A 57,671-nucleotide genomic window follows, 5' to 3' on the forward strand; every position below is an offset into this window, starting at 1 on the left:
CTCCAAGCTCCATGTGAGCGGGAAGCATCTGGTGAACAGCAACGGCGAGCCTGTTCTGCTAAGCGGTTGGCACCAGCCAACGGGCGCCTACTGGACCTACCAGGACAGCAATTATTACCTGAATCGCAACGGCGGCAACCGACATGCAGCCATATTGGAATATTTGAAGGACATCACGGACACCTTCACAAGCACATCCGCTAAATATGGCAATAGCCACGGCTGGTATATGAACCAGGTGCGGCTGTTTATCGACCGTCAGGATATGGGGGATGTTGCTGCTGGCACGTACAACTTCGCTGGCCTGCAGACGGTGACGCAAAATGTCATCATTCCTTATATCGAGTATGCCCGCACCAAAGGCTTGTACGTAACGCTAGGTCTGGACTTCACACTGGCTAACGATCAGGCCACAACGCCTTCCAATCTGAGCAAGTTCAATGAAATCTGGGGCTATCTGGCCTCTAGACCCGAAATTCGCAGCGCTGACAATGTGATGTTCGAGCTGGTCAACGAGCCGGTGCTCTCCTATGCGAACGGGCGCTGGGGAGGACATCCCTCTGACCCGCAATTTGTTGCATTCTGGAATGCACTGCGCGACTTCCAAAACTCTATGATCACGACGATTCGCAGCAAGGGCGCCGATAATGTCATCTGGGCCTCCGGCCTTGGCTGGGATCAATATTATCAGCTTTGCGCCAGCCATCCGCTCACTGATCCACTGAACAATATCGGCTATGCCGTTCACTGGTATCCGGGATATGGCGCCAATGACAACTATGCGCCATTGCAGCAGCAATGGGATACGAATATCAAGCCTTGTGCGGATCAATATCCGATCAATATTACAGAGACGACCTGGTTCAAAACACTGCCTGGCGATTCGAGCTATTGGAGCCTGTTTAATGGCAGCAATGAGGGCTTCGGCAAAAATACAAAAGCGATCTTCACAGCAGCCGGCAATGTAAGCATCGCCGTCCACATGAACGGCTTCCTGCTGGAGCCTGGCACGCGCAGCTCATTCGCCGATCCGACTGCCGGGCTGAAATATGACGGAAATGCAGCTCGCGATGGGATGGCTCGCTTCATCTTTGAGTGGTATTATGAACGGGCGCAGATGAACCCATGGAACGGGGTATGGAACGGGTTGTCATCCGGCTCTACCTACAAGCTGGTCAATCGTCTGTCCGGCAAGACGATCGAGGTTCCAGGCGGACAGAATACGAACGCATTGCAGCTCCAACAATATACGGATCTGGGCACTTCCGCTCAGCACTGGGTGGTCACCGACATGGGAACCTCCTCCAATATTTATCGATTGAGCAATGCAGGCTCCCCGGACAATAAAGTCATGGATGTCCGCAACGGAACAAGCAACAATGGCGAGGCGATTCAATTGATGCAGGATCTGGCCAATCAGCCTCAACGCTTCCGCATCATTAAGCTCAGCAACGGCTACTGGAGCATCCTGAACATGAACAGCAACAAAGCGGTTGAGGTAGCAGGCTCCTCTACAGCCAATGGAGCATTGATTCAGCAAAATCTGTACCGTGGAAATCTGAACCAGCAATGGCAATTGGTTGCCGTTAACTAAGCACACCCTAACCGAGCAAGGAGACAACACCTTAAGACGCCGTTTGGCAGCAGCCCCTGAGGGCCAGCCAAACGGCGTCCTTCCATTCCATCGCTATACTATGCTCTGCTGGCGATTCCCATCCGCCAGGCAGCGCCTGCTATGGCTGGCTAGTCATTCCACAGCTTCACACGGTCTTTCACAAATTTCTCAAATCCTTGCTCCATCCGCTCGACGCCTGCCTTTTCCAGCTCGGCCATGTACTCATCCCACAGCTTATCAAATTCAGATGGAGCTGCCAGGATGATTTGTGGAATCCTCTTCCATGTAATGTTCTTCAATTTTTCCTGCAATATGCTCACTTCACTGTCACTTGGCACCGGTATATTCCACGCTGCTCCCCATGGACGAACAGGGAACTCCTCCGGCTTAGGGAACAGCTCGATCCAGGTCGATACGCCATAGGCAGCGAGCGTCTCCTTCTCCACCTCGTTATACTCGGCAATAATCTGCTCAGGGAACTCTGTCGTGTAATAGTTGCCCGTGGAATCCTTCACTCCATGTCCATAACGGCCGCCCATATTAATATATGTCCCAATACCCGACTCTTGCTGGAACTTCGCGGCATCATTCACCTTGCGATTGATGACGTCCTCCGGGATGATGCGCTTGCCGTCCTCGACGACATAGTGCTTGCCTTCTACTCCCCAGTTCACCAGCACCTGTCCTTCCTCCGAGCACAGGAAATCAAGAAACTTGATCGCAGCGACAGGATCTGGGTTATCCACGGAGATGCCTACGCCATAGCCCGCCATAAATCCGGTTGGCCAATAGGAGGTGTCCTTGGTCTCTTCCGTCAACGTAACCGGATAATGTCCGTACCCATGCTCGAATTTGCCCTCTTTCTTGATCGCCTTCTCTCCGTCGTCATAGCCCCACTGCTGATCAATCAGCCCGAGCACGCGACCGCTGGCAATTTTTGCCTTGTATTGATCGGATTTCTGTACGAAGCTCTCCTTATCAAGCAGCCCCTCTGCGTTCATATGGTTCAGCCAGCGGAAATACTCTTTCTCTGCTGGACGACGATAATGGTAAGTGACCTTCTGGGTGTCAATGTCGATATTGGTCTCCCCATCATCGGGTCCGCCAGTCGTGTAGAAGGCCGGGTTGGTCACAGAGATATACATGCGCCAGTCATCTGCAATGAGCGACAGCCCAATATTGGGATTACCATTCTCATCGGTTGGATGCTTCTCCAGATACGCCTTGATGGCGTTTTCGAAATCCTTGACTGTGCGGATGGTCGGATAGCCCAGCTCCTTAACAACACGATGCTGGAGCTCGAAGCCGCCCTCCGCCTTGAACGGCACATTATCCACCGCCGAATAGGTCGGGATGACATAGATCGATGGATCATCCAGACTATAGCGCAGACGCTTCATCTCCTTGCCGAACAGCTTCTTAATATTCGGGCCATGCTCCTCGATCAGATCAGTCAAATCCCGCATGCCGCCGGCATCGACCATTTTATTAATGCTGCCCTTGGCGCTAATCAAATCTGGGAACGTTCCGCTTGAGGCGATCAGCGCTGATTTCTGTTGCGCGTCGCCGACTGCAAATTCCGCCTTCAGCTTAATCCCTGTCTTCTCGGTAATGACGCGACCCACCTCGTCCTCCATACCCGCCCAATTCGGGCTCGGGTCCTCACTATAGAACGTCATGACGATCGGTGCATTGCTTGCGGCTTTCTCTTGCTGCTGTTCTTTCTGCTCTTTTTGGGCACAGCCTGCCAGCAAAGCGCCGACCAATGTCGCCGCGAGCACGATCGCTGTCCATTTCTTCATCTTAGGCATTACATCTTCCTCCTTAGTTGTTGTTGTCCTTCACAGCCGAACTGAAGCATCCTCTGATCATGAGCTTCATGCATCATCAGGTTTTGACAGCGCCAAGCGTCATCCCTTTCACGAAATAACGCTGCAGGAACGGATACACGACCAGGATCGGCACTGTGACCACGATTGTAATCGCCATCTTCACCGATTCCGGCGACACCTGGGCCAGCACCTGGGTCATATTCGTGCTTCGATAATCGCCATTTCCGCTGTCCGTGCTCTGAAGTACCTTCATCAGTTCGAATTGCAGCGTCGTAAGCGTTTCGTTGGAGCCGTTGTACAGATACGTGTCAAACCAGGAGTTCCACTGACCGACCGCGAGAAATAGTGCAATCGTCGCTAATGCCGGCTTCGAGAGGGGCAGGATGACCCGCCAGAAAATCGTGAAGTCATTGGCCCCATCCAGCTTGGCTGACTCCTGCAGCGCATAGGGCAGTCCGTCGATGAACGAGCGGATCACGAACACGTTGAAGGCGCTCACCAGCCCAGGCAGCACATATACCGCAAAGCTGTTCATCATCCCCAGATCACGGATCAGGATATAGATCGGCACCATCCCGCCGGATACATACATCGTCATCGCTAGAAAGATCGAAACGAAGCGGCGGCCTTGGAAGTCAGGACGGCTCAGTGTGTAAGCCAGCATCGATGCGCTCGCCAGACCCAGCAATGTGCCGACCAGAGTGCGGAGTACCGAGATTTTGAAGCCAGTAAGCAACGAGGGGTAGGAAAAAATAATCTCATAGTTTTGCCAGGTTAGCTGGCGCGGAAAGATAGAAATCCCGCCCCGAACACTGTCCGTCGAATCATTCAGTGATAGCGCCAGCACGTTCAGGAACGGATACAGCGTCACCACCGTTACCAGGATTACAATCGAATAAACCACGGTATCGAAGATTCGGTCGGCTGACGACGCTCTCATCCTTGCAGCTTGTGTCCTCACTTGCAGCCCCCCTACATAATGCTTTCTTTCGTCAGCCGCTTAAAAATACCGTTGGCAGTGAATAGCAGGAAGAGGCTGACAATGGAATTGAACATATTGATGGCCGTACCGAAGGAGAAGCGTCCCATACTGATGCCATAATTAAGCGCATACAAATCAAGCACCTGGGAATAGTCGCTCACCAGATTGTTGCCAAGCAGAAACTGCTTCTCAAAGCCGATGCTGATCAGATGACCGATCGACATGATTAGCAAAATAATGATGGTGGTGCGGATGCCGGGCAATGTGATATGCCAGATCTGCCTCAGCCGACTTGCACCATCCACCTTGGCTGCCTCGTACAGCTCCGGCCCGATACCTGATATGGCGGCTAGATAGATGATCGCATTCCAGCCCGTCTCCTTCCAGACATCTGCGGCTGTCACGATTCCCCAGAACCATTCTCCCTTAGCCATGAACTGCACAGGCTCCTTAATGATGCCAAGCCACATCAGCAGCTCATTGACCGCCCCGTTATCGGTGGATAGCATCTTGCTGATAATACCCGCTACGACGACCCAAGAGACAAAGTGCGGCAGGTAGGATACCGTCTGGGCAAAACGCTTGAACACCATGCCCCGAATCTCATTAACCATAATGGCGAATAGGATCGGAATCGTAAAGCCGGCAATCAATCCCATGAAGCTCATCGCCAGCGTGTTGCGGAGCACGAGATAGAACATATCATCCGAGAAGAGCGTCATGAAATGATCGAGTCCGACCCACTCCTGCTCCCAGAACGGTCTGTTCGGACGATACCGCTGGAAAGCCATCGTCCAGCCCCAGAGTGGCAAATAGTGGAATACAAATGTCCAGATGACAAATGGAAGCGACATCAAATACAAATATTTGTTGCGCATGACCCCGCGCCAAAACTGGCTTGACCGACCTGGCTTCAGATTGTTGCGCTGTTTCGCTGTAACCGCATTCATTCTTTCCCTCCTCTTGCCTCTGTACCACATTGTACGCGCATAATGCCAGGAGAGCTACCCGAATAATTAAATGAAAAATCATATAAAAATTAGCAACACCAACAATACATACTAGTATATATTGAATATTATTGCAAAAAAGCCTAGATTCAATATCTAGACTTGTTGGAAAATCCTATGTAATGAGTCACAAGGGTCAACGACTGGAAGCGGTGTCCATAAGTCGCGAATTCACGATTCTATGCTGCCAGAAACACAGTCTCCACCACATGCAGGTACTCTATTATGTACTTGTCCTATTGGCGTTTTTCCACTCCGAGGGGGAGAGACCTACATACTTTTTGAACTTGCTGTGAAAGTAATCCACATGCGTGTACCCGACTTGCTCGGCGACCTCATATACCTTGAGCCCCTTGAGAAGCAGTGCCTTGGCTTGCTCCATTCGAGTTTTGTCCAAGAAGCTGTTGAAGCTCTCTCCTGCCGTCTGCTTGAACAGCTTGCCAAGATAGGCACTACTATAGCCATACAGCTCGGCGAGCGTCTCCAGCTTCAGGTTTTCACGGTAGTTCCGCTTGATCAGGTCGATGACCTTCTTCATCTGGCGGTCGCTCGCTGGACCGTCCAGCTCGCTGCAGAGCGAGCTTAACAGCACCGCCAGCCGTTCCATATATCTGCTATAACGGTACTCCTTGGTTAAAGCGAGCAGCTCATCCGCATAGCGCTGCTGGCGCAGCTCCACACTGCTCTGCCCCAGCTTGCCGAGTACCGAGCTCATCCAGCGCATATAGCAAGCCTTGAGCTCATTCTCCCCGCCTCCACTCCTAACCACACGGTCACCTGCGTCCTTCAGCAATGCATAGGCTGCCTCCGGGTTGCCCGCATCCAGCGCAAGGTATAGCTTGCTGATCAGCTCCTCCTCCTCGACCACTGGCTTCTCCCCGTCCCCGTCCCCGTCCTCCTCCTGCTCTCTGCCTCTCCACTCCTCCTGCTCCGCCACGGCAATCAATCGCCCTCCCGGATGGAAGAAGCGCCTCCGCATTCCTTGCAGCGCACGCTCATAGCAGCGCGTTACCTCTTCCCGGCAGCTTGCCACACCGCCTGACACAGCCGTTATCTCCACTCCGCCCGTAGCGGCTGCCGTCTCCAGCAGCTCGTACAGCCCGCGCTGACCCTCCTCGACCAGCATGACGAGATTGGACCCGAGCAGAACCATGATTGCGCGCTGCTTGAGCAGTCGCGATAGCTCAAGCTTGAAAGCCGCCGCCGCTGCATCCACCTCCAGCTCCTCGTGCGCCAGCAACCGCACCAGCACCAGCTCATACCGCTTCCAATCCGGCTCTTCCTTCAAGGCTAGCGTCACTTCCTGACCTGTTAAGCATGCAAGCAAGCAGCGCTCCTGCTCGAGCTCGACCGCACTGGCGCTCCGCTGCTGATCACTGTCCAGCTCTACACGCAGCCGCTGCAGATTGGCGATCAGCTCCTCCTCATCGACCGGCTTGAGCAGGTAGCCATCCATTCGCAGCTCAAGCGCCTGTCTAGCATAGTTGAAATCAGCATACCCGCTTAATATGAGTACATGCCGCTTGAAGCCCTGCGCGCGCATAGCGGCGATCGCCTCAAGCCCGCTCATGCCTGGCATCCGAATGTCGATAATGACAAGGTCTGGCTGCACCTGGCTGCATTTTTCAATCGCCTCCAAGCCATTCGCGGCCGTATCTGCCACCACGTAGCCATATTCCTCCCATTCGATTAGGCTGCACAGTCCCTCCCTAATCATTCGCTCATCATCTACCACCAGCACTTTATACATTTAATTCCCCCTGTTAGGTATCGTAAACCGAATGCGTGTACCCATTCCTTGCCCACTGGCAATCTGTAATCCATGCTCCGGGCCGTAGGACAGCACCAGTCTCAAATGGACATTCATCATGCCAATCCGGCTATGCTCCTCCTCATTCAAACCAGCGAATGCCTCCTCAAGCCGCTGTACTAAGGCAGGCTCCATGCCAACGCCATCATCACTGACCTCAACCAGCACATCGTCCTTCATAGCAACCGCCCGGACAGTCACGCTTCCGCTGCCCACCTTGTTCTCCAGTCCATGCAGTACGGCATTCTCAACAAGCGGTTGAATGATAAGCGGCGGCAGCTCCACGTCAGCAACCTCTGGGTCCATGAGCAATGCATAATGGAGGCGATCCTCATGGCGGAACATTTGAATATCCAGATAACAACTGACCATATTCAATTCTTCAGCGATCGTAATGTACCGTTTGCCTACCTCCAGATTGCGACGCATCAGCTTGCCGAGCAGTCGGACGACACGGGCAATTTCCTTCTCTCCCTTCAAGTGAGCCTTCATCCGAATCGATTCCAATGCATTAAATAAAAAATGAGGATGAATCTGGCTCGCCATCATTTTGAACCGAATTTCACTTTGCTTGGCTTCCAGCAGTCTTTTCTGCCGATTGGACTCCCCTACCTCCGCCATGAGCTCCTGAATATTGGCAACCATCGCATTGAAGTGTCTGGAGAGCTGTCCGATCTCGTCATAACCGTCGATCTCCATAACCGATTTCAGGTTGCCCGTGCCAACACGGGTCATCTGCTTGCTCAGTCGCAGCATGCGCGAGGATAGCAATGCGGAGAAGGTGTGGATGAGCGCGATGGCGACGATGAGGCTCACGGTAATAACGACAAAGACCAGCTTATTAATCCGGTTCACATCCTGCATGATCGTATCTATCGCGAACACCGAGATGATCCGCAGGCCGTTCTCGCTGCTATCTGGCATCAATCGCTCAACTCGGACCTCGGATTTGCTGCCCTCCAGCACGAACTGGAACACACCGCTCTCCTCCTGCATGACATCATAGTCCCAATCGATGTCGTCAACTGTCAGCCCGGTCCGACCGGGACGATTGGCAGCCACAATCCGGCCCCCATCATCGACGATCATCGTCTCGAACGGCTCCTGGCTTACGATCTCACGCAGCAGCGCCATATTGACGTTCAGCACCAGAATACCGCTCGTGCGTCGCTCGTTGAAGCTTATCTTTTTGACCAGGCTCAAGTAGTGCTGTTTGTCCCGCTCATCCTGCATATAATGCCAACTGCTGAAGCTGCTTCCTTCCGCCTGCTGGTACCAGCTCGATCTTCGAATCTGCTCTGTAGGCTGTAGAAACTGCCAGTTATCAAGCATGGTCGGATTGTCCATATAGAAGCGAATATTATTGATTTCCTTGTACAGCCGCAGAATTTCATTAAAATCCTGATATTCCCGATAAGCATTGACAACCTCATAGGTAGACTCGTAGCGATTGTTCACCACATGAGTCAGTTTACTATCATTGGTAAGGCGATACGCTGCATCAATTGTCACATTGATGACATCACTCGTTCTTTTTTTGATTCGCTCCACATTGATTGCGGTCTGCTCGCTTGCATTGTTGATCGCTAGCAGCCTCAGCTCCCCCAAGAGGACGAGCCCGGTGATGCATACCGGCACAAAAACGACGATGATGAAGGATAGATACAGCTTGGTTCTCATCTTCAGGTTGTTTAGTATAGTAATCACATCGTTAAACAATGCTCTCTCCCCTGTCTTTTCCTACGAAGACTTCATACCAACAGAGCGTGAATAAAACAGCAGCCTCATCGAGATGAAGGCGATTACATAACACTGCGCCGTCCCTGTTTCTCAGGGTGGCGAGAGCAGTTATATGGAATTATCGTCCCGGGCAAGACGACCTGAGATTAATTTGAAGACATACCCTTGTATGGAATGTATTCATTAAGGTGGATTAATTTGACTATACCTTATGACTCTCCTTTTCTCAACTCTCTTGTTCATAGAGGGCGCGAGGTGTATCCAGCCTTCAGCAGTCGAATGACTGCCCCGCGCCCCGTCTCCGTCGACCCCGTCAGCCATGCCCATAACAAAGAGCAAGCCAAGGCAACGGTTGCCCAGGCTTGCTCTTTGTCGCTCATCTTGAATGGAGAATGGAGAGTGGACTAGGTGCCGAACTGTGCGTAATGCAGACGACTGTAGTGCCCGCCTACCTCCAGCAGCTCCTCATGCCGTCCCTCCTCAGCGATCCCTTCCGGTGTCACAACAATGATCCGGTCGGCATTTTTAATCGTAGCCAGACGGTGGGCAATAACCAGTGTTGTTCTGCCCTGGGACAGCTCGGCCAGCGATTGCTGGATCGCTACCTCTGTCTCGGTGTCCAGCGCAGAAGTGGCCTCGTCCAGGATGAGAATCGGCGGATTTTTGAGGAACATCCGGGCGATCGCCAGACGCTGCTTCTGTCCGCCGGAGAGCTTCACCCCGCGCTCGCCGATGACGGTCTCGAGCCCATCCGGCTGTGAACGGATGAAGTCGTCCAGCCGCGCTCTGCGCGCAGCCTCCCATACCTCCGCCTCCGCAGCATCCAGCTTGCCGTACATGATATTTTCGCGGATCGTGCCCGCGAACAGAAATACATCCTGCTGCACAATCCCGATCTGCTTGCGCAATGAAGCCAGCTTCATCTGGCGAATATCTACCCCGTCAATCGTTATGGAGCCGCCAGTGACCTCATAGAAGCGCGGCAGCAGGCTGCAGAGCGTAGTCTTGCCTGCCCCCGAAGGGCCAACGAAGGCGACCGTCTCGCCCTTGTGTATCGTCAGGCTGATATTGCCCAGCACGCTGCTCTCATTCTCGTAGCCGAATGCTACATTGCTATACCGAATGCTATCCCGCAGCGGAGCCGCCTCGATGGCGTCAGGCGCATCAGCAATATCCGGCTCAGTATCCAGCAGCTCGCAATAGCGCTTGAAGCCGGCAAAGCCTTGCGGATAGCTCTCGATAATCGCATTGATCTTCTCGATCGGGCGGAAGAACACGTTGGTCAGCAGCAGGAAGCCGACAAATTCACCAGCCGTCAGCTCGCCGCGGATGACGAACCAGGTGCCGCATACCATGACGAACAGGCTGACAAAACGCATCAGCATATAGCTGATGGACGAGTTGAGAGCAATCAGCTTGTAGGAGACGAGCTTAGTCAGCCTGAAGCGTCCATTGTTCTCATTGAACCGCTCCTTCTCGAACTTTTCGTTGGAGAAGGCTTGTACGACGCGGATGCCACCCACATTGTCCTCCACCCTGGCATTGAAATCCCCTATGTCCTTGAATAACTGGTGAATGGCCTTGGTCATTTTCTTGTTGAAGAAGACGACCAGCCAGATAATGACCGGAATAACGATAAAGGTGAGCACGGCCAGCTTCCAGTTAATGAACAGCATCAGTGTAAATGAACCCAGCAGCGTCATGACGGCGATGAATAGATCCTCCGGGCCATGGTGCGCCATCTCGCCGATCTGCATCATGTCATTGGTCAGCCGTGACATCAGATGACCGGTCTTCGTATTGTCGAAAAATCGGAACGACAGCTTCTGGATATGGTCGAACAGCTTCCTGCGCATATCCGTCTCGATATTGATGCCCAGCATATGACCCCAATAATTCACAATATACTGAAGCAGCGTATTCAACGCATAGATGGCCAACAATGCCAGACTGGCAGCAATAATCAGGCTCCAGTTCTGATCAGGCAGCAGCTTGTCCACAAAATATTGGACAGCCATCGGAAAGCCCAGCTCCAGCAAGCCAGCAATGACGGCGCAACCAAAATCAAGCATGAACAGCCCCCTATAGGGCCGATAGTACATAAAAAAGCGGCGGATCATTTCTGTCTCTCCTTCTATGATTTGATTATCATTCTCAACTACCCCCATATAGAATACTATCAATTGGCAATGTGGGTCTAGAGAAACTTTGTTGCCCTGCACCCGACATTATTGCTTGAGGCCAACTTCCAAGCTGTCGCCAGCCGCCAAATTCGCTGAGCTTATTGAACGCAACGGCCAATTCGTATATGATATTGCAGAGGCTTGCCCTGTCCTGCGTCTAGCGCGTAGGCAGGAATTAACGGAAAGGAAGCTCCTGAATTGTCTATGAAAAACACAAATACGGCACTGATTCTTTGGGGATGTCAACTGCTTTATATTTTGTTTGTGCCCGTATGGTTCATGACAGCAATGATGTCGGGCATATTGGTGGATGGGCCGCCAGCGAACGGCCAATTCGGGCGGTTGATGCTGTATGTGCTGATCTGGATCTATCCATTTGTAGGCTGTCTGGCCGCACTATTCGGCTGGCTGACCTACCATCTGCACAAATTCAAGGCGGCGCGCATATTTAACGGACTGCCCATGCTATGGGTGCTGTCGCTCTCCTATGTGTTTCTGTTCGTCTATCGCTAGGTATGACACATGGCTCTTCTCTGGATTCGGCCTCGGATTCTGTTCCGTCCGCTCCATGAGGAGAGCCTTCGTCAGTTGTAGCTATAGTTGAGAAGATTCGGATATCCAGCTCCCCGGAGCACATCACCGGCCTGCTGGAGCGAGCCTATCAGCTTGGGAGAAGCTACGAGCTGCAATAAAGTTAAGTGGCTTTCTATCTCAAAAGGGACTGCCGTATGAGCGCTCCATGGCGTCACGCTAGCAGTCCCTCTCTGTCAATCGCCTTCCAAGCCCTAAGTCGTCAGTCTAACCAAGAGCGGTACTCGCCATAGCCTTCCTTCTCCAGATCCTCCTTCGCAATGAAGCGCAATGCCGCAGAGTTGATGCAATAGCGCAACCCTCCCGGCGCAGGACCATCATGGAACACATGACCCAGATGGGAGTCCCCCTCCTTGCTGCGAACCTCGGTACGCACCATTCCATGGGTCAGATCCATCTCCTCGACGATCGAGGCATCATGCAGCGGTCGGGTAAAGCTTGGCCAGCCGCAGCCGGAGTCGAACTTGTCTCTGGAGCTGAACAACGGCTCGCCGGAGACGATATCGACATAGATTCCCTCACCCTTGTGGTCCCAGAACTCATTGCGAAATGGCGGCTCGGTCGCACTGTTCTGTGTCACTTCATATTGGAGCGGTGTCAGTCGTTCGCGCAGTTGCGCCTCATCCTTCTTGTAGCTCCAATGCTGCTTAATGAATGCATCACGCCCCGAGCCCTTTCTGTACATTTTGTAGCGGAGCGGGTTCGTCTTGTAGTAGTGCTGATGGTAATCCTCAGCCGGATAGAAGACACCGGCCGGCGTAATCTCGGTTACGATCGGACGATCAAACCGCCCACTGTCCTCCAGCTCCCGCTTGGACTGCTCAGCCAATTCCCGCTGGCGCTCGTTATGGTAGAAGATAGCTGTGCGATAGGAATTGCCCCGGTCATGGAATTGCCCGCCGGCATCGGTCGGATCGATCTGCTGCCAGAACAGTCCGAGCAGCTTCTCATAGGGGAACTGCTGCGGGTCGAATGTAATCTGTACGGCCTCAGCATGCCCTGTCGTCTCGCTGCATACTTCTTCATAGGTTGGATTCTCCGTATGACCGCCGATGTAACCGGAGACGACCTTCTCAATGCCTGGCTGCTCATCGAACGGCTTAACCATGCACCAGAAGCATCCCCCTGCAAATGTTGCCAGCTCCAGACCTTTCTGTTCTAACTCTGTCATCTTCACTTCACCGCTTTCTTGCCGTTATGATGCAGGCAGGACGCAGGACACCCGCTCCCTTACCGGTATCGTGCTGGAGCGGCTGGCTGCGCCATCCTGGCTGTTCATGTTCCTTGCTTCCATTATAGTCACAGATACAGCCCACTGCAATCAAAGGCAGCTCGCCATATAACAGTACATAGCCTTTCACTCATGTAGCGTGTTGGTCCTTGCAGCTATTGCTGCTCGCGCAGCTCATCCTCCGGGTCCCAGATTGACCAGGCAGCCTCCAAGTAATTGCCCGCGTCATCGCGGAAATAAAAGTACTTGGCCTCTCCTTCTCCAAGCGACTGCAAAGGCTCCACCTCAACTCCTCCAAGCTTCAGTCGGCGGTGCGTACCCTCGATGTCCGGGCAGTTGAAGGCCAGAATCGGAAAGGGTCGGCCGTTGCGCGCCAGATACAAGGGTCGATCATCTTCCGTCTCCACTAGCAGCAGCGCCGCCGAATGGAGATGTGGAAAATGCAATACAGCAATCATGGAGCCGCGATCCTCGAATTTTTGAACCAGCTTACATTGCAAATGCTTCGTATACCATTCGATCGAGCTGTCGATATGTGTCGTTGGCGCATAAGCGTATCCAATACGTGTAAAGGTAAGATTTGAATTCATCCGTGCCGCCCCTCCAAGACAATAGAATCATTTCCATAATATTGTAACTTGTGGAGCATGATGAATGCCAGTCCTCATTCCTCCAGCATCACCGATGTCTCGGCCAGCTCCCTCCCGTTCACGAGGAGTACGATCCGGTGTAAGCCCGGATAGTGGCGGCGCGTGGTCAGATTCGCCCAGCGATGCTGACGGACGCCGCGCACCGTATGCCCGCCTGCCACGGTTTTATCCGATAGCAAGAACAGCTTGCGCGAGACCCGTCCCCCTGACTTGACAAAATCGATCGCATACTCGATACGAATCCGAACCGGCTCCCCCTCCCGCACACGCAGTTGGTAGGATAGCTCACAGCTCCCGCCGATCGCAATCGTATTCGGCATAGCCGTCAGCTCGGCCACTGCCAGTTCCTGACTCGAATCTGCCGCGGTATAGCCAAACAACTCCAGCGCCCTTGGATGAGCCTTGCGGATCAGCGTCCTGCAGCCATGACGCATGATCCAGTCCGTATGGGGATGGCTTCCGAGCCACTCCGCTGCCAGATCGAGCACAGTCTCCGGGTTATCCTTGGCAATGTCGTTCAGATTATTGGCTACACTCTTCCGCACATACAGCGAGACATCTGACTTCAACTGCTCCAGTATCGGGATGATCGGCGAGGGATCATGCTTGAACATCGGCAGAGCTTGTCCCCATGGAAGCCGGGGTCGACATCCCTCGCTTGCCAGCCTGCGGATATGCTCGTCGCGGCTTTGCGCCCAGTTGCTCATCTGGCGCATCATCCGCTCTGGATCACGCAGCAAAAAAGGCCGTACCGCGAACTCGGATGATGACTTGCTGGTGAAGCGCTCCAAGGCTTGCATCGACAGATTGAAATTGTGCTCCTCCTGTCCGTATACCTCCACAAAATCCGGGAAGAACAAGTAGGGAAAACCCACACAGCTAGCATCAATGGCATAGAGGACGGACAGTGCTTCTTCATACGCCTTTGGCAAATGCTCCCCCAGCACGGTGCTGATTTTACGCATCCTGCCCTTCAGCTCCAGCTCCTCCCATGACCCTGCCGTTACCTCCGCAACAAATCGCTCGGCCGGGAACGGCGCCCATGCCCGCTTCACCTTGTCTGCAAACTCCTCCAAAAATGATACGTTGTACACTGCCTTCAATGGCTCCGCCATCTGGCCCCCTCCTCTTATTGAACGGCATCCCCCAAGCTACGCGCTATCCATATTAGTGATGTTACGCATACCAACAGATGAAAGCTGCAGTTCTCTATTCCGCCATCATAGCACATGAAACTTGACAATATTATGTCAGCTTTTAATTTTCTATATATTGTAAACGTTTACAATTATATTTTATGTTTCATAAAATTACAAAATGTGTAATATCCATATATTCACTTGCAAATAGAGTACTGTGCATTCGGTATGTATACCATCTTCAGGAGGTGCAGCTTAATGAGATCAGTAGCAGATTATTTGGCTGAAGCATTATGCAGTCTGGGCGTCACCAGGAGCTTTGGCATCATTGGCAAATCGGTCTGTCCCGTGGTGCTGAAAATGGTGGATTACGGTATTGAATTTATCCCCGGACGACATGAAGCAAGCTCAGGCTTTGAGGCAGCGGGCTATGCGCTCAAGAGTGGGAAGCTCGGGGTCGCCATCGGCACTTCTGGCCCCGGAGGCACCAACCTGCTTACGGCTGCTGCTCATGCCAAGGCCAATCATCTCCCGGTGCTGTTCCTTACCGGCCACCAGTCCATACAGGAGCTCGGCATCCCCCAATGCCAGGACTCCTCATCGTATCTGGCCGATCTGGCGGAGATGTTTCGCCCCGCCACGCTGTATAGCAAGCTGGTTGAGCGCGGCGATCACTTTGGCACCCTGGTCACTCACGCCCTTTCGCTTGCGTTTGGTTCTGTCCGAGGCCCTGTCCATCTATGCCTGCCGTTTGATGTGCAGACTGAGAAGCTGGCCTCCTGCTCGATCCATCTCCCTCAGCCTGAACCTCTGGTCAGCCTCGGCAACCATGATCACGCTATTCAAGCCATCCTCAATGCGGAGCGTCCGCTCATCATTGCGGGCAAGGGCATCAACCGGGCGGGTGCGCACTCAGAGCTGCTCCAGCTCGCCGAGACCTGCCAGATTCCTGTGGTCACCTCCCCGGGCGGGAAGGGAGCAATCGTCTGGAATCATCCGCTATACCACGGGCCGATCGGAGTCGGCGGCTGCGCGCATGGAGACCGCTTGCTCAATCACAGCGACCTGTATGTTGTTCTCGGCTCACGACTGAGCGACATGACCATCTGCAACCTCAAGCCCGAGAATCATCCCAGGACACTCCTCCAATTCGACTCTGATCCCACCTTTGTCGGGAAAATCCTATCCTCTTCTCACACCATCCCGGTTACCGGAGACCTGCGCGCTAATTTGCAAGGCCTTCTAAGGAAGCTTCCCAGCTCACCCGCACCGCTGCCCTCCAATTCAAGCGCACAGCCGACGCCCTATGCCGAGCCTCTCCCTCAACTGACGGATCTGTCTCTTGCCTCCGTTCTACAGACGATGAGCTCGTTGCTGCCATACGACCATACCTTGTTCGTCGATGATGGCAGCCACGGCTTTCATGCTGTCAAATGGTATAACGTTCAAAAGCCCGGCAGCTTCATCTTCGACGCCTACTTTGCCTGCATGGGCAATGCCATCGGCATGGCGATTGGAGCCAAAGCCGCTTCCCCAAATGAGACCATCGTGTGCATCACAGGTGACGGATGCTTCATGATGCTCGGTGCCGAGATTCATACCAGCGTATGCCGGGGTCTACCGGTTATTTTCATCGTCGTCAACAACATGCAGCTTGATATGGCGCTCAAGGGAATGCAGAAAACAACAGGGCGCACGGATGGCACATTGTATGAGGTGCCCATGGACGTGGCGATGTTCGCTGAATCGCTTGGCGCAACTGGCATTCGCTGCGAGACCGCCGAGCAATTCGCGGCGGGATTGCGACAGGCACTGGATTCCAGACAGACCACGGTCATCGAGCTGATTACCGACCGCTCGGAGATTCCGCCCACCGCCCACCGTGTGCTTCATATGGATGAATTGGCAAGCAGCCAACGAGAGGAGCGTTTGCAATGAAAGAACAAGTGAACAGCGGCATGGAGCATTTCAGCCAACGATCCGGGGAGTACGGCACCCAGGCATTAGCCCCGATTAAGGAGCATTTCCCGGAGCTGGCCGACTATATATTGGGTCATGCTTACGGGGACATCTTCCAGCGTACTACGATCTCTGAGCAGTGGAAGGAAATATCCATCCTGTCCTCGCTCATCGCGATGGGACAATATGATCAGCTTGGTGTCCATTACGTGATGGCGATCAAGGTGGGCATGACTGTGGAGGAAATTAAGGGGGTACTGCTGCATCTTGCGCCATGTGTCGGCATTCCGCGCATCATCTCCGCTTTCCATGTGTTGCTGTCTGTTCTCAAGCAGCCCTAGCCTGGCAGCCCAGTATACATGTAAGGGAGGAACAAGGTCTGCCAAGACGGGAGCCATGCAGGCATAGCTCCCCGGGCAGTCTACTATACTAACGATCATCATCCATAACGCAGTCCCGACGGCTGGGCAAGCTCCTCCAGCATGACCGACAACGCTTCATACACATTGGGCGGATACTCCGCCAGACGGTGGCATAGATACAGATACCACTCGCTGCCATACGTCAGATAGATGCGTACCGGCAGTCCCTGTGCCAGCAGCTCTGCGCCGAGATCGCCACGAATGCCGTAGAGCAGCTCGTATTCAATCGTTGAGCCGAACTGCTTGCGAAGCTGCTCCACGAGCTGGGAATCATGAGTCGCCGCAGACACCTGCTTACCTGCCGCAACCGCACGCTCTACCAGCCGCACATAACGCTCGTTCAACGCTGTAGAGCGTGGAAGCACGAGCTGCGCCGGCTCCTCATACGCTCCCTTCACAATCCGTATCTCGCCGTCTACCGCCAGCAGCTCCGCCAGATCCTGCTCGGTGCGATGGAGCTGCGCCTGGAGCGTGATGCCCAGATTGCGATGGCAGCTTGCCGCCTCCTTATATACGGTCAGTATCTCATCTGTCTTGGCAGATTCCTCCATACTGACAAAGATCTTCTTGCCTGTCCGCGTAGCCTCCGACGCCAGTCGCCCTAGCTGCTCAAGCGCAAGCGCTGGTGAAACCGCCAGACCAATGTGCGACAGATCTAGTGAGATGCGGCATGGCACCGGCACCATCTTGATGAGGCTGCTGAATTCATCTGCTGCCTGTCGACACTGGTTCGTCGAGACCGTATTTTCACCGATGTATTCAAGCGAGATGCGGTAGCCCTGCTCCAGCAGCCTCCGCCCAGCACTCATCGCCGCTTCGCGATCCTCGCCCGCAACGAATCGTGACGCCGCCAATCTCAAGAGTCGGTACAGCGCGGGAGTCTTCAGAATCTCCTCCTTCAGGCGCGGATTGCGCGCCACTGCCTTGAGTGCGGCGGATAGCCGCGCCTGCTCGGGAGACAACCAATCATAGGTTGGGTTCATGCTCATCTTCTCCTTCCATAGGCCGTAGCCATTAAGGAGAAGTGTAGCATAGGCGCAGCACAGCCCTCTTGTACAAAATTGCTGCCTCGTTCAGATCCACAGCAGACCACCCGCCGCTCACACATACTGGCTGGGTGTCACGCCGACACATTGCTTGAACAATCTTGTAAAATGGCTCTGGTCATAGAAGCCCGCCTCCAGCGCGACCTCAGCAATCGGCCTCCTCCTCCGCAGCTCCCGCTTCGCATAATTAATGCGCAACAGGTTCTGATACAGATGCGGCGGCACATGATGATCCCGCTTGAACAGATGGATCAGCCTGAACTTGCTCAGTCCGGTAAGCTGCTGCAGATCATCCAGAGTCACCTTTTGCAGATAGCATTCCTCCAGATAGGCACGAATGGATTGTGAATGACGGCTGTCCGCAGCGCGAACCGCCGCAGCCTCCTCACGATCATGCTCCTCCCCAACGAACAGCCTGCGAAACAGCCGCACAGCGGTGATCTCCAGAGCGAGTGCCGTACTTCCGCGCCGCAGCTCATGCGCCAACTGACGCATGAGCCTGGCAGGGAGATGGCTCGATTCCCCGCTAAGATGCTTGAACTGCATGCTGCTGTCTTCCACCCCTAATCCGGCGATCCACTGCGGCTGAACGAACAGCATCTGATACCGCCATACTTCATGCGGCCGTGGATTGCAGCAATGCGGCATATGAGCCGGGATGAGCAGCAGATCCTCTCTGCCAAGAGACACTTCCTGTCCATCGCACCAGATGACGCTATCCCCTTCCTCGATCAGCCCGAGCGACCATTCCTCGTGGAAGTGCTTCTTATAGGACACGCCTAGCGATTCACACACCTTGAGTTCCAGAAACGGCAACTCAGGATGGCTATAAAAGGTGATGTCAGACCTCATTATCGCTTATCCTTCCAGAAGTTGAGCGGCTCCATATCCTTCGTCAACGCTTCAAAGCGGTAGCCCTCTGCCTCCAGCCTCTCAAGCAGCTTAGGCAGTATCGATACCGTCGTCGCCTGGTCATGCATCAGAATGACCGGCGTCGTCCCTTGCTTCTTGAGCTTGTTGACAGCCGAGACGACCCCGTCATAGATCGCCTGTGGATTGCGCGGATGCTTCCAGTCCAGGCTGTCCACGTTCCAATCCCACAAATGGTAGCCTTCCTTCGCCAGCTTGTCCCGATAGCTCTGCGTCAGATACGGCTTGCTGCCATAAGGCGAACGGATCAGCGAGGTTTCGACGCCAGTGAGCTTGTTGAGCTTATCCCTTGCATCATTCATCTCCTTCAACGCGGAATCCGGGGACTTGTAGAATTTATCCTTCACATGAGTCATGCCATGCAGCCCCGCACTATGCCCTTCCGCTACAAGCCGCTTCAGCTCATCGGGATGCTTGCCCATGTTGTTGCCGAGCATGAAGAATGTCGCCTTGGCGTTATATTTCTTCAGGATGTCGAGCAGCTCCTTCGTGTGGGCAGTAGGTCCGTCATCAAACGTGATGTAGATCGGCAGCTTCCGCTCGCTCTCCTCCTTCTTCACCAACGCCTTATGCTTCTCCACAAACTTGTCATTGCTCAGCTTTGCCTCGCTGTTTGTCGCGCGAGCCAGTGTCCCATCCGCCAGCGTTGTCAGCTTGTAGCCGAAGTATTGCGTGATATAAGCAAACGGCACCATCAAGCGTCCGTCCCGTGTGAACATCCATAGCTTGACTTCTTTTCCCTGATCAACAATGGCCTTGTTGTCGCTTGCGTTCAGCTTGATGACCGTGGTGCCCTTGGACAGCGTAACCTGCCCATCATTCGCTCCGAGTGTTAGATTCATAGCCTGAGCCAATGGGCGCACAGGTACAAATGCGATGCCCGAATGCGTCTCTGGGGCTGTGTCCGGGAACGATAGCCTTTCATCATTCACGCCAAAATACCTGGCATTGCCTAGCGAGGCATGTGAAGGATGAGAAATCAAGATTGTGCTGATTAACAATAGAATGAATGAAACCATAATGCCCTTTCTCATCATACAGACACCTCCGATATTCATGTGTTCTTGCAACTTCATATCAGCCAAAACCTTGCATGACTGCAACGGGCAACAGATCGCATGGTTAGCTAAATGTTCAAGCAAGCCTCTTACAATTACGTAGACGACACGCACGAACAAATGGTTCACACAATTTGCAGAGGCTTGAACAAGTCGCTTCGCAGCACAGATGGATACTGCTCTATGCTCGCAACCGCCTTGTTCTCTCGTACAGTACAATCTATTAATGATAGGATAGAAGTCAAAAAGAAACCTTCTCTATTATACATAGAAAAGGATGTAAGGGGGCAAACTTTTCTGTTAAGGCTGCAAGCGGCTGCGAGCAATCTCCCGCTCCATGAAGGCAATCCATTCTCTGGTCGCATAGCTCGTATAACGGCTGCCGCTCCAGATCATGCACAACTGCCAGTATAGCGGTGGATCAGACAACGGTACGACTGCATAGCGCGTCCTGTCCAGCCTCGTACATACACTGCTGGGAAGCAGCGTAATGCCGTATTTGGCCGCAACCATCTCGACCATAAAATCCCATTGCGACGACTGAAATACGATGTTCGGCTCATAGCCTTGACCCTTGCAGGCTTCCACAATGAGATGATGCAGATTAAACTCCTCGCGAAATAATATAAAACGCTCCGATGCCAGCTCTCGCAGCTCCAGCGATGATTGATGAGCAAGCGGATGCTGCGCATCCAATACACACCGTAACGGCTCTTCTATGAAAGGCATCATATGAAAACGTTCCTGCCGATTGACCGGCAACAGCACCAGTCCGGCATCGAGCTCCCCCGCTTCCACAGCCGCCTCAATCCGCCGCCCGCCATGCTCCTCCAGTAACACCTGTATATCAGGGTAGGTTTGATGAAAGCGTTCAATGATTCCCGGAAAGAAATGCCCCCCCACCATAGGAGGCAATCCGAGCCGCAGGCTGCCACGCTTCAGCTTGACCACATCCGATAGCTCGGCCATCAGGTGATCCATCGATTGAATGACACGCTGTCCCGAGCTTATAAGCGAGCGTCCCGCATCTGTCAGCTCGATCCGCTTGGCCGAGCGGTCGAACAGCTCCACGCCCAGCTCAGTCTCCAGTACTCTGACCATCTTCGACAGTGTAGGCTGAGCGACGTGAAGCTGCTGAGCCGCCTTGCTAAAGCTTCCATAGTGCGCAACCGCCAAGAAATAGTGCAAATGCCGGATTTCCATGATGTCGACCCCATCACCTATAATGATTTGGAATGAAAACTATTCTATATATGTATTTTACCTATATATCACGGTTCTGTACAATAAATTGTAACAACTGTACGCGCTTATGACGCGAGATTAGATGAAAGAAGGGAACAGCATGAACCGATCGCTTCAAACTGCCGAGCCGCTTGGCTCTGCCAAGCCGTCCAGTGCCTCTTATACGATTAAAGCCTCCATTGTACTGCCACCCGATACGAATCATCACGGCACCATCTTCGGCGGCAAACTGATGGCCTATATTGATGATGTAGCCACCATTGCCGCTACTCGTCATGCGCGGCGGCCAGTCGTTACAGCGTCCACCGATTCTGTCGACTTTCTGCACCCTGTTAAAAAGGGAGATGCGGTCTGCTTGTCCGCCTTCGTTACATGGACGCATCATACCTCCATGGAAATCTTCGTGCGGGTCGTGACCGAGGACCTGCTGACTGGAGAACGCAAAGTATGCGCCACCTCCTTCCTCACCTTCGTCGCTCTCGACGACTCGGGTCGTCCGGCTGTCGTGCCAGGAGTATACCCGGAGACGAAGGAAGAACGACGCTTGTATGAGACAGCCCCAGACCGCAAGGCAGCGCGCAAGATCAGGCGGCAAGAAAGCCGGCAATTCGCAGCGTATTTCGGAGCCGACTACCGGCTTGGCCAAACCCCGCGCTCCAACCTGCTCCAGCTCGTTGCCGAGGATAAGCATGAGCATGAACAGCCTCAGCTTAACAGCTACGCATCTGGCTGGGAGGCAGAATGGTAACCTGCTGACTGTCTCGGTTACTCATGTATAACAACAGCGGCCGGGAATAGCAATCCTTGCCGCTGCTCCCATCCAATCCATTCTGATCCAATCGCCAGTTGCCCCTCTATGCTCTCTATGCGCGGCGGGCACAGCAGGCAGGCGTCTTCCCCTGCCACCACCATGCCACAGGCACACTAACTTCCACAGCCTCGATGACCTTGCTTATTCCTCTACGTCCTCCACTTGCGAGAAGCGTTGACTTCAATCCTGTCTATCTCTCATGTTCGCCTGCCAGATCGCCCTGAGCAGCTATGTTGCTCGCAGCCTTCACTATACAGGAACGGTTGGACCCTTTCTGTGATCCAGCTTACATTTTCATGCTTTTCTACTCAAGCGTGCACGTGACATGCTCACAAGTAGGGAGCAGTATGTACAGAACCTGCTTATCCATGTTACATATTTTTACATATCTCTATGTTCAGTCTATGAATACCAATCTCAGTTGTTGAAAAGCGTCTATTTTGGCATTATGATAGATTTGAATATAGCAGATCATACAAAAAGGAGTGTAGAACGGATGATGCAGTCTAGAGCTGCTGGGGGGTCCTCCTTCACTGTGGACGACTATGATCGGAAAATTATGTCTGTCCTGAGCACCAACGGAAGAATTTCTTACACGGACCTGGCCAAAGAAATCGGCCTCTCCCGTGTAGCCGTGCAAGCCCGAATCAACACTCTTATCGAGCAGGGGGTCATTGAGCACTTTACAGCCGTCATCCATCCCGAAAAAATCGGATTACAGGTGTCAGCGTTTTTCAATGTAGAAGTTGAGCCTAGATTTCTACAGGAGGTCGCCAGTCAATTAGCCGAGAATTCTGCGATCACCAGCCTCTACCATATGACCGGGCCGAGCAAGCTTCACATGCACGGACTATTTGCAGACAATGAGGCGATGGAGAGCTTTTTAAAGGAGCAGCTATATGCGATGCCAGGCATTCGCAGCGTCGATTGTCAGGTGCTTATTACGCGGTACAAAAGTCGCATGGGGATGCGTCTATAGGCTTTGATAAGGAGGGAGCCCGCTCCCTCCTTTGTATGAGGCGCCTTACCTTATGACCTTTATTATGACAATATTTAAAAATCACTTTCTTTATTGTGCAATTTAATAAAATAATAAGTATAATAAGGTAGATGCCTATCTGAAGACAAATGAAGGGAGCTTATTTATGTCTGACAAGTTGTTCAACATTTTCTATCAATCACACATTGGCTCTTGGGCAATCCTGGTGCTGGTGTTCCTGATCACCTTCCTGCTCGCCAAGAGCGGCAAGGAGAGAGGAGCCAAGATTGTCGGCATGGTGCTGCGTCTGTTCTACGTCATCATGCTCGTCTCCGGCGGAGGGATGCTGTTTGGACTCTCCTTCCCTCTAATGTACATTATCAAGGCTGTACTGGCTGTAGTTATGATCGGCATGATGGAAGCGATCATCGGACGCACCAAGCGCAGGGAAAGCACAGGCGTATTTTGGGGCGTAATGCTCGTGCTGCTCGTGCTTATCGTGCTTATGGGCTACGGTGTTATCTCCTTCTAGCCCGCCGCTTGGCGGACAAGCATGAGGCCTTCTGAAGGCTAGGTGTGTTCTTCAAAAGTCCGCACCACAACAAGGGAGCACCCTGGCTTAGTCAGCCGGGATGCTCCCTGTTTCGTTCCGTGTAATTATCAGCTATCCGCCTGCTGCTGACATTCTCCGCACATACCGTAGATTTCAAAGCGATGATTCATAATCTTGAAGCTTCCCGGCAGATCCATCTCCTGCTTCATTGGGCAGTAATCAAAGGTGAAGGTCTTCTCGCATTCCAGGCAGATCAGATGGTGATGATGATGCTTGAAGCAGCTCCCCTTGAATTTCAAGCCGCCCTCCATGAAATAGAACTGCTCCAGCGCCCCCATCTCGCTCAGCATTCGCAAGTTCCGGTACACCGTATCAAAGCTGACGCCCGGATATTTATCCTTCATCAGATCATACACGTCCTTAGGGGAGAGGAAGCCCTCCGCATCGGCAAAAATCTTGGCAAGCGTGCGCCGCTGGTCGGTAATTCTCCAACCGCTGCGGGACATTACAGCGATCATATCTTCTACTTTATCGCTCGTTGTCATCTTTATTCCCTCATTTAACTAGTGTCGTTAATTCTTATTGTCGATAAACCCGAACGAATTGTCAAGTGAGGCTGACTACCCGTCTCCAGCGCCACAACGGACTGCCGTTAGACGTAAGACTCTCTACGATTCTGTGAAGGGTTCACAGCGCTGTTGCGGAGCTGAGTCAACTTTTGTACAATGAAGTAGAATTATAGACCTATAACTTCATTCATCGTTGGAGGATGACGCAAGATGAACTGTCCGGTGTGCGACAATGTGACTATGCATGAGATGGAAAAAGACGAAATTCAGTATGGCGTGTGTCCCTCCTGCCGGGGGATATGGCTAGCGCGTGAGTACGTCGAGGCACTGCTCGCTGAGCTGCGCGAGATGGACGAGCCGTTCACCCAATGGCAGGCGGAGCAGGAGCAGCGCCACAAGACGATAACAACAACCGCCAAGCCCCTCGGCTACCGCCAAACCTCATACGATCACGGAGCATATAGAAACAACTATAGTAACGAGTATATTAGCAGATATGCCGGCAGCGGCAAAAAAAACGCCATTCACACGATTAGCGCGCTGTTTGAATAATGTCGCATCTTCCGTCTACCCGGCAAGCCCGGGCACTGACGCCTCCGAGCAGCAGCGGCTAAGGCCTGAGCCGAGGCTGGAACTGAGGGGAACACCGTCAGAACCGGATCAGCTACTCCCCAGCAGATGACTGTTTAAGCAAATGATAGATATAGTCTACGGAGTGCAGCGCATAGACCTTAGCTCGAATGTCCTGCCGCTCCAGTACGACCAGACAGGGGACACTGGCAATCTGCCATTCGCTGCGCAGCTCGGGCGCGAAATGAATGTTCAGCTTATACAGCGGCAGCGCCGCGGATGTCGCCTGGATAACCTCCAGCATCCGCTCCGCCAGCTTGCAGGTTCCGCATAGCGGCGTATAGAACAGCACCGCCTCCGTTCCCTGCATCGCATGGAGCCGCTGGCGTAGCTGCTGTTCTGTGATTTCTTGTAAGGGCATGAGGTCTCTCTCCGATCTGTCCATTCATTTGTTATTCTATTATAAAGGAGTTTGCTCTATATGTCGTCTTCACGTAAAGAGTTGGAGCAACAGATCATCCAAAGCTATCAGCAGGATGAACAGATGATGATTCTGGTGTTTGCCCAATGGTGTGTCAATCAGGATCTGGACCCCAAGGAGCTATATAGCCGTGCCTACCCTAGTCAGCCTGCTAACCCGAGACTTCAGCAGGCGCTGGAGCAGACGGTGCCCAAGGAGGAGGCTGGACCGATCCCCGATGAGACTCTTCTTGGCGTGCTTGCCTTGTACGGCAACGAAGATCTGGCCTTCGTGGTTACAGAGGAGATCGCCAAGCGGCAAGCCAACAGGCCGTTGTAGCGGCTTCGGCATGGATACTTCACAAGGGTAAGCGGCTGTCGATATCTTGATCAGTAAGCGATGAACATTGAATAAGGGCAGCCCCGCAGACATCTCTGTCATCCGGGGCTGCCCTTCTATTCATGCTCAATGTCAATCACCGAGCGCCTGCGTAATATCTAGCTTGCCAGCTTGGCCAGCTTCACAGCTACAACGGCTGCCATCTCGCGGGTTACCTGCTCGCGTGGCGCAAAGCGTCCATTATAACCGGTCATAATTCCCTGCTCATAGACCGCCTGGATAGCTGCCTCAGCATCCTGGTAGAACTGAGCGCTATCTGCAAACGCCGCAGCAGCTTGTGAAGGCTGCAGCTTGAATGCGCGAGCAATCATGATCGCCATCTCCTGACGGCTGATCGTCTGCTCCGGCATGAACCGTGTGCTCGTTACCCCTTGCAGGTAACCCAGCTCCTTCGCCTTCATCACCGCTCCGTAATACCAGCTTCCAGGCTGCACATCTGCGAAGATTGGCTGCATATCTGCAGATGCAGCCGTGTTATGCCCTCCAAGCTTGATCAGCAACGCGGCAAATTCGGCGCGAGTCATCGCTTGCTGCGGCGCAAAACGCAGCTCCTTCGCACTGACGCCACTCATCACGCCCTGCTCCAGCGCCTCGTAGACAGCCGCTGACGCCCAGGCAGAGATGCTCGCATCGTCCACATATCGCGCAGCAGGCTGCGCCACGCCATCTTTGTCTGTCATCACATAGAGGCCAGGCTGCCCGGAGACATAGCGCTGGTAAGCTGCGAGCGCCTGCAGCGCCTGCTCCGTCGCGATCTCATTGGACGGCTCGCCCTTCTTATGCGCGAAGCCGCCATCGCTATTGCGATAGGACAACAGGGCATCCAGCGCATCTTTGCCGGACTTCACAAACATTCCGTCCTTCGGATTCATACCGAGTGCCGTCAGCGCAATAATGACTTGAGCAGCACTCTCGCTGTTCTCATCCTTCAGCGATTGGAAGCCACCGCTTGCTAGCTGCTGCTTCGCCAACCACTGCAATGCTTTGTCGATGGCTGCTTTCACCTCAGCCCGGCTCTGATACGGCGCAAGTGCTGTCAGCACCATCGCGGTCACATCGACATCCGAGTCATTGCCCTCGCTTAATGTATAGCCGCCATCGTCTTGCTGCTGGCTGATCAGTACGCCAATCAGCTTGTCGCGGCTCCACTTGGCAGAGGAGTTGGTCTCATAGCTGCCGCTATCCAGCGTCAACAATGCGAAGGCAGGGCCATTGGGGCCTTGATTCATCATTCTCTCATGGTTGTAGATCGCTTCGATCAGATTATAGCCGCCAAAGCTCTCAGGGCGGCCACCTGCAGCCCGGATGCTCAGCGCCAGCCGCTCCAGCTCTGTGACCTTGCTGAACTTCCCTTGCTGCTCTGCAACAAGCTGAGCCGTGTCGGTCAGATACGCTGCTGGCACCGCCTGACCTGAACGGGCCAGCGCGAATGCTTCCCAATCGGTCAACTGCTCGCCAGACAGAATATAGCGTGCGGCAGCCGCGATCTGCGTGGAGACGTCCACCGCATGAGCCGGCTTGCTGCTCACCTTGCTGCGATCAACGACCGCATACCATGTGAAATGATCGGTCTTTCCCGTCACCTGGCCTGTCTTCACATCGACCACGGTTGGCACCGGAATCCATTGCCCTGTCTGTTCATTCAGCCATACCATGACCAGTTGCTCAGGCTGCTTCGTCTGCACAGGCACCTGGATCGTAATCGTCACCGGCGTCTGGAATACCGTACCGGCCGGCGTGAAGCGATACAGGCCGGATACGAGCTCCGGACGGGTGCTTGGCTGCTCGGTCACGCTAATCGTCACGCTCTTCGACAAGCCGCCCGCTGGCACAGCCAGCTTCACTTCTCCCTGCGAGTCAGACAGCACCGCCTCCACATTCGGACTGAATGACTTGCTGATGCTCACTTCGTTGCTCTGCAGCTTCTTGGCGAGCTGCTCCGCTTCCACTGCGCTCATCGGCTGCGAGGCGTGAAGCACTGCCGTTGTTCCCGATGTCTTGTCAAGCGGCTGCTGGTTGCTTGCAGGCAGGCTAATCTGCTTGAAGCCTTCAGCTACCGTCGTTGGCTTGCTGCTATTGTCTGTCCCACCCGTCGTACCGGTGGTACTTCCAGTCGATGGGTACGAGCCGTCAATCGACGTCGTCTGATCACAGGTCGTTCCGTTCAGCGTATAGCACCAGGAAATGGTGTCATTCGCCTTCACCTTGTAGGAGCCCGCACTCTGATTCGGGTAGCTTCCGTTCACCGCATATTTCCAGCCACTGCTAGGATAGCGATCCGAGAATGCTTCGGAGAGTCCGTCAATGCTGCGCACGTAGAGCGAATCGCCTGTGCCGCTCGCTACGTGCGCAATCCCCTTATCGCCCAGCAGTCTCGCCAGCACGCTATAAGCGGTATCGTTCGCTGCCAGCTTCACCGATGTGCTGCTGACAATCGTTCCCTTCTTGCTATGCCCTTGCACTGCAACCGTCACCTTGTCCTCCGTCGGCTGTACGCCCCCGGAGCCCGACTCTTGAATGACGAGTGTCTGCTCGGCGCGGACGAGTGCAGGCGGCGCTTGCTCCACATTGTGCTTCACCTCAAGCACATAGCTGCCCTTGGCAAGGCCGCTGAATGAAGCAACGCCATTGGCGTTGGTTACCGCCTGCTTGCCGCCGACCGTAACCGTTGCCCCTTCTGCCTTGCTGGTTACAAACTTCCACGCATTCCAATCCCAATGCTGCTTGCTGACCGTCACCGTGAAGGACGACCCGGCCACTGGCTGCGAAGGGCTGACCTCGATAACCGGCAGCTCCGTCTGGTCGCCACCATAGAATACGACGACCTCATCGCTGTTGAGCAGGTCATACTCCCCGATGCCTACGCTTGGCCAATCCCACTGGCCGCCCCGCTTGACAGCGAAGCTCCAGCCGTCATAGCCGCCATACGTGCCGCCGGACAAGCCGTCAATAGCTTGAATGTAGCTGCCATACTGACTGTCCTTGACGACGGAGGAGACTCCCTTTTGCTCCAGTACCGCCAGCAGACCCTCAAGAGGGCTGAAGGCTGTGGCTTCACCGGATGCGAGCTTGCCCTGCGGCCCTTCGATCCGGTATGCATTGGTCGTCTTCGTGAGCGTGCTCACCTTGAAGGAGGACTCATGGCGCACAATATTAGGCAGCTTGTTCTCGGCGTAGCTGCTCACCACCAGCGCATAGCTGTCGCCCGAAGGCAGACCCGCGAACTGGGCGATGCCGCTGTCATCGGTAACCGCAGTCAGCGTGCCGGCTTTCACCTGCACTCCGGCAGCCGGACTAATGACGCTCTCGCTCTGGTTCGTCTCGTTGTTCCAGGATGATGCCCACTTGCTGACCAGCACCTTGAACGGCTGACCGGCCTTCGGCTGAGCTGGTATAACCGTCGCCGACTGAACGAACGGTGTGCCGTAATCGCCGTAGTACAGCAAGAATTGATCGTTTTCCTGCGGCTGGAAGTCCCCCATACCGACATCTGGCATGATCCAGCTTCCATTGCGTTTGACGGCGAAGTTCCAGCCCTCCCACTCATGGATGACCTGTCCATTCGCCAGCCCATTAATGGATGTAATTATGCTGCCGAATGGATAGCTTGTGACGAGATAAGGAATGTCCTTGCTCTCCAGCAATTGCTTGACAGCCTCCAGCGCATTTTTGCCTGTCGCTGCCCCGCTGGCAATCTCTCCGTCCAGCCCTTCAATCCGGTACTGGCTCGTAACGGCAACCTGGCCGTCCACCTTGAGCGTTGCTGTGCTGCGCACGACTGTCGGCATCCAGTCCGCCACATAGCCACTGATCACAACCGGGTAGTCCCCAGCAGGCAAGCCCTTCACCTGCGCAACACCCTGTGCGTCCGTCGTGACAGCTACCGATCCAATCTCGACTTTTGCTCCAGCTACCGGCTTCTCGGCTTCGGCGCCTATCGAGTCTGTTCCGAACTCCAGCACCTTGCCGAGTACCTTGACTGTGAACGGCTCCCCATCCTGTGGCAGCACGGGATCGGTCGTGAAGGAGCTGACCACTGGCGCTGTCATATCAGCATAGTATACCGTGACCTTGTCCCCTTGCTCCAGCTTGAAGGTGCTCATCCCCTCCATAGGGAGAATGAGCTGCCCGGAGCGTTCCACGACAAACATCCAGCCGTTAAAGCCCTGATAGCCTTCCTTGGTGTAGGAGCCGTTGGCAATGTTATGAATTGAAACAAAGAATGTGTTGTCGCTGGACAGCGTGTACGCGATAGAGCGCTGCTGAAGCAGCGTCTCCAGCGCCTGCTGTGCTGTAGTGGCGCTCACCTCTCCAGACGCAAGCAACGCTTGCGGCCCCTCGACAAACAGGCTAACGCTCTGCTTCGTTGGAGCCTCCGTTGCTGTATAACGATACAGCGCGCCCTCGTCCTTCGTGAATAACTGGTACGCTACCAATGCCTGCAGTGCCTGCTCGGTTGCAAGCGCATTGGAGCTGCCGCCTGACAGATGCGCGAAGCTGCCGTCCTGCTGCTGATAGGACAGCAGTTGCTCGATCAGATTCGCTCCATTTTGGACAAATGACTCATCTGTCGGATCGATGCCGTAAGCGGTCAAGCCGATAATCAGTTGCGATACGCTCTCGCTGCTCGTCCGCGACGCCTTCTTCAGCCAAGCAACTGTCCGCTCTGCTGCCGTAGCCGCGTCCGGCTGATCCTTGTAGGATGATAGTGCCGTCAGCGCCATCGCCGACATATCGATGCTGCCAAAGGAACCATCGCTATCCTGGCTGGCCATGATCTGCTCCAGCAGCTTCGCCCGGCTCAGGTTCGCATCATCAGCCACCTTATAGTCCAGAGAATCGTAGGCAAGCAACGCGTAAATCGCTCCGTTGACAACGCCTGGCTTCTGTCCTGTGTATAAGCTTTGGATCAGGTTATGACCCTCGATATTGGTTGCATCCAGACCGATTGCTCCCGCCGCTAATGTCAGTCGGGCATAGTCGGTTAGCGCAGGCGTGCTGTTATACACATTGGCTACAGCAGCCGCGAAGCCAGAGGTGTATGCAGCCGGAAGCGACTTACCTGCTCGGCTCAGGCCGATGGCCTGCCAGTCGGAAATTTGATTTTGCTTCAATACGTATGCACTCACCTGGGCAATAGCGGCCTCCGCCTTGGAGGCCGTATTGCTCGCATCGGCCGCATAAGCGCGTGCCGGATAAGTGAGCGGCGAGATCAACGCAGCGCATACTACCCAGATGAGCAGTAGAGCAGCCGCTGATTTTCGACTCCATTGAATGGTCATGTTGTTCTTCCTTTCCCGTCCGTAGTTACTTCAATCGAATCATTCCGTTCTTTATCATAAAGCGAGCAGGCGGGATTGTCCAGAACTATCCACTAGCTCGTTATGGCTCAAGTGACTGACACCTCTCCTAACCCATGCATACAAAAAGGCAGCCCTACCATCCTGAAGGATGTCAAGGCTGCCCTGTCTAGAATTTACATACATACTAACAACGATTGCTCGCCCTTATCCGGTCAGCGAGCCTGTAGAGTGCTGCCAAATCATGCCTCCCCTGCTCTTCAAACCGTCTGACCGCCTCCTCCACATCTACCAGCTCAACGGAGGATACCTGCTCTCCATCCGGTGGATTCAGCGGGCTTCCACTTAGCTGAACTTCTCCATAGCCTACCAGTCTAACAAATTCCGGGTGCGGGATATGAGGACGATAGGGAGTCTGTGCCTGCGAACGGCAATTGAACTGTCCAAAGACCTTGTAGGACAGCAGCTCTGCGCCAATCTCCTCCTGCGCCTCGCGCTGCAAGGCCGCCATGAAGCGCTCACCCGGCTCCAACGTGCCGCCAGGCAGCTCCCACCTGCCGTCTGCCAGTTGAATCATGACATAATGATCGCCAACCAGCGGGATCAGACTCACATTGCTGATTCGTCTATCATCGCAATTGTAATCCAGGGTGAAGAGAGCCTCGATCTGTCCCCAGTGAATGGGCGCCTGCAATACAGGCGGAACCTCCACTTGCCGCTGCGCCCCCCGTGGCTGCTGTTCTGTCTCCGTCAATTGCCCTAGCATGCGCTTTATCTCCTCCAGATCAGCCTTCATCTCTCTTTGCCTCATTACTAAGCTACAGGTCATTCCAAACCAGACAGCCGCAATCAGCACAAGTCCCCAAGATCCGAGCAGCCAGATTAGCAGCAAGCTGCCGATGATTGCAGCTATCGCCCCAACTACTGTCAACAGACTCACTCCTTCTGACGCACCCCATATGCTTCGTGCTTTTCTGCTTCCTATCTTGCTTTCATAAAATCAATCGTACCAATATAATATCCGACCGTAATAAATACAGTGCACCAGATGATAGCCCCAAAGCCGGCAAACAATAGATATTTCCGTGTCTCGATTCCGGTAACGCCAGCCAAGTAGCATGTCAAATGCCTCACTCCTGGCACATAGTAGCCGAAGACCACCGTCCAGATGCCGTACTTTTGGAACCAGCCCTCCACCTTGGCAAGTCGCTTAGGCGTCAGCTTTAACCATTTGCCGTATTTCCAGAGCAGGGGCTTTCCAAGCTTCTTGCCGACAAAATAACTGAAGCTCATGCCAAACATCGCTCCCAGGAATGCCACCAGCACCGCCACACTATATAGAAGCACCCCCTGCGAGCATAAATACCCTACGAAGGTCATCAGTACCTCATCAGGGATCGGCAGGCCAATAATACCAAGAGACAATAATAAAAAGATAGCGATGTAGCCGTATTGTGTTATAAACTCTTGCAAATTTTCCATCTCTTGCTCTCCACCTGACTTAATTTTCCGACCTGTCCATTATAACGCATTCCCCACCAATCTGTTAACTCTAGTATACGAGTACGCGGGCAGGAAAGCTATCTCACGCTCAGGGGTCGCGCGGGATCGCGCCCCCCTGAGCGCAATAGCAAGTAGGAACAGACAACAAACTGGTCGCAGGAGAGCAGGAAATGGTCACCTCATCGGTTAATATCTGCGATGAATGCGAATGACCTCCCCCCAATGTCCGACGATGCGAATCTCCACCGCAGCCGATCTGAACACGCCATTGCTATAGGCCACCTTGAACAGGAAGGTATAGGCTCCATCCGGCAGCCCTTCCAGCGGCACCTTCGCTTCCTTACTTCCAATATAGCCCTTCCATGCTCCAATGGCAGATATGCCGGACTGTTCCTTCAGCTCTGCATTCCCGATTCCAGCCGCTTCCACACTCACCTTCATGGCTCGGGTATGACTGCCTCCGCTTGCGTCCGTAAGGGTCGGATAAGCCGTCAGTACAAATCCCTCTCCTGCCCAGAACGTATCTTCCCCCCGCTCTGCTTTCGGATTCGCCTTGTTCCAATTGTGCCGGTACGTCTCCCACTCCGGTGTATGCGACACCTGAGCCGTCAGTCCCAGCGGCAGCACCTCGAGCGTGCCCGTGGCATCCGTTTCGTTCGGCGCCCCCTTGGCATCGGTCACACGGAGTCTGACCTGGTACTTCCCTGTTCGCTGATCCGTTACGTTGCCGGGAATCGAGAGATTCTCACTTGTATCGGTTTGGCGATACCCGCCGGGTCCCGTGATTGTCCACTGGTACGTCAGCTCATCACCATCCGGGTCGGTCGAGTCGTTCATGCATTCCACACGATCCCCTTCATAAGCCGGGTTGGGGGTACAGACGAAATGAGCAACCGGCGGCCGATTGGTCTCCACGTAGAAAAATTTCCGTTCGCTCCACTCGCCCCATTCAATGCCGTCATGCACCCGAACCTGAATGTACAGCTTCACTTGTTCAGGCAGATCAACGCTCGGTATCCACTTTCCGCTGGCACCGATACGCTCTCCACTATCCAGCAGCAGCACACCGCCATACTTGTAGATTCGCACCTGATACTGTGTCTGCTTATCCGCCTTGTCCGCATCCTGGAATGTCCACTCAAAGGTGGGGCGCAGCACATCGAATTTCGTCGGGCTGCTCTGATCGCTGCTCTCTGGAACCTGAATATCGGCCTGCGGCTTGCGGTTCACAACATATACCTGCTTGGTCATCTCCGCAGAGAGCCCCTGCGAGTCCTTCACGACTTGCCGAATCGCGAACGTGCCGATCGTGCTGAAGCTCCGTGTCCATGTGGTACGCGAGGCGCTTTGCAGACTTTCCGCCCCGTCTGCTGTGACGTTTCGCATGTAATAGGCGTGCTCCAGCGTCGTCCGGTCGCCATCCTCCACATCATAGGCTTGCGATGCGATGACGACATCCGTATCGCGGTAGGTCGTAATGGGTGTTGTCGTAAAGCCAGGTACAGGCGGCGTATTCGCCAGCGGTGCATCCAGCCAGATTTCTTGCTCATACCACTCCGACCAGGCGGCGTATTCATCCTTGACAGATAGCCGAACCGTGTACAGTCCCTTCTTGGTAGGTCTGCCCAGCTTGCTGTTATACGTCTTGCCGTCTGGGTCTATGTAGGCCCACTTATGGCCCGTAATGCCTCGCGTCTTGCAGTAGTCGATTCCGGTGTCCTCTTGGGAGCAGGTTCCTCCTGGCAGCCAGCGGTCCGGGTCATAGCTGCGATCGGTATACGTGAGTACAAAGTTGTCATCCTGCAAGATGGTGAACAGGGCAATTGGCTTGCGATGAACAATGAATGTCCTCGAATACGCATCTGAGCGCTGCATATAGGCAGCGAACACGCTTGAGCCGGGATACCTGTAGCCCTTGGGTGTCGGATTGTCCACCGCCGAATAGGAAATCATATACTGCCCGACCCTGTCCAATTCCAGCAGCGGCTCTGGGTACACTTTCTCGTGATGCTTGGATAGTCCTGAATGTCCATCCTTCGCATCAAGAAATTTATCCGGCTGGCTGTGAACATACCTCCATTCGTCCAACGGCTCCACCTGTGGATCGCCCTCCACATCCTCAAACATGGACGTATACGTCAGTTGCTCGCCTACAATTCCGACATCATGAATCTGGTTCTCGTCCATGATCGGAACGGCAATTTGCAGATTGCGGAATTTGGTTCCCGGGGCATTGAAGAAATAGCCGTAGCTGCCCTCCTTGAACGTCTTGTCTGTTACATCGAACAATGGCAGCCCTTCGGAACGAACCTTAATTTTATCCCCCCGTACCGATAATTTAATATGCAGGAATCGATCTCCCTGAACATTGATCGAGGCTGAACCGAGCGAGGTTCGCTTCCCGCCCACCATTTTCACCAGTTCGGCCTTGCTGTTCGTCAGCTCCAGCCTGTACATGTTCTGGTTGTCCCGGGCACGAAATGCAAAGCCTGACGGATGCGTGCTCACCGCCATCGACTGCTGAAATTCAAAGTTAAAGTCAGCATCGGCCATGACGGTATCCGTGTGGAGCACCTGTCCCAGCTCATCGGTATTGGTCTGGGCTGTGACCATGCCTTTGCTGCTGTACAGGGTTTGTTTCACATAGGATCTAGAAGTGTAATACGGAAATTTAGATTGACCTTCTTGTCTATAGCGCAGCTCCGTATACTTCTCGTCCAGTACAGCATAGAACTCGCCGTCGGCACCAAATCCATAATCCATAATTCCAAACTCACGGGTATCCGTATCTCCTCCCGAACAATTTCGTGTTCGATCCGGATATTGGCTAAAGGTGGTCACTGTCTTGACCAACTTCCCATATTTATCGACCACATGGATTTTGTTGAAGGAATCGACAATATAGGTGATGCCATCCTGAGAGGTGGCATATTTCATCTCTTTGTAGGTATATCTGGAGTAGGAGCTTCCTCCGTTCCATGGGCTGCAACTGCCGTCGCTCCAGCTATTTCTGAAGACCTTTTTGTCATACACCGTATAGGTAGTCGTCTGTCCACTCTGTTTGTTGTAGGATTCAAGCATCTCAGAGAGCGTCCTGGTGTCTGAGCTACTATCCCAGTCACTATCCTCCGTTACGTTAATCCTCTTAACCGTAACATTCTCATCTTCATAGACTACGTATTTCGTGGTGCTCCGGTAATTGCCTTTGCTGTTTTTATCCTGAATGGTTTCCGCATCCACATCACTGCCCTGGCTCAATTGCACTGGCTTAGCGACTACGGCGGTTACTGGCTTTAATGTCTTGATGTCGTACCACCTGGTTGCCCACTGGTAGCTGCTTCCGTATTGGACGAGTTCCTGGAATCCAATCTTCGTCCCGTCTTCATTCAGTACCACACCATTATTGCTTCCCCGCCCCACTCCAAACGGAACGTTGGTGATCGAGCTGGAGGAATAGGCGGCGGAATTCTCATACGTCCAGGACTTCTTCCCGTTCAGCTCCGTTCGAGTAAGGGCGCATTTCCACTTCACATCATCCGAATCCCAGTCATAATAACGGCAAGCCAGATCGTAGGTTCCTCCAAACACATCCTGGTACAAAAAGGCGCTGTACTCCGATAGCTCGGTTTTCTTCCATTGCTCGCCTGACCAGTACGGGGTGATCAGATCACTATTCGTCCTCAGTCTCTGATACGGGATAGAGCCAAAGACGCCTTGGCTTTGGCGGGAAGACCCGCTTGCCCCTTTGTGTAGGTATGGCGTATCGAATAACGGTTTTGAACTACCGATGTACGCCTCCTGCTTCGTTTCCGAGGTGATGGCACTATCGGCTGGCGGTGCCTTATAAGGTGATTTGCCATGGCGATTCGCCAGGCTGTTTGTTTTCACATCATAGGTCAAGTACAAATCGTTGAGCTTGCTTAATCCGCTTGGCTGTGTCACGCTCGATGTCGTCCACTCGTTCGTAAATAGAATGGAGGCCGGAATGACTTGGGAAATGTCAAATTGGGGCGGCTCCGGGCTTTCGCTGGAGAGCGAGAAGGCGGTTGTCGGCGCTTCATTGACGACCTCGACTTCATAAGTCGCCGTATCGCTTAATCCCCAATCCTCTTCAATATAGATCTGAAAGCGATATTTCCCTACCTTGTCAGGTGTGAATTTGTACGAACCCTTCACCCCAATCGGAAGCTTCTTCCCCGGCTCCTTCGTGAAGGCGCCGCTATGGTCTGCGTCGTACCAGATCGTAAGGTTGCTGACGACAATACCATCATTGTCTGGACTATAAGACTTGTTCAGCACATCGATCGAGCCTCTCAGCATCCTCTCTGGCAGCTCCAGCTTCGCGACAGGCGGCTTGTCTGGAACGACGTTAATTGCTGCCGTGGCCTTATCCTTGGGCAAGCTGCGCACACCTGCACTATCGGTTACCTCCAGCTCCACAATCTCGGTTCCTATCTGCGTGTACCTGTCCTTCTTGTTGGTCCAATGGTAGTCCCTAATGGTTTTTTGCAGCGCGGCTGTGCTGCCTTGACCATGGATTGCATCGGCCTTGATCGGTCGATTGACGATGACTTCCGCTGGCGCCACGATGCGAGGAATCGGATTGTTCGGTACCACCTTGATGCGTGCGACCGATGTCGCCTTGGCGCCGAATTCATCTCGCATACTGGCAGTAATCGCATAATCGCCCGGCGTATCCATCACAATATTGTGATAGCCGTCCATGTTTTTATGGTCTTCGTACACGGTCGGAATCTGCTTCAGGAACGGGCTGCTCGTACTGTCGAAGTCGAACCCGTCAAAATACGTTGAGTCTCCGTCGGGGTCATATGGTGTTGGTACACTCGGATCGTATATGTAGATCATATTCATGACCGTACCTTCGACAACTTCATAAATCGGAACCGTTGGTGCGAACGGATAGACAAAAGCAGCCTGAAAGACGGGCGGCCTGTTGTTCTTCGGACCCGCTACCTCCAGCGTCTTCGGCCCGACCCACTCCGAGATCCCGCAGCTTGTGGTGAGCTGGATATATACCTGATGTGTCCCGATCCCGATAATCCACGGGTAAGTGCTGTATGTATAGTTGGAGACGGTGCTCATGCCCTGTACTGCGCTGGTGACGACACGGCTTCCGTCCCGTTCAATACGGTACTTATGCGAGATATACGTACAGCCGGATACCGTAATTTTGGGGGTAAAGCTGAACGAATCTCGATAGCTGATATTGCTCGGATCGATTTTAAAATCTACAGTATATCTACCTGAATTATCGGATTTATTGTAAAAGAAGGTCACATATGCCGTCTTATTGGTGGTGGTTAGACTGACCGCGCGCGTATTATCGGTACTGTTCGTCACGGTGTTGCTGTAGCTGGTAAAGCTGAGGCTATAGCCTTGGATGTCACCGTAGCTATCTTTGGACTTGACCGTTCGGCTCGCTGGCAGACTGGCCACAACCTCGGATTCTTCCCCGGCTAACGTGTAGGTTCCGGTCGATCCAACTCGGTTCATGTGACGGATCTTGATCTCGCCGCTCCCTGGTGGCGGAGGTTCCTCCAGCTTGCTGTAATAGAAATGGATGCGATGGGTGTCATACTTGCCGTTGTAATAGATGTTCGGCGTTCCCTTCTTGATGTCCCCGGTCGGATCGCCCTCACTGCTCTCCTTATAGCCCTCGTATTTATAGTCTTTGTGACTTGAAGGTTTTTCCTCGTACATCTTGCCAATCACGATGTCCTTAGTGTCGGTAGGGAAGACAGAGGCCAGGCTTTTGCTGTCAGTCGTATAATGCTGGGTGATCATCCTCCCGTTCAGATGGAACTCGAAGACGACCGGGAAATAGTAACGATATACCTTTGTGCCGGGAGCACAGCGTTTTTGTTTCTTACCTTTTACAGTGACTTCTTCGCTGCAATAGGCGCTATTAGTCATATCTTGGTGGCGTCCAGTTGTAAGCTCGCCAGACAGGTTTACTGTAAAGGTGACCGTGCTGGTGCCTTTACCAGAAGAATTGGAGACTTGAGGATTGTTGACGGATTCGGAAAGAAATCGCTTAAAATCATCATAGTCTTGTCCTACCCTGGATTTGTTAAAGTAAAATTTATGATTCTCGTTAGTTGTATTAAATTTATATACTTTTACATCCGTCACTGACCTACCAGGAAACGAAAAGGTATACGTATGGAAGAGCAGGTCGGCAGGAACGGTGTCTCCAGGGCCAAAGCTGGTAAACTTTCCTTTGGTATTACTCCAGGCTTCATAATACATGAAGCCTACAGCATACCTCTTATTCGCTACGGGATAGGGTTGAATCGAAGCATTCCCGAATTCAGGGAATGCTTCGACTGTTTTTAGATGGTCTAGCAATGGAAGAAAGGGCGTGACCAACTGTAATGTAAAGATAAATAGCAGCACCAATGACAGTTTTGTTAATCTATGCTTCATTCATCTGCTACCTCCACTCATTTTTCATAGCAATCAGAGAATCTGAAGTTAAATTGAGACCGATATATTCAATCTCCTTCAGCCAGGTTGTTTCAATATCGTCGTAGTAATCAATCGGAATATACTCTAGAGTAGCTGTTTTTGTGTTCTCTCTCGTATAAGCTCCCTGAAAACGAAACTTGTCAGTACGAAGAAGGAAAAGTGCATTTGACATACTCCCCCTATAATTGGAAGAAAAACGAACGTAATCTTTCTGATCCGATCCCGTTGACTTGTCTAAACGATATACAATTCGACCATTTCCTATTAGTAAGGGGAAATCGCTCGTCTTCACTAATCTTATGGTTGTCTTCTTTTTTCCATTTAATTTAGGATTAGGACTGTCAATAGTCCAGACCAAATCATCAGCCGGATAATACTTCGCATACGGCTTCACATCCACCGGATCAATCACGTCCTCCAGCCTCGGCACCTCCTGGCTGCCAATCCACACATACTGATTCGCATGATCCCATTCGACTTTTACACCCAGCCCCTCGCTCACAGCACGCAGCGGCACCAGGGTACGGCCTCTGTCCACCATGGCTGGCTGTGCAAGCGTGACTGCTTTGCCGTTAAAAGACGCCTTCTTCGAGTCTCGTGTCAGCTTCAGCACCTTGTCCTCTTTGGTGATCGTGATGTCTTTACCGTTCAGTTGCAGCTTGGCGCCCATCTTCTCCGCTACGAATCGGATCGGCACCAGGACGCTGCCCTCCACCATTTTCGGAGGCACATCGAACTGAATACGCCGCGCATCATAGAGCACCTCCAAGGATACGTCGGTTTTAAATGTGACCAGCCCTTTTATATCCTTATTCCCACCCTCTAATACCGCAGCATCCGCAGGCGGCATTGCTGCTCCACCCCCACCAAGCAACACAGCCGCAGCGAGTACGAGCGCTCCCGTTGCTCTGCCCCCTCTTGCAATTAGCGATTCCTTCGATCCAGTTGCCCGTGTCCCTATCCATGTTTTCTTCATCACTTGATCCCCTCTCTGTACAATTCATTCCTAGCCCATCCGTGCCTGGCAGAGCAAAAAAAGCACAAGCAAACAAGGATCTCCTTGTAGGCCGGTGCTTCCGAAAACGCTAAAACATATCCTATTTACTAGTATATAAAAGTAATGCTATAAATTCAACCATTACTACATATTATTTTCTATTTTTCCTATGAACCAATTCTCATAGACTTTACCCTAAATGTTCTGTCCTCCAAACACTACAACGGCAGCAAGTTGAACATGACCAACGAACACAGCGAGTATATGAATATTAACGCCAAAGCACCCCCAAGTTTTCCTCCATATCCTGCGACATGGAAGCAAAGCTTGAAGGTGCTCTGAGTTCTCTTATTGCGGATCAGTTGCAACTGACCCAATGTCAAGAACGAGTAACAGATCTGTTCATCCTAACTGCCGCATGATTTATTCTTCGTCCACCAGGGCTACGTGCTCCCAATGTCCGCTCTTCTCGATCTTGCGCGCCTGCAGGGCGAATAGTCCAGCCGCCACCAGCAATGCCAGTGCCGTATAGCTTCCGAGAATGCCTGCTTGCTGCCATACGATGCTGTAATCTGTGCCGATCGAGATGATCTGGCGGAAACCGTTGATCGAATGTGTCATCGGCAGGAACGGGTGCAGCGCCTGGAAGAAGCCCGGCGTAAGCAGGCTTGGGAACGTGCCGCCGCTGCCGCCGATCTGCAGCAGCAACAGTAGAAAGGCAACGTAGAGTCCAACATTGTTCAGAGCAACAAACAACATGAACACAATCGAAAAGAATGTCAAACTGGTAATGAAGGTGAACAAATAGAACATCCACATCGATTGCACCTCAAGACCCAAGCCCAGCAGCAGCACACTGTCCACTAGAACCGAGGACAAGAAGCTGACGATAACGACCACACTCAGCTTGCTGAGGAACCATGGGTAGCCTCTACGCGGCCGGATGGCCGCTTCCTTGAGTGAATAAGCCGAAGCAAACATCATCGCTCCCGCATAGAGAGCTATGCTCAGGATATAGGGCGCCAAGCCGACGCCGTAGCTCGGAATCTCATGGAGCTTATGTCCCTCTAGCTCCGTTGGAGCGGCGAACATGTCATACGTCTCTTCATCCGCATGAACACCTGTCTGATCCGCCCCATCCTGTAGTGCGTTGTGCAGTTTGCCTGTGCCCTCCGCCAGGCTTTTTGCTCCATTGTGTAATGAGCCGGCTCCATCGGCCAATTGCCGCGAACCGGATTGCAATTGACCGGAGGCATTGCTCAGCTCCTTCATGCCGCCAACAAGCTGCTGTTGGCCGTTGATCAGCTTGTCCAGCCCGCTTACCAGACTTGTGCCGCCAGCGGCGAGCTTCCCTGTGCCTGCTTGCAGCGCTTGGCTTCCTTGCGATAGCTCGACTGCGCCAGCTTGTGCCGACTTCAGCTTGTCGCCAAGAGCGAGCAAGCCCTGCTCCAGTCCGCTGCCGCCGCTAACCAACTGCTGGGCTCCGCCAGATAGCTGCTGCTGCCCATCCGCGAGCTTGCCTGCGGCTGCCTCTAGCTGCTGCGCACCCTTCTGCAGCTCTCCAAGCGACGCAGATAGCTGCTTCAACTGTTCAGAGGCTCCGTCTTGTCCAGCGAGTGTACTCATCGCTTGCGCAAGCTCTGCCATTTTCCCGCTATAGGCTTCAAGCTGCTGTTTGAGCTGTGATGCTCCACTTGCTGACGACTTCAGGCCACTATCCAGCTTGCTGATGCCGTTATTCAGCTCTTGCGAGCCTCCGTGGAGCTTCTGCGCGCCCGCGCCTAGCTGCTGCAAGCCGTCTGCTAGCTTGGCGGAGCCCTCCTGAAGCTTCACTGCACCGCTGTTCACCCCTTGCAGACCATCGGATAATTGGGCTGCTCCGCTTCTGGCCTCCTTCAGACCGCTTTGCACACTGTCGGCCCCGGTTGACAGGTCGGAGACGCCCTTCTGCAGCTTAACCGTGCTTGACGCAAGCAGCTCCAGCTTATCATGAAGCTCCTTGGAGCCATCTTCGAGCTTGCGGCCGCCAGTATCAAGTTCTCCAGCAGCGTTGCTGGCCTTCTGGAAGCTCGAAGATATATCGCTCAGACTGTCGAACAGCGAGCGTGTATATTCCTTCGTCACCTCAGAATCAATTTGTTCATTGATTTTGACCATCGCAGCGTTGCTGATCTGCGACCCAGGATAGTTTTTGCCGGGGTTCGTATAATAATTAAGCTTCATTTTGATTGGCTTCTCGTCCATTACCGTCGTCGCATCCTTGGAGAAGTCGGCCGGAATCTCAATGACGAGGTAGTACGATTCATCCTCCAGCCCTTTGAGCGCACTCTCCTTGTCAGGAAATGACCACTTGAAGGTCTTATTATCCCCGAGCTGCTCTACAAATTTGCCGCCAATATCAAGCCGCTTGCCATGATAGTCGGCCCCTTGATCGAGATTAACGACAGCAACGGGAAGCTGCTCTGTATTACCATAGGGGTCCCAATATGCCGAAAGGAAGATCAGGCCGTAGAAGAAAGGAACAAACAGCAATCCGACAATCGTGATGATGGACATTGGCCGACTAAAAATTTTTTTCCATTCCGCTTTGAGCATATTCATTGAAACCATCCCCTGTTATGTTAGCTTAACATGCATAAATCGTAGCGTCTTTTATTCCCCCTGTATGAACGTAGAACTAAATTGTATTTTCGGTCATATAGAGAGAAAAAAATAAAACTTGCCCTGTATCTCTATGGCGGCGCACTAGCTCCCTCGCAGCACACCGCCCTCTTCTTGAGTGGGACACATCCTTAGAATGGCTCTTGTTGACTGACCCCATTCAAGAAATACAGCTCCATCAGATCTAATATTTGCTCATGAGTCAATGAATGACGACCCGGCTTATGATCCCATTCCCGAATCAATAACAAATACATCTTGACAAGCATAAATGCCGTCATCTCGGGATTGCTCGGCTTCAGCTCCCCGCGGGCCGTATACTCCTCCACCTTCGTCGTTACATATTGAATAATGGCTTCCTCGGTTTGCCGAATGCCCTCCATAGCCTCTGGCGTTCCCATATCGCGCACCTCATGCACTAACTGCGAAATGAGCGGATGATTGCTGCGATAGGCCAACACCCCCTGCAGGATCGCTCGCATATTGTCCCGAAAGGACAGCTCAGGGCGGTAAGCCTGCTGTGCCAGCTCCAGCATCTCGGTATTGAGCTTTACCATAATCTCTTGAAACAGCTCTTCCTTGCTCGAGAAGAAGGTGTAAATGGTACCTTTGCCTACTCTGGCAAGCTTCGCCACCTGATCCATGGTAGTTGCCTTATAGCCAAACAGCGAAATGGACTGCTGAGCTGCCTTCAAAATTTCCTGCTTGCGATCAATATCGGACATGGCATCTCTCACCTCATTTCATATATTGACCAAAATAACATTACAGTTCTCGGGTCATTGAATGAAATGATTATACCTCGATTTTCATGAAAAAATCAACTGCTATTTTCATATTCGGGTATGACAAAAAGCATAGCTCATAGATACAAGCGTGCTGTGCATAAGGTATAAACAAGAAGCCGAATTCAACTTAAGACGCATGGGCTGCCTTACTGAGGTCAGCAAATGAGGAGGAAGCAAAGTATGAAGCTTGCTACAACATCGGGGGATTACGTAATGGTCGTCATCTCTGCTGCCGCCATCAAGGAATTCGTCGCCATCGAATGGATCGGTTGTGAAATGATCTATAACGTGCTCGAAAAGCTATCTCATCATCATATCGTGGCGCTAGCCGGGTCCATTATGTTCAGTTTCGTGCTGAAGCAGGGACTGCGACTTGTGAGAAGTCGCAGACAGCCATGCTCATTGCACGCCTAATGACGCCAGGAGAACAGATCCACATTGCCGAGGAAGTAGCCCATAATTATGAAAACAGTGCTCCATAACAAGGCCCCTGCCCCTGCAAACAGCATATAGGTCCGGGCACGAACACCGCTAATTCCTGACAGGTAGCAAGTAAGATGCCTTACTCCGGGAATAAAATAACCAAACACGATGGTCCACAGACCATAACGATTGAACCACCTCTCTACCCTCTCAAGCCGCTTGGGCGTCAGCTTGACCCACCTGCCATAGCGCTGAATTAGCGGTCTTCCGAACTTTCGCCCGATCATGTAGCTAAGCAGCATGCCGCATAGCGCTCCGCTGAATGCAACAATCATCGCAAGAGGCAGCTTGAGTACGTAGAGTGAAGCCAGATAACCAACGAAGGTCATAAGAACCTCATCGGGCACCGGCAAGCCGACAATACCGAGCGCGAGCAGACAAAAAATCGCAGCATAACCGTAATGTGAGATGAGCTCCTGTGCCATTTGCATAAGCAGTTCTCCATTTCTTCTACTGAGACTAGCTTTAATGTATTATGAGCATTACGACTGCTTCTTGCCGGTATCGACTGCCCTAACCTCGATAATATCTAGTAGAAATACAAAGATAGGAATACCGATGATAAGCCCCCATACACCAAGATAATGCTCCGAGAACAGCAGCACGACAAAGGTATAGAAGATCGGAAGATGGGTCTTGGATGACATCAGCTTCGGATTCAGCACATACGCTTCAATGGTATGCAGGATAACGATGAGCACCAGCAGGTAGATGAGATAATTGAATCCGCCAATCGTGTAAGCAATCGTTGAAAGCGGCAGCAGCGAAATGAAGACACCCGCAACCGGGATCAGTCCGAGCAGGAATATAATGACGGCCAGACCTAGCAAATGCGGAAAGCCTAATATCCATAAGCCAACTGTCGTCAAAATCGAATTGATCAGGGAAATCAGAATTTGCGTTTCAATGACCTTGCCGAAGGTATGGATAAATTTCGATCCGAAATAGCCCAGCTCCTCAAACAGCCAGCCAAGCTTGCTTGTCTTGAACTGTGCGGTAAACTGCGTAACCTTTGTTTTCTCCAACAGGAAGAATAAGCTCAATATCAGTGCCAAAAACACCGTTAACGCCACATGACTAATCTTCACCACCAGATTGAAGCTGGGGCCGATCAGTTTATGAAAATCTACGGACTCCAGGTAGGTGAACACATACCGGGCAAAGTCCGTGTCCGGGGGATGCAGGTAGAACCGCTTAAAAAGCTTGTAAAGCTGCACAATCTGATCCCCAATAGGAGGAACAAGCTTGTAGAAGCCTATAATGATAAGCAGCAAAAGCACCATGTACATCAGTGGCAGGATGACTTTTGAAGGAACCGAGTAGAAACGGTCGAGCAGCTTCATAATATACATATGAAGGCTCCCCATCAAGAAGGTGAACAGCAATGTTAGCAGAACAAGATTCATCATGCCGCGGAGACTAAAAATCAGAAGACAAATAAGTGCTAAAATTAAAAAACGTTTGACATCCTTGTTAAGCAGCCAGCTCTTCAGGTCGAGCATTCTGATTCATCTTCCTTCGATTGAGATTCGCAAGCTACTACCCTCCCTTGGTTCCAGCATTGGCCCAATGAAGCGGAAATATACGTTACGTTCGTCCAAATTCGACATAACTTCATTATAACAGGCCAAGGTAGGTTTGGATACAAACCCTGATCAGGTAAGCCCCATTATGCTTGGACCCCTACAGCACAAAGCCCCGCCTGCATGATGACAGACGGGGCTGCGAGCTTAATCAGATAAATTTGCCATCTCGATAATCCTGGTAGGCCTGACGCAGCTCTTCCTCCGTATTCATGACGAAGGGTCCACGCGCAGCGATCGGCTCGCGCAGCGGCTCTCCAGCATACAACAAGACTCGCAGCGGCGTAATTGCCTCGATACGCACCGAGCTCCACTCGCCTGATCCGCCCTCTCCAAGCCATGCGGCTTGACGCTCTCCACATGCTATCCTGTCGCGTCCAAGCCTTGCTTCGCCCTCCAGTACAAAGATAAAGCCGTTATAGCTTGAGGGGAGCTCTTGCAGCAGCACAGCCCCCGCCTCCATCGTTACCTCCAGCATCGTCACAGGCACGATATTGCGAGTAGAGGACTGAACGCCGCCGGAGGAACCAGAGAAGATGCGGACAGACACGCCCTCCTCCTCACGCACCGGCATCGTCTCCGCCCGCAGATTCTGGTAATGCGGTTCGGTCATCTTATGTGAGGCTGGGAGATTAACCCATAGCTGAAGCGAATGAACGGTCTCTCCCGGTGCCGGGTCCTCCTTATGAATGACCCCGCGTCCTGCTGTCATCCATTGGGCATCGCCTGCCCGCAGCTCGTCCTTGCCATTCGTGGAGCTGTCATAATGCTCTAGCACGCCTTCCATTACATAGGTGACCGTCTCAATCCCCCGATGGGGATGAGTATCGAAGGAGCCACGTTGGAACCAATCCTCAGCAAGAAACAGGAAGGGATCATATTTCTCCCAATTGCCTGGTCCAGGCTCCAGAATAAAGCTATTCTCATGTCCGCGATGGATCTGATTTTTCACTGCGCTCCATACATCCTCTATCCCCCGCTCGTAATGCTGCTTCTGCTTGCTCATCGCCATCACCTCTTCAATTTATTTAGTAACTATAATTAGTATAGCATGTTTCATTAGAAAAAGCACGCCTGCAACAGCGTGCTTGCCGATCATTACGGGTAAGAGGATTCACGATTGTACGACTGCTCACCACTATGATATTGCTCCAGTTGATTCAGCTTTTTCAGATCGCTTCGCAGCTCATCCTTCGCACTCTTATCCCACATCTTGACACCGGAACGATACGCAGAGCGGGCAATCAGATGGCCCGCGACCGGCGCTGTCAGGAAGACAAAGACAATACCGAGCAGCAGACGAATACTGACCACACGATGTGTGAACAGGAAATAGATAAAGGTTCCGAGCAGAATGAACAAAATACCGAGTGTAATGCTCTTCGTTGCCGCATGGGATCGAGTATAGATGTCAGGTAAACGTATAAAGCCCAGTGCGCTCAACAGGCTGAGCACAGTGCCCAGCAGCACCATACTCGCCACCAGCACTTCAATGATCACGGTTCCGCTCAATGACGACACCCCTCTCCAGAAATTTGCACAGTGCAATCGTGCTCAGGAAAGCCAGAATGCCGATGAGCAGTATCGTCTCCAGATACGCTGAAGTATCCAGCATGATCGAGAGTACAGCTACAATGCCGATGATACTATAGCCGATCGAATCCAGCGCCAGCACCCGATCAGGCAACGCCGGGCCGCGAATGACGCGAAACAATGCAATGACAATGGATATGGACAGTAGCAGCATGGATAATACCATTAATGCATCAAACATCAGCTTGTCACCTCCATTATGGCATGTTCAAATCGTTCCTTCGTCTTCACGATCGCATCCTCAAATTCGGTTACATCCATGGCATGCAGATAGAGTATGCCTTGCCTAGGCGCGATCTCCAGCACGACTGAGCCCGGCGTCAGCGTAAGCAGATTGGACAGAAGCATAATCTCCCAGTCGCTCTTAAGCTTCGTCTCCACCTTGAAGATGCCAGGCTGAATAGTGAGCTTAGGCCGGGTTACCTGTGCGATCACGATCGCGCTCGATTTCACCAGCTCTACATTAAATAACATGAATAATTTGAAAATCGACCATATTTTCCTGCCATAGAACGGCCCCGGAAAGAAACGCCGCAGTACATAGATCATGACCGCGCCGATCACATATCCGATAAAGAAGCTGAGCGTATTCCAATCATCATGAAGCAGCATCCAGACCATGGCAATAATAATATTGAGTAAAATTTGCAGCGTCACGTTGAGAGCACTTCCTTCCTGGCAGCTTAGGTTACATTCCGGTTTGCGGCAGAACTGCCTCGATGTACAGCATTGGATTCAGCATCACTTCGACGGCCTGCCCTACATAAGTCAGTACCGTCTCTGCTCCTAGCCCAAGCCCGATCAACAAGGCCGCCAGCATCGCCCCTGGAAGAAGATACCCTTTACCCGGCGACTTTTCTTCTCCTTCACTCAGAAGCGTCTCGCCCCAGAAGCTGTTAATGAAGATTTTCATCACAGAGTACAGCACGAGCAAGCTGGTCAGCAGTCCGATCGCTGCCATGACATAATAGCTTTGTGCTATCCCGCCTTGCAGAATCATCACCTTGCCTACAAATCCGCTGAGCGGAGGAACCCCGGCCAGAGCAAGCGCCGAGAGGAAGAACAACCAGCCTAGCGTTGGTCTGAACCGGATCAGACCGCTAATATCGCGTAGCCGGTCCGTGCCGGCGATGCTCATAATAACCCCACCCAGGATGAAGATCAGCGCTTTGGCAAGCATATCATGAATCAGATAGAACACCGCGCCAGTCAGCGCCTCCCTGCTCGCCACAGCGACACCAAATACGACAAACCCGACAGATACAATAACATTGTAGGCCAATATACGGCGTATATCCCCATAGGCTATCGCTCCTACTGCGCCGAGAATCATCGTCAGCGCGGACATCCAGACGAGTACCGTATGCGTGAATTCCGACTGATGATAGAAAATCAGTGTAAACATCCGCATAATCGCGTAGATTCCAACCTTGGTTAGCAACGCGGCAAAGATCGCTGCGATAGCTGCAGGAGGTGCGCTATAGGAGCCAGGCAGCCAGAAGAACAGCAGCAGACCGGCCTTTAGTCCGAATACAATGAGAAACAGCAGACTGACGGTTGTAATGAGCCCATCCTGCCCCGCAAGCGCCACACGCTCGGACAGATGTGCCATACTTAGTGTACCAGTAATGGAATACAGATAAGCAACGGCTACAATAAACAGCATGGAGGAGATGATATTGGTGATCATATATTTGATCGTCTCTCGAAGCTGCACCTTTCCCCCGCCAAGACTGATGAGCGCGTAGGAGGAGATGAGCATCACTTCAAAGAATACGAACAGATTAAAAATATCGCCTGTCAAAAAGGAGCCGTTCACCCCGCATAAGAGCAACAGCAGCAGAGGATATACATAAAACCTTTTACGATCCTCGCCAATAGAATGAAAGGTATACAGCAGGCAGGCTATCGTCACGATGGAGGCGGTGGCCGTCAAGAGCGCAGCAAGCATATCCGCTACCAGTGTAATGCCATAAGGGGCCTCCCAGCCGCCCATGTTCAAGATCTGAATCCCATCCCTGGATATGCTCCCGATCAGGACGAGCGACGAGATTAATGTTGCCGTTGTGGCAACAAGCGTAATCGCCTGCTGCGTCCTAATCTGGCGCCGCAAAAAGAACAGCAGCACACCGGAGAACAACGGGAGAAGGATCGGTAGGATGACTAGATTATTCATTCGGCTCTCCCCTCAATTTTTCCAAATCATCGGTTCCAAGCTCTACATAGGTACGATACCCCAGCACCAAGGAAAAGGCAGTCAGCGCAAAGCTGATGACGATCGAGGTCAATATAAGCGCCTGCGGCACCGGGTCGGTAAATACGTCGTTGTTCTCACCAAGCAGCGGCGCCGCGCCGCGCTTCAAGCCATTCACAGCCATCAGCATCAGATGGACACCATGCGTGAATAGTGAAATACCCAAAATAATGCGCACAAGACCCTTGCTGAGAATGAGATAGGTTCCGACAGTAAACAGGATGCCTGCAATAATTGTCATGAAAGTTTCCATATTACTCATCCTCGCCTATGCTTAATATAATGGTCATCGTCGTGCCAACCACTGCCAGATAGACGCCCAGATCGAATACGAGCGCAGTCGTAAGCTCTGTCTTGCCGAACAGCGGCAAATCCTCATACCAGAACGTTTGAGATAGAAACGGCTCATCAACTACCAATGAACCGATCCCCGTTAACAGAGCGATCATCAAGCCGACGGCGCCGACAATTTTGAAGTCGATCGGCAATATTTCATGCACCGTCTTCACGTCAAATGCGATATACAGCAGCACAAGCGCCGAGGCGGTAATCAAGCCGCCGATGAAGCCACCGCCCGGATTGTTATGCCCTGCGAACAGCACATAGATAGAGAAGGTCAAAATAATGAACACCAATATTTTGGCCGAGGTTTGCAAGATGACATCGGTGAACTTCACTTTTCATTCCTCCTTGCCTGCCGCAGCTTGATCAGGTTGTAGACGCCGATGCCCGCCGTGAACAGTACCACGATCTCCAGCATCGTGTCAAAGGCACGGAAATCAACCAGGATGGCGTTCACAATGTTCTTGGCTCCCGCAAGCTGGTACGAATTCTCGAAATAGCTCTTAATGGGCTCGAACAGGTTATGATCCTGCACCGATAAGCCGATCAGCGTAAGAGAAATACCGACACCCAGCGAGATGACGAGGCTGGACAGCTTAAAGCGCAGACGTGTCAGCTCGCGCCGCATCTTGGGCAGATAATAGAAGCACAGCAGGAACAACGCGGTTGTAATCGTCTCAACTACTAGCTGGGTGAGTGCCAGATCCGGCGCGCGGAACAGCACGAACATCAGAGAAACGATATAGCCAACTGCGCCGACCGCAATGATCGACATGAGCCTGGAGGTGCTGAAGACCACGAATACCGCAGCTATAACCATCGAGATGCCCAGCACATATTCGTATGGAGCAATCTCCGAATTGTTCTCCATATTAAGAGCGAACACGCCTTGGCCAAGCAGCGTCCCCCCCGTGAGGCAGATCATAATGATGAAGATATAGGACAGGTAATGCGCCAGAAAGCCTGTCATATACGTATTGGTAAAACGCAGTGAAGCCCGTTCGATACTGTTCAGCCCGCTGTCATACAGATTATTCAGTGTAAAGCGGCGTGGCAGATTATCGTAAATGCCCGACCATTTCTTCAGATAAATGTAGAGCAGCGAACCAAGCGCGATAATCCCTGCCGTCATTGCCAACTCCATAGTAAAGCCATGCCAGGCGGATATATGCACATCGAACGTCCCGCCATCCGCAACTAGCTGTGGAAGTATCGAGTGCATCGCAGGACGCAACAAGCTTGCGCCTACCACATTAGGAATGAAGAAGAACACGATGACCAGCAGCGCCAGCACGCCCGGAGGGATCAGCATGCCGATCGGAGCTTCATGCGGCGTCTTGTCCAGACGCTCCGGCTGATACTTGCCGGTGAATGTACGGAACACCAGAATCAGACAATAGACAAAGGTGAGAATACTTGCAACCCATGCAACGATCGGCAGCACCACCAGCCAATCATTCATGTTGCGGGCCGCTGTTAGTACCCCGGTGAAGAACATCTCCTTGCTCAAAAAACCACTGAATGGCGGCAACCCCGCCATGGACAGACCGCCAATTACGGTTAACGTGAACGATACAGGCATGATGCCCATCAGACCGCCCAGCTTGCGAATGTCCCGCGTCCCTGTCTCATGATCCAGTATCCCGATCACCATGAACAGACAGCCCTTGAAGATCGAGTGGTTGAATAGATGGAAGATCGCTGCTAATGCAGCCCCGGAGAACAGCAATGCCTGCTCGCTGTAATCTGCATTAAGCGCATTAGAGCCGATGCCGAGCAGACACATAATTAACCCCAACTGGCTAATGGTTGAATATGCAAGCAACGCCTTCAGATCCGTCTGGCGAATCGCCATAAATGAGCCCCAGAACAGCGTAATCGCTCCGACAGTGGTTATGATCCCGAACCATTCGATATTGCCGCCGAACACGGGAGTTAGCCGCGCGACGAGATAGACCCCTGCCTTGACCATCGTTGCCGAGTGAAGATAGGCGCTAATGGGCGTCGGCGCCTCCATCGCATCCGGCAGCCAGATGTGGAACGGGAACTGAGCCGACTTCGTGAACGCCCCTAGCAGCACCAGCAGCATCGCCGGCAGGAATAATCCATGCTCCGACAGTTGTCCCGACATAGCAATCAGCTCTCGCACGCTCAAGGTGCCTGAAGCTGTGTACAGCATAAGAAAGCCGAGCAGCATTGCAAAGCCGCCGGAAATCGTGATCAGCATCGACTTCTGGGCGCCGTAGCGCGATCTGCCCCGTTGATACCAGTAGGCGATCAGCAGGAAAGAGGAGACGCTCGTCATTTCCCAGAAAACATAGAGAACAAGCAGGTTATCAGACAGCACGATGCCCAGCATAGCTCCCATAAACAACAGTAAATAGATATAAAAATTATGCAGCGCTTCCCGTTCCATCGACATATAATAAATGGAATACAGGACAACTAGTGCTCCGATACCCGTAATAATAAGCAAAAGCAGCAAAGCCAAACCGTCAAGATGCAAGGTGAAGTGGATGTCCAAGGAAGGAATCCAGGGTATGGAGTGAATGACAGGCGCCATGGCGGGATCAAGAGGAAAGTATCCCAGGAAATAAACAAATAACAACAGAGGAATGATGAGCACGAACCAGCCGGTATGGACACGGCGGAAGCTCTTGTTCAGCAACGGAACAAACAGGGTGAACAGAAATGGCGTAAACACAGCGAAATGCAACCAGGACAACGTGGAACCCCCTATTTCATGTAGTTTAGGCTTGTTCCAACTTTGCGCACATGTGAAAATAGATGTGACAGACAGCTTATAAAATTGTAATATAAACCCAATTATTGATATGAATTGCAAACCGTGAATTTTCAAAAGTGCGCAAAGCCGGTCGGTCGGGCAGGCAAGGGCTTCAAGCAAAGTGTAAAAGCTGGGCGAAATGGGATTACTAAAACATTATACACTAAACCAATTGACAGCACCAAACAAAAAATGTACCCTGTTACTAATGTCTAGATTCTGAAGACTCTAAAACTGCTAGAGGCACAACTATTCTGATGAGGTGAGCGGCTACGTGAGGAATACAAAGATGGATGAAGTCATACTGGTTTGTGTCTATTATGGCCCGAACGGTGAGCGCCTAATTCGCAGAGGGGGCAACATTGCCAATATGCTGAATTGCCCATTGTATGTACTGACTGTTGATCCTCTGCCGGAAGACGAGCTTGATATTGAGAAAATCCACTACATTGCGAAGTGGAAGGAAGCGGCCAAAGAGTATAATGTCAAGGAATTTATTGTGAAATATAATGAAAAACGCCCTGTGGCCAAGGTGATTGGCGATGTCGCCAAGCAAAAGCATGTGACTCAACTTGTTCTGGGGCAGACAGCACAGAGCCGCTGGAAGGAAATTACCAAGGGTTCGTTCATTAATATTTTACTGAATGAAATTCCATTTGTAGATCTCCATGTCATCTCTGTATCGCGTGAACTGAAGGATCAGGACGGATTCTTCGAGAAAGGCGTGCGCGCTTATCTGCTTCAGGACGATGAGGGCTATCGGCTGTCCTTCAACCATACGCAACAGGATGTGTACGAGGGCATATTCTATAAGGAAGTCGGCACAGATTTCAACAATGGCGTATTCAAGTTTATGAAGGATAATCAGATGCTTGAAGTACATGTATGCGATGATTATGTGAAGGATCTGAAACCTCTCCCCCCCCTTGCGGGCAACGAAAGCAAGCGGTGACGATGATTCAACGAAGGTGACATCTGGGGAAGTAATCTTTCAGCCCACCAGCTTAAAAAGCAAACACCAGAACGCTGATCATACGGCGTTTTCGGTGTTTGCTTTTTGTTTGAAAGTTTTCTCCTTGTGCTCCACGGAGAGTGGTTCATGCGCCACCGTACCGTGTCCTAGTTAATGAATGCTTTTCTTCTCCATGCTTCCACCCAGTACATCGGACACTTGCTGGATCGAGATGAATGCAGACGGATCAATCTCTTGAACCATCGCCTTCAGCTTCGCCAGCTCCAGACGGGTCACCACACAATAGATAACCTGCGTATCCACATTGGAATAACCGCCCTTGGCATAAAAATACGTCGTCGGCCGGCCGAGGCGATCCATGATCGCTTGCGAAATCTCCTCATATTCGCTTGAGATAATGGTAACCGACTTTGATTCATCAAGTCCTTCAACTACAATATCCATCACTTTTGCTGCAATATAGAAGGTGAATATCGAGTACATTGCCGAATCCGGTCCAAATAAAAAGCCGGCAATGGTAAAGATGACGACATTGATTAACATAATGATCTGTCCCACAGGAATACGGGTTTTCTTGGAGATGAGGATGGCGACGATCTCTGTGCCGTCCAGCGCGCCGCCATAGCGGATCGCCAGACCTACGCCGGCTCCGAGCAGTACGCCGCCATAGAGCACTGCCAATATTTTCTCATGAGTAAATGGTTCAACATGATGCAATATAGCTGTTGTCAACGACATGACAGCAATTCCGTATAAGGTGGACAAAGCGAAGGTTCGGCCAATCTGCTTGTAGCCGATAAACAGAAAGGGAAGATTGATGACGAAGATCAGAACGCTTAACGGCAGCGGGGTAATACTAGACAAGACAATCGAAATCCCGGTAATTCCTCCATCGAGCATGCTGTTAGGGACAAGGAAATATTCCAACGCCACCCCCATCAAAGCCGCTCCGAGCGTGATGAATATTATACGTTTTAGAATTTCAGCAACGGTATGTTTTTTATGAGCTCGAGCCATAACTACTCCTCCAATATGTATCCCAGTCTCTTGTTTGTTTTGATTACATTCTACAAGGGACAGACGGCGCTACGCCTGTCCGCGGCAATGGTGCAGCGCGACCACCATCAAATCTGTGGCTGCCTCCGTATTCGGGAATAGCTGCTGCGCCTCTGCAACCAGATCGGCCAGATCCTCGTCACTGTAGCGGGAGCTGAAGTGGGTCAGCAACAGCCTGCGGGCGCCTGCGGCCCTGGCGGCCTGTGCCGCATGCTGGGTCGTCGAGTGGCCGAATTCGATCGCCTTCTCCGCCAATGCTGCCTCAAAGGTCGCTTCATGGACGACCAGATCCGCATGATGACACAATCGGGCCACGTTATCACAAGGCTTGGTGTCCCCCAGTATAGCTATGACCCGTCCCTTTACAGGCGGTTCAGTAACCGTACTGGCCTCGATGATCGTCCCATCCTCCAAGACGATGTTCTCCCCTTTCTTGAGGCGTCCATACATTGGTCCTGCGCCAATGCCGAGCTCCTGCAGCTTCTCTGCCTGCAGCCGACCAGGCTGATCCTTCTCCGTAATTCGGTATCCGTAGCAATCAATCCGATGCTCTAGCGGCAGCGCCTCCACCATGAAGCGAGCATCTTCATAGACGAGCCCCTCCTCGATCTCATGAATATGCAGGTCATGTCCGAGATGAGTTTCAGAGATGGAGAGCGTCGTCTCCAGCCACAGACGAAGCCCTTTGGGGCCATATAGCGCAACTGGCTGCAGTCCCCCCTGAAACGCACGGCTGGATAGCAGTCCCGGCAAGCCAAAAATATGATCCCCATGCAAGTGCGTGATGAATATCCGGGAGATTCGGTTCAGCTTGTATGATGTATGCATCAATTGATGCTGAGAGCCTTCCCCGCAATCGAACATCCAGATGTCGTGCTGAGGCTGTCCAAACTGAATAATAAGGGAGGTGACATTGCGGTTTTTGGCGGGCCGCCCTGCACCGGTTCCCAGAAAGCAAAGCTCCATCTCTCTTCCCCCTTTCTCCGTCTGTTCGTGTAATTTCTTCCTGTTGTTGAGAATATAATGGACTTGACCATGAAGCCAAGCATTAGGAGTGACGCGTATTAATGACTATAGCCCTGTACTAAAAAAACTTGGCTCCGTCCTGCTAGGGAGCCTCATTATTGTCAGCGCCATTCACCTGTTCATATTACCCCATCATATTATTGAAGGCGGCATGCTAGGTGTCGGTCTGTTAGCCAGCTATGCTACACCGATTCCATCCGGAGCAGCGATCATCATACTGAGTCTGCCTGTCTACGGCTTTACCTATTTCTTCTACAAATCGCTGTTTTGGTTCAATCTGCTTGGCGTCATCTGCATTTCAATCCTGCTTGAGCTCATGCCTCCACTAGAGCTGCCCTTGGCTCTTTCCCCTGTACTCAGCGCCTGGCTAGGCGGTCTGATGGTTGGCTCAGGTGTCGGCCTACTGCTGCGCTCCCATATTACGACGGATGGTCTGGACTTACTCGCCCATCTATTCAGCTTCCGGGCAAAAGTGAACGTTGGCGTGCTCATCTTTGTTCTGGATATGCTGGTGCTGATCGGAGGGATGTTTGTACTTAGCAAGGGTCAGATTATTCTGTCGCTCATTACAGTGGCCGGGATCGGCCTCATGACCACCCTGCTCACCTGGGGACGAAGGCACTAACCAGCTCCGATTCGTCCAAGCCGCGCTGCTGCCTGACCCGCTAACGAAACCATGGCACACCTCCCGGCTGCGGCTCGATCGAGTGTGAAGCAGTCGCTTTTGGCTCGTATATTATAAAATAACAGCATTTGCTATGTCAAAGCAAGCTTTTGTGCATCCAGATCGCTGCTTGCGCTCCCTCCCCCATCGCTATAGCGAGCTGCTCGGAATGGATACCGATGTCTCCTGCCGCCCAAACATGAGGCACGGACGTCATCTTGGTCCGCGGATCTGTCCATACATGACCATTTTCCTCCACCTCAGCTCCTAGCTGCATGGCAAGCTCTGAGCGTACCCGGTTTCCTCCCATCGCCATAAAGGCATGGCTAACAGCAATATGCTCCCCGCTCAGCAACGTAACACCCGTCAATTGCCCGCCGCTCGCATGAAGATGCTGCACAGGGCTGTCCGCATAACGAATGCCGTATTCAGCAAGCTTGGTACGCCGTTGCTCCCGCCCGGTTGGCTCTAGCGTCTGTTCCACCACAATAATGTTATTCGTCCAATATCGCAGCGTCAGTGCCATAGCTGCACCTGCCTCACCGGAGCCGATGACCAGTGTTGCGCGCCCTTTCACCTCAAATCCATCACAATCTGGACAGACATAGACGCTCTTACCCAGACATTCGACCAGACCCTCCAGCTCCGGGAGTCGATCCTTGATGCCAGTCGCAAGCAGCAGGCGCTTGCCGTAGTAGACTGCTCCGCTTGATTCCACCTCCTGTACTGCCCATCCATCCTCCTGCCTTTCCACTCTATTGACCGTTCCCAGCCGGAACTCAATGCCCAACTGCTCTGCCTGTCTTCTCCCAAGATCGCGCAGATGCTGTCCACTTACGCCCTCTGGCCACCCCAGCACATTATGATAGGACCGGCACAGTACCGATCTTCCATCCTCTGCATCCAGTACAAGTGTCGCCCTCCCGTACCTTCCCAGTTGAATCGCCGCCTGCAGCCCGGCTATTCCTCCACCGATAATAATAGCATCATACAGCATCGCTGTTCCTCCTTCGATTGCTTCCCATTACGCTTTACCCTTTTACTATCCCCAAATGTATGGCATAATCAAATTTTGATCACCATCTATGGAACGGCAACAGATGGGGTAAAATATGGGAAAGACAATAATATGGAATGGAGGACCTATCCATGGATCAGCTTCTACTCGTCTTTACAGGCGGAACGATCGGCAGCATAGCAACAGGACGACAAATTGATGTCCGATCCTCTGTCTCCTCTGAACTGGTAGATCGTTATTTGCAACGCGCCGGCGAACATGCACCGCAGCTTACAACCATGCAGCCGTTCAATATTTTAAGTGAAAATCTGCTTCCGCAGGACTGGATTGCTTTAAAGGAAAGTATAGCAGACCAGCCTGAGCGTTATTCCG

General features: G+C 52.5%; 48 protein-coding genes (2 of these 48 cut by a window edge). 13 read left to right on the forward strand and 35 right to left on the reverse strand.

Annotation, left to right across the window (positions count from 1 at the left end; genetic code table 11):
• Positions 1–1,594: the 3' portion of an RICIN domain-containing protein gene (locus ACY1JZ_RS05060; RefSeq protein ID WP_462628324.1), read on the forward strand. Its footprint begins 107 nt before the window's first position; 1,594 of the gene's 1,701 nt are visible here — the last part of the coding sequence; the start codon falls outside the window, past its left edge; its stop codon occupies positions 1,592–1,594.
• A gap of 149 nt (positions 1,595–1,743) precedes the next feature.
• On the opposite strand, the gene ACY1JZ_RS05065 is transcribed toward ACY1JZ_RS05060, so the two are convergent.
• From ACY1JZ_RS05065 to ACY1JZ_RS05090, 6 genes are all read right to left on the reverse strand, one after another.
• Positions 1,744–3,426, reverse strand: coding sequence for an ABC transporter substrate-binding protein (locus ACY1JZ_RS05065; RefSeq protein ID WP_462628325.1), 1,683 nt, complete (start codon positions 3,424–3,426; stop codon positions 1,744–1,746).
• Positions 3,427–3,502: 76 nt separating this feature from the next.
• Entirely contained in the window at positions 3,503–4,387 is an 885-nt protein-coding gene (locus tag ACY1JZ_RS05070) for a carbohydrate ABC transporter permease (RefSeq protein WP_270172448.1), read from the reverse strand.
• A gap of 32 nt (positions 4,388–4,419) precedes the next feature.
• A complete protein-coding gene (locus ACY1JZ_RS05075) occupies positions 4,420–5,379 on the reverse strand; it encodes an ABC transporter permease (RefSeq protein WP_462628326.1) in 960 nt (319 codons plus the stop codon).
• 283 nt (positions 5,380–5,662) lie between these two features.
• Complete coding sequence (locus ACY1JZ_RS05080; RefSeq protein WP_270170638.1) at positions 5,663–7,189, reverse strand: response regulator transcription factor; 1,527 nt, start codon at positions 7,187–7,189, stop codon at positions 5,663–5,665.
• Positions 7,190–8,968: a sensor histidine kinase gene (locus tag ACY1JZ_RS05085; RefSeq protein WP_462628327.1), complete on the reverse strand. Its 1,779-nt coding sequence runs from the start codon at positions 8,966–8,968 to the stop codon at positions 7,190–7,192.
• A 425-nt stretch (positions 8,969–9,393) separates the two neighbouring features.
• Complete coding sequence (locus ACY1JZ_RS05090) at positions 9,394–11,109, reverse strand: ABC transporter ATP-binding protein (protein WP_270170634.1); 1,716 nt, start codon at positions 11,107–11,109, stop codon at positions 9,394–9,396.
• 261 nt (positions 11,110–11,370) lie between these two features.
• Here ACY1JZ_RS05090 and ACY1JZ_RS05095 point away from each other — a divergent pair, with 261 nt between their 5' ends.
• Entirely contained in the window at positions 11,371–11,685 is a 315-nt protein-coding gene (locus ACY1JZ_RS05095; RefSeq protein ID WP_270170632.1) for a hypothetical protein, read from the forward strand.
• Between the two features lie 280 nt (positions 11,686–11,965).
• Here the strand turns inward: ACY1JZ_RS05095 and msrA are convergent, their stop codons facing one another.
• From msrA to ACY1JZ_RS05110, 3 genes are all read right to left on the reverse strand, one after another.
• A complete protein-coding gene (gene msrA, locus ACY1JZ_RS05100) occupies positions 11,966–12,934 on the reverse strand; it encodes a peptide-methionine (S)-S-oxide reductase MsrA (protein WP_462628328.1) in 969 nt (322 codons plus the stop codon).
• Positions 12,935–13,149: 215 nt separating this feature from the next.
• Positions 13,150–13,584: a VOC family protein gene (locus ACY1JZ_RS05105; protein ID WP_462628329.1), complete on the reverse strand. Its 435-nt coding sequence runs from the start codon at positions 13,582–13,584 to the stop codon at positions 13,150–13,152.
• Between the two features lie 74 nt (positions 13,585–13,658).
• Positions 13,659–14,759, reverse strand: coding sequence for a DNA alkylation repair protein (locus tag ACY1JZ_RS05110; RefSeq protein ID WP_462628330.1), 1,101 nt, complete (start codon positions 14,757–14,759; stop codon positions 13,659–13,661).
• Between the two features lie 282 nt (positions 14,760–15,041).
• On the opposite strand from ACY1JZ_RS05110, the gene ACY1JZ_RS05115 reads away from it, so the two are divergent.
• Both ACY1JZ_RS05115 and ACY1JZ_RS05120 read left to right on the forward strand, forming a co-directional pair.
• The gene (locus ACY1JZ_RS05115; RefSeq protein ID WP_462628331.1) at positions 15,042–16,721 is read left to right on the forward strand and encodes a thiamine pyrophosphate-binding protein; all 1,680 of its coding nucleotides are present in this window, start codon (positions 15,042–15,044) and stop codon (positions 16,719–16,721) included.
• Positions 16,718–17,083, forward strand: a complete 366-nt coding sequence (locus ACY1JZ_RS05120; protein ID WP_270170622.1) for a carboxymuconolactone decarboxylase family protein — start codon at positions 16,718–16,720, stop codon at positions 17,081–17,083. Before ACY1JZ_RS05115 ends, ACY1JZ_RS05120 begins: the two co-directional genes overlap by 4 nt.
• Before the next feature lie 98 nt (positions 17,084–17,181).
• On the opposite strand, the gene ACY1JZ_RS05125 is transcribed toward ACY1JZ_RS05120, so the two are convergent.
• The 4 genes from ACY1JZ_RS05125 to ACY1JZ_RS05140 all read right to left on the reverse strand — a co-directional run bounded on the left by ACY1JZ_RS05125 (position 17,182) and on the right by ACY1JZ_RS05140 (position 21,401).
• A complete protein-coding gene (locus ACY1JZ_RS05125; RefSeq protein WP_462628332.1) occupies positions 17,182–18,147 on the reverse strand; it encodes a proline dehydrogenase family protein in 966 nt (321 codons plus the stop codon).
• A 117-nt stretch (positions 18,148–18,264) separates the two neighbouring features.
• Positions 18,265–19,062 carry a helix-turn-helix transcriptional regulator gene (locus ACY1JZ_RS05130; protein ID WP_270170618.1) on the reverse strand — a complete coding sequence of 266 codons (798 nt, stop codon included), beginning with the start codon at positions 19,060–19,062 and terminating at the stop codon, positions 18,265–18,267.
• Complete coding sequence (locus ACY1JZ_RS05135; protein WP_462628333.1) at positions 19,062–20,177, reverse strand: polysaccharide deacetylase family protein; 1,116 nt, start codon at positions 20,175–20,177, stop codon at positions 19,062–19,064. Before ACY1JZ_RS05135 ends, ACY1JZ_RS05130 begins: the two co-directional genes overlap by 1 nt.
• A 321-nt stretch (positions 20,178–20,498) precedes the next feature.
• Complete coding sequence (locus tag ACY1JZ_RS05140; protein ID WP_462628334.1) at positions 20,499–21,401, reverse strand: LysR family transcriptional regulator; 903 nt, start codon at positions 21,399–21,401, stop codon at positions 20,499–20,501.
• A 142-nt stretch (positions 21,402–21,543) separates the two neighbouring features.
• Here ACY1JZ_RS05140 and ACY1JZ_RS05145 point away from each other — a divergent pair, with 142 nt between their 5' ends.
• The 3 genes from ACY1JZ_RS05145 to ACY1JZ_RS05155 all read left to right on the forward strand — a co-directional run bounded on the left by ACY1JZ_RS05145 (position 21,544) and on the right by ACY1JZ_RS05155 (position 23,765).
• Positions 21,544–22,191, forward strand: a complete 648-nt coding sequence (locus ACY1JZ_RS05145) for an acyl-CoA thioesterase (protein WP_462628335.1) — start codon at positions 21,544–21,546, stop codon at positions 22,189–22,191.
• A 562-nt stretch (positions 22,192–22,753) separates the two neighbouring features.
• Positions 22,754–23,233 (forward strand): chromate efflux transcriptional regulator ChrS, encoded by a 480-nt coding sequence (gene chrS / locus ACY1JZ_RS05150; protein ID WP_270172446.1) that lies wholly within the window; start codon positions 22,754–22,756, stop codon positions 23,231–23,233.
• Between the two features lie 166 nt (positions 23,234–23,399).
• Positions 23,400–23,765 (forward strand): DUF1516 family protein, encoded by a 366-nt coding sequence (locus ACY1JZ_RS05155; RefSeq protein WP_270170610.1) that lies wholly within the window; start codon positions 23,400–23,402, stop codon positions 23,763–23,765.
• A gap of 128 nt (positions 23,766–23,893) precedes the next feature.
• On the opposite strand, the gene ACY1JZ_RS05160 is transcribed toward ACY1JZ_RS05155, so the two are convergent.
• Positions 23,894–24,331: a Fur family transcriptional regulator gene (locus tag ACY1JZ_RS05160; RefSeq protein WP_462628336.1), complete on the reverse strand. Its 438-nt coding sequence runs from the start codon at positions 24,329–24,331 to the stop codon at positions 23,894–23,896.
• Positions 24,332–24,565: 234 nt separating this feature from the next.
• On the opposite strand from ACY1JZ_RS05160, the gene ACY1JZ_RS05165 reads away from it, so the two are divergent.
• On the forward strand, positions 24,566–24,907 hold the full coding sequence (locus tag ACY1JZ_RS05165; protein WP_462628337.1) for a TFIIB-type zinc ribbon-containing protein: 342 nt from the start codon (positions 24,566–24,568) through the stop codon (positions 24,905–24,907).
• Positions 24,908–25,019: 112 nt separating this feature from the next.
• Here the strand turns inward: ACY1JZ_RS05165 and ACY1JZ_RS05170 are convergent, their stop codons facing one another.
• Positions 25,020–25,346 (reverse strand): thioredoxin family protein, encoded by a 327-nt coding sequence (locus ACY1JZ_RS05170; protein WP_462628338.1) that lies wholly within the window; start codon positions 25,344–25,346, stop codon positions 25,020–25,022.
• 60 nt (positions 25,347–25,406) lie between these two features.
• Between ACY1JZ_RS05170 and yxiS the strand changes: the two genes are divergently transcribed.
• Complete coding sequence (gene yxiS / locus ACY1JZ_RS05175; RefSeq protein WP_462628339.1) at positions 25,407–25,724, forward strand: protein YxiS; 318 nt, start codon at positions 25,407–25,409, stop codon at positions 25,722–25,724.
• 158 nt (positions 25,725–25,882) lie between these two features.
• On the opposite strand, the gene ACY1JZ_RS05180 is transcribed toward yxiS, so the two are convergent.
• The 7 genes from ACY1JZ_RS05180 to ACY1JZ_RS05210 all read right to left on the reverse strand — a co-directional run bounded on the left by ACY1JZ_RS05180 (position 25,883) and on the right by ACY1JZ_RS05210 (position 43,459).
• On the reverse strand, positions 25,883–31,066 hold the full coding sequence (locus ACY1JZ_RS05180; RefSeq protein WP_462628340.1) for an S-layer homology domain-containing protein: 5,184 nt from the start codon (positions 31,064–31,066) through the stop codon (positions 25,883–25,885).
• Positions 31,067–31,271: 205 nt separating this feature from the next.
• Positions 31,272–32,015: an NUDIX hydrolase gene (locus ACY1JZ_RS05185; protein ID WP_462628341.1), complete on the reverse strand. Its 744-nt coding sequence runs from the start codon at positions 32,013–32,015 to the stop codon at positions 31,272–31,274.
• 50 nt (positions 32,016–32,065) lie between these two features.
• On the reverse strand, positions 32,066–32,566 hold the full coding sequence (locus ACY1JZ_RS05190) for a DedA family protein (RefSeq protein WP_462628342.1): 501 nt from the start codon (positions 32,564–32,566) through the stop codon (positions 32,066–32,068).
• A gap of 207 nt (positions 32,567–32,773) precedes the next feature.
• The gene (locus ACY1JZ_RS05195) at positions 32,774–39,034 is read right to left on the reverse strand and encodes a glycoside hydrolase family 78 protein (protein WP_462628343.1); all 6,261 of its coding nucleotides are present in this window, start codon (positions 39,032–39,034) and stop codon (positions 32,774–32,776) included.
• Between the two features lie 7 nt (positions 39,035–39,041).
• Positions 39,042–40,052 (reverse strand): copper amine oxidase N-terminal domain-containing protein, encoded by a 1,011-nt coding sequence (locus ACY1JZ_RS05200; RefSeq protein WP_462628344.1) that lies wholly within the window; start codon positions 40,050–40,052, stop codon positions 39,042–39,044.
• A gap of 444 nt (positions 40,053–40,496) precedes the next feature.
• On the reverse strand, positions 40,497–42,674 hold the full coding sequence (locus ACY1JZ_RS05205; protein ID WP_462628345.1) for a YhgE/Pip family protein: 2,178 nt from the start codon (positions 42,672–42,674) through the stop codon (positions 40,497–40,499).
• Positions 42,675–42,865: 191 nt separating this feature from the next.
• A complete protein-coding gene (locus ACY1JZ_RS05210; RefSeq protein ID WP_462628346.1) occupies positions 42,866–43,459 on the reverse strand; it encodes a TetR/AcrR family transcriptional regulator in 594 nt (197 codons plus the stop codon).
• 243 nt (positions 43,460–43,702) lie between these two features.
• Between ACY1JZ_RS05210 and ACY1JZ_RS05215 the strand changes: the two genes are divergently transcribed.
• Entirely contained in the window at positions 43,703–43,936 is a 234-nt protein-coding gene (locus ACY1JZ_RS05215) for a hypothetical protein (protein ID WP_462628347.1), read from the forward strand.
• On the opposite strand, the gene ACY1JZ_RS05220 is transcribed toward ACY1JZ_RS05215, so the two are convergent.
• The 10 genes from ACY1JZ_RS05220 to ACY1JZ_RS05265 all read right to left on the reverse strand — a co-directional run bounded on the left by ACY1JZ_RS05220 (position 43,933) and on the right by ACY1JZ_RS05265 (position 52,502).
• Positions 43,933–44,436: a DedA family protein gene (locus ACY1JZ_RS05220; RefSeq protein WP_462628348.1), complete on the reverse strand. Its 504-nt coding sequence runs from the start codon at positions 44,434–44,436 to the stop codon at positions 43,933–43,935. The genes ACY1JZ_RS05215 and ACY1JZ_RS05220 overlap by 4 nt on opposite strands.
• Positions 44,437–44,487: 51 nt before the next feature.
• The gene (locus tag ACY1JZ_RS05225; protein WP_500862382.1) at positions 44,488–45,507 is read right to left on the reverse strand and encodes an AI-2E family transporter; all 1,020 of its coding nucleotides are present in this window, start codon (positions 45,505–45,507) and stop codon (positions 44,488–44,490) included.
• A gap of 232 nt (positions 45,508–45,739) precedes the next feature.
• Positions 45,740–46,594 carry a pirin family protein gene (locus ACY1JZ_RS05230; protein ID WP_462628350.1) on the reverse strand — a complete coding sequence of 285 codons (855 nt, stop codon included), beginning with the start codon at positions 46,592–46,594 and terminating at the stop codon, positions 45,740–45,742.
• A gap of 92 nt (positions 46,595–46,686) precedes the next feature.
• Positions 46,687–47,100, reverse strand: coding sequence for a monovalent cation/H(+) antiporter subunit G (mnhG, locus tag ACY1JZ_RS05235; RefSeq protein ID WP_442954881.1), 414 nt, complete (start codon positions 47,098–47,100; stop codon positions 46,687–46,689).
• Positions 47,078–47,362: a Na(+)/H(+) antiporter subunit F1 gene (locus tag ACY1JZ_RS05240; RefSeq protein WP_270170581.1), complete on the reverse strand. Its 285-nt coding sequence runs from the start codon at positions 47,360–47,362 to the stop codon at positions 47,078–47,080. The genes mnhG and ACY1JZ_RS05240 overlap by 23 nt, the downstream gene beginning before the upstream one ends.
• Positions 47,362–47,838: a Na+/H+ antiporter subunit E gene (locus tag ACY1JZ_RS05245; RefSeq protein WP_462628351.1), complete on the reverse strand. Its 477-nt coding sequence runs from the start codon at positions 47,836–47,838 to the stop codon at positions 47,362–47,364. The genes ACY1JZ_RS05240 and ACY1JZ_RS05245 overlap by 1 nt, the downstream gene beginning before the upstream one ends.
• A gap of 31 nt (positions 47,839–47,869) precedes the next feature.
• Positions 47,870–49,357 (reverse strand): Na+/H+ antiporter subunit D, encoded by a 1,488-nt coding sequence (locus ACY1JZ_RS05250; RefSeq protein WP_462628352.1) that lies wholly within the window; start codon positions 49,355–49,357, stop codon positions 47,870–47,872.
• Positions 49,350–49,688: a Na(+)/H(+) antiporter subunit C gene (locus tag ACY1JZ_RS05255; protein WP_270170576.1), complete on the reverse strand. Its 339-nt coding sequence runs from the start codon at positions 49,686–49,688 to the stop codon at positions 49,350–49,352. Before ACY1JZ_RS05255 ends, ACY1JZ_RS05250 begins: the two co-directional genes overlap by 8 nt.
• 1 nt (position 49,689) lies before the next feature.
• On the reverse strand, positions 49,690–50,112 hold the full coding sequence (locus ACY1JZ_RS05260; RefSeq protein WP_270170575.1) for a Na(+)/H(+) antiporter subunit B: 423 nt from the start codon (positions 50,110–50,112) through the stop codon (positions 49,690–49,692).
• Entirely contained in the window at positions 50,109–52,502 is a 2,394-nt protein-coding gene (locus tag ACY1JZ_RS05265) for a Na+/H+ antiporter subunit A (RefSeq protein WP_462628353.1), read from the reverse strand. Before ACY1JZ_RS05265 ends, ACY1JZ_RS05260 begins: the two co-directional genes overlap by 4 nt.
• A gap of 349 nt (positions 52,503–52,851) precedes the next feature.
• Here ACY1JZ_RS05265 and ACY1JZ_RS05270 point away from each other — a divergent pair, with 349 nt between their 5' ends.
• Positions 52,852–53,514, forward strand: a complete 663-nt coding sequence (locus tag ACY1JZ_RS05270) for an adenine nucleotide alpha hydrolase family protein (protein WP_270172444.1) — start codon at positions 52,852–52,854, stop codon at positions 53,512–53,514.
• Positions 53,515–53,685: 171 nt separating this feature from the next.
• Here the strand turns inward: ACY1JZ_RS05270 and ACY1JZ_RS05275 are convergent, their stop codons facing one another.
• Positions 53,686–54,552 (reverse strand): YitT family protein, encoded by an 867-nt coding sequence (locus ACY1JZ_RS05275; protein WP_462628354.1) that lies wholly within the window; start codon positions 54,550–54,552, stop codon positions 53,686–53,688.
• Positions 54,553–54,621: 69 nt separating this feature from the next.
• Positions 54,622–55,557 (reverse strand): ribonuclease Z, encoded by a 936-nt coding sequence (gene rnz / locus ACY1JZ_RS05280; protein ID WP_462628355.1) that lies wholly within the window; start codon positions 55,555–55,557, stop codon positions 54,622–54,624.
• 88 nt (positions 55,558–55,645) lie between these two features.
• Here rnz and ACY1JZ_RS05285 point away from each other — a divergent pair, with 88 nt between their 5' ends.
• Complete coding sequence (locus ACY1JZ_RS05285; RefSeq protein ID WP_462628356.1) at positions 55,646–56,242, forward strand: YitT family protein; 597 nt, start codon at positions 55,646–55,648, stop codon at positions 56,240–56,242.
• Positions 56,243–56,378: 136 nt separating this feature from the next.
• Here the strand turns inward: ACY1JZ_RS05285 and ACY1JZ_RS05290 are convergent, their stop codons facing one another.
• Positions 56,379–57,278 carry an NAD(P)/FAD-dependent oxidoreductase gene (locus tag ACY1JZ_RS05290; RefSeq protein WP_462628357.1) on the reverse strand — a complete coding sequence of 300 codons (900 nt, stop codon included), beginning with the start codon at positions 57,276–57,278 and terminating at the stop codon, positions 56,379–56,381.
• Between the two features lie 152 nt (positions 57,279–57,430).
• Between ACY1JZ_RS05290 and ACY1JZ_RS05295 the strand changes: the two genes are divergently transcribed.
• A protein-coding gene (locus ACY1JZ_RS05295; RefSeq protein WP_462628358.1) for an asparaginase crosses the window boundary here: on the forward strand, positions 57,431–57,671 show its 5' portion. The gene runs 824 nt beyond the window's last position; only the first 241 of its 1,065 coding nucleotides appear in the window; its start codon is at positions 57,431–57,433; its stop codon lies beyond the right edge, outside the window.

This window comes from Paenibacillus sp. J5 (genome assembly GCF_054955055.1).

Bases quoted from the DNA above. Each gene is read 5' to 3' on its own strand.
- chrS (WP_270172446.1), top strand. From the start codon at position 22,754: ATGCAGTCTAGAGCTGCTGGGGGGTCCTCCTTCACTGTGGACGACTAT.
- yxiS (WP_462628339.1), top strand. From the start codon at position 25,407: ATGTCGTCTTCACGTAAAGAGTTGGAGCAACAGATCATCCAAAGCTAT.
- ACY1JZ_RS05270 (WP_270172444.1), top strand. From the start codon at position 52,852: ATGGATGAAGTCATACTGGTTTGTGTCTATTATGGCCCGAACGGTGAG.
- ACY1JZ_RS05250 (WP_462628352.1), bottom strand. From the start codon at position 49,357: ATGAATAATCTAGTCATCCTACCGATCCTTCTCCCGTTGTTCTCCGGT.
- ACY1JZ_RS05240 (WP_270170581.1), bottom strand. From the start codon at position 47,362: ATGTTTGATGCATTAATGGTATTATCCATGCTGCTACTGTCCATATCC.
- ACY1JZ_RS05120 (WP_270170622.1), top strand. From the start codon at position 16,718: ATGAAAGAACAAGTGAACAGCGGCATGGAGCATTTCAGCCAACGATCC.
- ACY1JZ_RS05160 (WP_462628336.1), bottom strand. From the start codon at position 24,331: ATGACAACGAGCGATAAAGTAGAAGATATGATCGCTGTAATGTCCCGC.
- ACY1JZ_RS05145 (WP_462628335.1), top strand. From the start codon at position 21,544: ATGAACCGATCGCTTCAAACTGCCGAGCCGCTTGGCTCTGCCAAGCCG.
- ACY1JZ_RS05110 (WP_462628330.1), bottom strand. From the start codon at position 14,759: ATGGCGGAGCCATTGAAGGCAGTGTACAACGTATCATTTTTGGAGGAG.
- ACY1JZ_RS05195 (WP_462628343.1), bottom strand. From the start codon at position 39,034: ATGAAGCATAGATTAACAAAACTGTCATTGGTGCTGCTATTTATCTTT.
- ACY1JZ_RS05065 (WP_462628325.1), bottom strand. From the start codon at position 3,426: ATGCCTAAGATGAAGAAATGGACAGCGATCGTGCTCGCGGCGACATTG.
- ACY1JZ_RS05230 (WP_462628350.1), bottom strand. From the start codon at position 46,594: ATGAGCAAGCAGAAGCAGCATTACGAGCGGGGGATAGAGGATGTATGG.
- ACY1JZ_RS05125 (WP_462628332.1), bottom strand. From the start codon at position 18,147: ATGAACCCAACCTATGATTGGTTGTCTCCCGAGCAGGCGCGGCTATCC.
- ACY1JZ_RS05275 (WP_462628354.1), bottom strand. From the start codon at position 54,552: ATGGCTCGAGCTCATAAAAAACATACCGTTGCTGAAATTCTAAAACGT.
- ACY1JZ_RS05080 (WP_270170638.1), bottom strand. From the start codon at position 7,189: ATGTATAAAGTGCTGGTGGTAGATGATGAGCGAATGATTAGGGAGGGA.
- ACY1JZ_RS05115 (WP_462628331.1), top strand. From the start codon at position 15,042: ATGAGATCAGTAGCAGATTATTTGGCTGAAGCATTATGCAGTCTGGGC.
- msrA (WP_462628328.1), bottom strand. From the start codon at position 12,934: ATGACAGAGTTAGAACAGAAAGGTCTGGAGCTGGCAACATTTGCAGGG.
- ACY1JZ_RS05225 (WP_500862382.1), bottom strand. From the start codon at position 45,507: ATGCTCGACCTGAAGAGCTGGCTGCTTAACAAGGATGTCAAACGTTTT.
- ACY1JZ_RS05130 (WP_270170618.1), bottom strand. From the start codon at position 19,062: ATGAGGTCTGACATCACCTTTTATAGCCATCCTGAGTTGCCGTTTCTG.
- ACY1JZ_RS05290 (WP_462628357.1), bottom strand. From the start codon at position 57,278: ATGCTGTATGATGCTATTATTATCGGTGGAGGAATAGCCGGGCTGCAG.
- ACY1JZ_RS05200 (WP_462628344.1), bottom strand. From the start codon at position 40,052: ATGAAGAAAACATGGATAGGGACACGGGCAACTGGATCGAAGGAATCG.
- ACY1JZ_RS05090 (WP_270170634.1), bottom strand. From the start codon at position 11,109: ATGATCCGCCGCTTTTTTATGTACTATCGGCCCTATAGGGGGCTGTTC.
- ACY1JZ_RS05165 (WP_462628337.1), top strand. From the start codon at position 24,566: ATGAACTGTCCGGTGTGCGACAATGTGACTATGCATGAGATGGAAAAA.
- ACY1JZ_RS05135 (WP_462628333.1), bottom strand. From the start codon at position 20,177: ATGATGAGAAAGGGCATTATGGTTTCATTCATTCTATTGTTAATCAGC.
- ACY1JZ_RS05155 (WP_270170610.1), top strand. From the start codon at position 23,400: ATGTCTGACAAGTTGTTCAACATTTTCTATCAATCACACATTGGCTCT.
- ACY1JZ_RS05220 (WP_462628348.1), bottom strand. From the start codon at position 44,436: ATGCAAATGGCACAGGAGCTCATCTCACATTACGGTTATGCTGCGATT.
- rnz (WP_462628355.1), bottom strand. From the start codon at position 55,557: ATGGAGCTTTGCTTTCTGGGAACCGGTGCAGGGCGGCCCGCCAAAAAC.
- ACY1JZ_RS05215 (WP_462628347.1), top strand. From the start codon at position 43,703: ATGAAGCTTGCTACAACATCGGGGGATTACGTAATGGTCGTCATCTCT.
- ACY1JZ_RS05180 (WP_462628340.1), bottom strand. From the start codon at position 31,066: ATGACCATTCAATGGAGTCGAAAATCAGCGGCTGCTCTACTGCTCATC.
- ACY1JZ_RS05255 (WP_270170576.1), bottom strand. From the start codon at position 49,688: ATGGAAACTTTCATGACAATTATTGCAGGCATCCTGTTTACTGTCGGA.
- ACY1JZ_RS05210 (WP_462628346.1), bottom strand. From the start codon at position 43,459: ATGTCCGATATTGATCGCAAGCAGGAAATTTTGAAGGCAGCTCAGCAG.
- ACY1JZ_RS05190 (WP_462628342.1), bottom strand. From the start codon at position 32,566: ATGGAAAATTTGCAAGAGTTTATAACACAATACGGCTACATCGCTATC.
- ACY1JZ_RS05170 (WP_462628338.1), bottom strand. From the start codon at position 25,346: ATGCCCTTACAAGAAATCACAGAACAGCAGCTACGCCAGCGGCTCCAT.
- ACY1JZ_RS05205 (WP_462628345.1), bottom strand. From the start codon at position 42,674: ATGAATATGCTCAAAGCGGAATGGAAAAAAATTTTTAGTCGGCCAATG.
- ACY1JZ_RS05070 (WP_270172448.1), bottom strand. From the start codon at position 4,387: ATGAGAGCGTCGTCAGCCGACCGAATCTTCGATACCGTGGTTTATTCG.
- ACY1JZ_RS05105 (WP_462628329.1), bottom strand. From the start codon at position 13,584: ATGAATTCAAATCTTACCTTTACACGTATTGGATACGCTTATGCGCCA.
- ACY1JZ_RS05075 (WP_462628326.1), bottom strand. From the start codon at position 5,379: ATGAATGCGGTTACAGCGAAACAGCGCAACAATCTGAAGCCAGGTCGG.
- ACY1JZ_RS05140 (WP_462628334.1), bottom strand. From the start codon at position 21,401: ATGGAAATCCGGCATTTGCACTATTTCTTGGCGGTTGCGCACTATGGA.